We start from the raw sequence: 56240 nt of genomic DNA, 5'->3' as shown, positions 1-56240 counted from the left end.
GACGCACTGGAGCGCCGGGTGGCCCTCCGGGTAGCGGACGGGAAGGCCCGCGGCACCCGTGGAGAGGCTGGGTCCGGGCGGACCGGAAGGCGTCGCGGCGGCCCGGACCAGGCGCACCTCGGCGGCCGGTTCCGTATCGCTGAGGAAGCCGCCCGCCACCCGGTCGATCAGCGCGTGGTCGGCGAACCCGGCGAGCGCGAAGTCCAGGTGGACGGTGGCCGCCTCCATCGGGTCCTCGCACTCCGCGGCGGCCCGCGCAGCCCGGTGCAGCTGGTTCGTACGGAAGCGCAGCAGCGCCGCCTCCTGCTCGCCCTGCTTGGCCTCGGTCACGTCCTGGAAGAGCCAGCCCACACCGAGCGGCACCGGCTCCTCGGCCAGCGGGGAGGCGAGCCGGACGAACCCGCAGCGCCAGCAGCGCCGCTGCTCGCCCTCCGGGGTGCGCACGGACACCCAGATCTCGGCGGGCGCGGGCGGCGCGCCCTCGGCGAGCACATGGGTCAGCGCGCTCTCCAGCTCCTCCACGCCCCGGGCCAGCAGCTCGCCCAGCGGACGGCCGAGCACGGACGTACGGCCGATGCCCAGCGCGCGGGCGGCGTGCGCGTTGACCACGGCGGGACGCAGGTCGGCGTCGACGAGGACGACACCCCAGGAGGCGTCCTCGAACAGCGCCTCACTGAGCGCGATGGACCGCTCCAGGTCGATCTGGGCGTGCACCTCGCTGAAGGCGCAGTACACACCCGCGGGCTTGCCGTCGGGACCGCGCACGGCCGCGGACTGGGTGCGCACCAGGACCCGGCCGCCGTCCTTCGTCAGCAGCGCGAACTCGTGCACCTGCCGCCCCGGGGAGTCCATGGCGGACATCAGCCGCCCCTCGACCTCCTCGGCGTCGGCGCTGCGCACCGCCCAGCCGGCGAACCCCTGCCGCCCGACGGCCTCCTCCGCGGTCCAGCCGAGGATGCGCTCGGCCTCGCGGTTCCAGTGGGTGACGACACCATGGGCGTCGAACGCGCACAGGGCCGCATCCATGCCGTCCAGCAGCGCGGCGAGCAGATCGGAGCCGCCCGATCCCTCCGGTCCCTCGGGACCGGACCGCTCGGGCTCGTCCGGCCCCAGCTCGTCGGTGGTCCCACTACGCCGGGAAGCACTCACCTGGACCCCCTGCCAAGCCGCGTCCGCACGCGTACGGTGCGGCGGTTCGCCCACTCACCATCATTCAACTCGAACGTGACCCAGCACACATCGGGTTCCCGCAAGATTTCGAGAATCGTTGTAGGCCGGAAACGTCCCTCACTCACGCACCGAGCCGCAGCGTGAGCCACACCTCGGTCTCGTCGTCGGGCGCCACGTACCGCTCCACCTCGACGAACCCCCGCGCCTGCGCGAACCGCAGCCCGTCCGCGTTCGCGGCGAGCACCACGGTCTGTATGTGCCGCGCCCCGAGCCCGCGCGCGTGGGCGAGGCAGTGCGCGTACAGGGCCGCCCCGATCCCCCGCCCCCGGTACTCGGGCAGCACCCGCGCGATGACGGTCGCGACCCCGTCCTCCGCCCCCGGCGGCCGCACGGTGGAGCACCCGACCAGCTCGTTGCCGAGATAGGCGTTCTCCAGCCGATGGCGCCCACTGCGCTCCCGCACCTCATCGGCACTCACCTCGTCCGGCGGCACCACCACGTTGTGAACGTGCCGCCACTGCTCCAGCATCCGCTCACCGACGGCCACCTCAACACGAAGATCGTTCACGGTCGTCACCTCCCCAGGCCGGGTCCGGCTCAACCCAGGAAAAAAAGTGGTTGATCCCGGCCCGATCGGTTCCTAGTGTGTGGTGCACACGAGAAGGGAGGTGGTTCGGCAGATGTATGAATACCGGACGCGTGAGGTGGCTGCGGGCTAGCGGCCCGACACCCCGCAAGTGCGGTGCCGGACCAGCGCGTGACAGAAGCGCGCAGCCGGCCCAATCCCAAGCAGTCGCCCGACCCGCGAGCTCGCCGGTACGTCCGGCCGGCCCTCCGCCCCGGCGGTGGTCCCGAGCTCGCGGGTCGTCTGCGTTTTCGGCCGCTTCAGCGATGCGCGCGGTCGCCGCGGCGGGCGCGGATGATTTTCGGGTGTGATCTGGGCCATCCGGAAAATCTGTGGCCCGCAGTACCCTGGCGACATGATTTCGCTCGTCCGACGCCGCCACGTGGACTTCCTCCGCGTCACGAGCATGGGCTGTCGGCGCTCCGTCTGAACCCAGCGCCCCCTTTCCTCCCTCACTTCTCCGCGGGACACAGCCATGTCGTCGTACCAGCAGCTTCCGATCATCGACCTCACCGCGCCCGATCTGTCCGAGCGGCTGCACAGCGCCGCCCATGACGTGGGCTTCTTCCAGCTCGTCGGGCACGGGGTCAGTGACCGGGAGACCGAGCGTCTGCTCTCCGCCATGCGGAAGTTCTTCGCCCTGCCCGAGGCCGAGCGGCTCGCGCTCGACAACATCAACTCGCCGCACTTCCGCGGCTACACCCGCACCGGCGACGAGCGCACCGGCGGCGCCCGGGACTGGCGCGACCAGCTCGACATCGGTGCCGAGCGGCCCGCCCGGGTGCCCGGCCCCGGCGAGGCCCCGTACTGGTGGCTCCAGGGCCCCAACCAGTGGCCCGACTCCCTGCCCGAGCTGCGGGAGGCCGCGCTCGCCTGGATCGACCGGCTCAGCTCCGTCGCCGAGCGGCTGCTGCGCGAGCTGCTCACCGCCATCGGGGCGCCCGCCGACTTCTACGACCCGGTCTTCGGCGACTCCGCCCACCCGCACCTGAAGCTCGTGCGCTATCCGGGGAGCGCCGGGGACGGTGCCGATCAGGGTGTGGGCGCCCACAAGGACTACGGGTTCCTGACGCTGCTGCTCCAGGACCAGGTCGGCGGGCTGCAGGTGCAGCGCGCGGACGGCGAGTTCCATGACGTGCCGCCGATCCCCGGCGCCTTCGTCGTGAATCTCGGTGAGCTGCTGGAGGTGGCCACCAACGGCTATCTCGTCGCCACCAACCACCGGGTGGTCTCCCCGCCCGGGGCCACCGAGCGGTTCTCGGTGCCGTTCTTCTACAACCCTCGCCTGGACGCGCGCGTGCAGCCCGTTCCCTTCCCGCACGCCTCCAAGGCGCCCGGGATCACCGAGGACCCGGGCAACCCGCTGTTCGCGGAGTACGGCTACAACGAGCTGAAGGGCAAGCTGCGGGCCCATCCGCTCGTGGCCGAGCGGCATCACCGGGATCTGCTCACGCCGGCCTAGGCACAAAGAAGGGCGCCCCCGCCCAGGGGCGCCCTTTCTCATCTCAGTGCGCGATCTCCGCGTACCCCTCGATCTCCCGCGGGTCCCGGGCGCCGGGGCCGATGTAGCGGGCCGACGGGCGGACCAGGCGGCCGGTGCGCTTCTGTTCCAGGATGTGCGCCGACCAGCCCGCCGTGCGGGCGCAGGTGAACATCGACGTGAACATGTGCGCCGGTACTTCGGCGAAGTCGAGCACGATCGCCGCCCAGAACTCGACGTTCGTGGCGAGCACCCGGTCGGGGCGGCGGGCGTGCAGCTCGGCGAGGGCGGCCTTCTCCAGGGCCTCGGCGATCTCGTAGCGGGGCGCGCCCAGCTCGCGGGCGGTGCGCCGCAGCACTCTGGCGCGCGGGTCCTCGGCGCGGTAGACGCGGTGGCCGAAGCCCATGAGGCGTTCGCCCCGGTCCAGGGCCTGCTTGACGTACGCCTCGGCGTCCCCGGTGCGCTCGATCTCCTCGATCATGTGCAGCACGCGCGAGGGCGCGCCGCCGTGCAGCGGGCCGGACATCGCCCCTACGGCGCCGGAGAGCGCGGCGGCGACGTCGGCGCCGGTGGAGGCGATGACGCGCGCGGTGAAGGTGGAGGCGTTCATGCCGTGCTCGGCGGCGGAGGTCCAGTAGGCGTCGACGGCGGCGACGTGCTTGGGGTCCGGCTCGCCGCGCCAGCGGATCATGAACCGTTCGACGACGGACTGCGCCTTGTCGATCTCGCGCTGCGGGACCATGGGCAGGCCCTGGCCGCGCGCGGACTGGGCGACGTAGGACAGGGCCATCACGGCGGCGCGGGCGAGGTCCTCGCGGGCCTGCTCGGCATCGATGTCGAGGAGCGGTTTCAGGCCCCAGACGGGGGCCAGCATGGCGAGCGCGGACTGCACGTCGACGCGGATGTCGCCGGAGTGGACGGGGATCGGGAAGGGCTCGGCGGGCGGGAGGCCGGGGTTGAAGGCCCCGTCGACCAGCAGACCCCAGACATTGCCGAACGAGACGTGGCCGACGAGGTCCTCGATGTCGACGCCCCGGTACCTGAGTGCGCCGCCCTCCTTGTCGGGTTCGGCGATCTCCGTCTCGAACGCGACGACTCCTTCGAGTCCGGGTACGAAGTCGGACATCAGGCGGCTCCTCGTGATGTGTGCGACAGATGGTGTTGTCGGGACGATGGTGCGACCACGCCCGGGTACGGCGGGGACGGCTGCGCGTCCGGGGGATCCGCGGTCGTGGCTCAAAGGACTCGCGGTCCTGGGAGGTATCCCAGTGATTCCCGGCTGGCGGTCACCCAACCGAGGCGGTGTCAGAACGATATCCCCGAGTGCCACCTTTGGGGAGTGGTTGCGGCACTGAGTGCCACGCAGTGATGAAGGACACCGTGCCGAACGGAGGCCGCGTATACGGCAAGATGACCGCGTGACCGACCGAGACGACGCACATCCGGACCCCTCCGCGATGCGCCGGCAGTACCGGGCCGCGGGACTCAGCGAGACCGACCTGCCGGCCACCCCCGTGGAACAGTTCGCCCGCTGGTTCAAGCAGGCCGCGAGCGAGGCTCATCTGTTCGAACCGAACGCCATGGTCGTCTCCACCGCGAACGCCGAGGGGCACCCCAGTTCGCGCACGGTGCTGCTGAAGCAGTTCGACGAGCAGGGGTTCGTGTTCTTCACGAACTACAACTCCCGCAAGGGCCGCGACCTCGCCGAGAACCCGTATGTGTCGCTGCTGTTCCCGTGGCACCAGATGGCCCGCCAGGTCCTCGTGCTGGGCATCGCGCGGCGCACGGGGCGGGACGAGACGGCCGCCTACTTCCGTACCCGCCCGCACGGCTCCCAGCTGGGCGCGTGGGCCAGCGAGCAGTCCGCGGTGATCTCCACCCGGGCCGACCTGGACGCCTCGTACGCCGAGCTGGCCGCCCGCTACCCGGAGGGCGAGCAGGTGCCGGTGCCGCCGAACTGGGGCGGTTTCCGGGTGGCCCCGCAGTCGGTGGAGTTCTGGCAGGGCCGGGAGAACCGGCTGCACGACCGGCTGCGGTACGTGATCGAGCCGGACGGGAGCTGGCGGGTGGAGCGGCTCAGTCCTTGACGTGGTGGGTGCCAAGGGCGTCGTCCAGCAGCTCCGCCCACTGGGCGACCACGCGCTCGCGGCGCGGGCCGTCGTCCGTGAGCAGGTTGGCCAGGCCCAGGCCGCGGGCCATGTCGAGAAGGCCCTGGACGGTTTCGCGCACGCCCGGTTCGGACTCGTCGGCGCCGAGCAGGTCGACGGCGATGCGGTGGGACTCGCGGCCGACGCGGGCCTCCAGTTCGGTGACCCGCGGGCGCAGCTGCTCCTCGTTGGAGGCGGCCACCCACAGGTGGAGGGCGGCGCGGAAGAGGGGGCCGGTGTAGAGGGCGACCAGGGCCTCGACCACGGCCCGCCGGTCCTGGGCGGCGCCCTGCGGGAACAGGGCGCGCAGGGCGGTGGAGCGTTCCTCGGCGACGTATTCGACGGCGGCGGTGAACAGGTCCTCGCGGGTGGGGAAGTGGTGTTGCGCGGCGCCCCGGGAGACGCCCGCGCGTTCGGCGACGACCGACACCGTGGAGCCCGCCCAGCCGTGCTCGGCGAGGCAGGACACCGCAGCTTCCAGGAGCCGCTGCCGGGTGGCCCGGCTGCGGTCCTGCTTGGGGACGCGTTCGCGTTCCGCCGTACTCACATCACCCATGGGGGATCCCGTCGTTCCAGGAAGGCCGTCATCCCCTCGCGGGCCTGCGCGGAGGCGAACAGCCGGGCCGAGAGCGCGGTCAGCTCCGCCGCGTCCCGGTCGAATGACTCCAGCACCCTAGCCGTGAGCAGCCGTTTCGTCTCGGCTAGGGCCTCGGGGGCGGAGCGTCTGAGGCCGTCGAGGACGGGTTCGAGTACGGCGTCCACGTCGTCCCCGGCGGCGGTCAGCAGGCCGATGCGGGCCGCCTCGGGGGCGTCGAAGCGTTCTCCGGTGAGGTAGTAGCGGGCGAGGGCGCGGGGGTCGGTGCGCGGGAGGAGGGGGAGGGAGATGACCGCGGGGGCCACTCCGATCCTCACCTCGGTGAAGGCGAAGCTCGCCTCGTGCGACGCGGCCGCGATGTCGCAGGCGGCGAGCAGGCCGAGGCCGCCCGCGCGTACGTGGCCGGTGACGCGGGCGACGACCGGGCGGGGCAGCTCGACGATCTGCCGGAGCAGGGCGACGAGGGCGTCGGGGTGGGGCGGGTCGCGCAGGTCGGCGCCCGCGCTGAAGGTGTTGCCGGTGTGGGTGAGGACGACGGCCCGTACGCCGGGGTCCTTGGCGCAGTCGGTGAGCGCGTCGGCCAGCTCGCCGACCAGCGCCGCCGAGAGGGCGTTGCGGTTGGCCGGCGAGTCCAGGCTCAGGGTTTCCACGCCACGCGCGCGTGCCCGGCCGATCAGGCTCACGCGCGCTCCCTCAGCTCGCGGCGGAGGATCTTCCCGGAGGCGGCGCGGGGCACGGTGTCGAGGAAGGTGACCTGGCGGACGCGTTTGTAGGGGGCGACGCGTTCGGCGACGTACATCATGATCTCGCTCTCGGTGAGGTCGCCGGCGGACGGCTGGCGTACGACGTACGCGCGGGGCACTTCGTTGCCGTTGTCGTCGTAGACGCCGATGACGGCGGCGTCGGCGATGCCGGGGTGGGTGAGCAGCAGGGCCTCCAGTTCGGCGGGGGCCACCTGGAAGCCCTTGTACTTGATGAGCTCCTTGACCCGGTCGACGACGAACAGCCAGCCGTCGGCGTCGACATGGCCGACGTCTCCGGTGTGCAGCCAGCCGTCGGGGTCGATGAGCGAGGCGGTGTCGTCGGGGTGGCCGAGGTAGCCCTTCATGACCTGGGGGCCGCGGATGAGGATTTCGCCGGCCTCGCCGACGCCGAGGTCCTTGCCGGGGTCGTCGAGGGAGACGATGCGCATTTCGGTGCCCGCGATGAGCTTGCCGACGGTTCCGGGGGGTGCCTCGCTCATGGCCTCCAGGGGGACGACGTGGGTGCCCGGGGAGAGTTCGGTCATGCCGTAGGCCTGGCCGATCGGGGGCAGGTTCAGGCGCCGGGAGCAGGCGGCGGCGAGTTCGGCGTCGAGGGGGGCGGCGGCGGAGATGAGGTACTTCAGCGACGACAGGTCGTAGTTGTCGACGGCCGGGTGCTTGGCGAGGGCGAGGACGATGGGCGGGGCCACGTAGAGCGCGGTGATGCGGTGCTTCTCGATGGCCGCGAGGAATGTGTCCAGCTCGAAGCGGGGCAGGACGACGACGGTGGCACCCTTGCGCAGGGGCGCGTTCATCAGGGCGGTCAGGCCGTAGATGTGGAAGAACGGCAGGACCGCGAGGACGCGTTCGCCGGGTCCGGCGGTGACGGCGGCGTCGAGCTGGACGAGGTTGGTGGCGATCTGCCGGTGGGTGAGCATGACGCCCTTGGGCACTCCGGTGGTGCCGGAGGAGTAGGGCAGGGCGGCTGTGTCCTCGGCCGGGTCGATATCGACCTCGGGTTCGGGGGCGGTGGTGGCGAGCATGTCGATCAGCGAGCGGTGGCCGGGCGCGCTGTCGCAGACGAAGATCTCCTGGACGCCGCCCGCGAGTTCGGCGGCCCGGCGGGCCGACTCCAGCAGGGGGGAGACGGTGATGATCCAGCGGGCGGCGCTGTCCTTGAGCTGCCGGGCGAACTCCTCGGGGGTGTAGAGCGGGTGCACGGTGGTGACCGAGGCGCCCGCGCGGGTGGCGGCGTAGAAGGCGGTGGGGAAGGCCACGGTGTTGGGGCTGTGCAGGGCGACGACGTCGCCCTTGCGGACCCCGGCCTCGGCGAGGCCCGCGGCGACCTTGCGGTGGAAGCGGTCGACCTGTTCGTAGCTGAGGGTGGTGCCGTCGGTGCCGTCGATCAGAGCGGGCGTGTCGCCGAACTCGGCGGCACGGCCCAGGACGAACTCGTGGATGGGCTGGTCCACGGGAGAGACGTCTGCGTACTCGCTGCGGAACATGGGGCCTCCTCGCACAACGCTGTGCCGGTCAGTACGACTTGGGCAGACCCAAGGTCTGGTGGGAGACGTAGTTGAGAATCATCTCCCTGCTCACCGGTGCAATACGAGACACGCGGGCCGCGGTTATCAATTGGGCGAGGCCGAATTCCCGCGTGAGGCCGTTTCCGCCGAGGGTGTGCACGGACTGGTCGACCGCTTTCACACAGGCCTCCGCGGCCGCGTACTTGGCCATGTTGGCGGCCTCTCCGGCGCCGATGTCGTCACCGGCGTCGTAGAGGTGGGCGGCCTTCTGCATCATCAGGCGGGCGAGTTCGAGTTCGATGTGCGCCTGGGCGAGCGGGTGGGCGATGGCCTGGTGGGCGCCGATGGGCGTCTTCCAGACGGTGCGTTCGCGGGCGTACTCGACGGCCCGGTTCAGGGCGAAGCGGCCCATGCCGATCGCGAACGCGGCGGTCATGATCCGCTCGGGGTTGAGTCCGGCGAACAGCTGGAGCAGGCCCGCGTCCTCGTCGCCGACGAGCGCGTCGGCGGGCAGCCGTACGTCGTCCAGGACCAGCTCGAACTGCTTCTCGACGGCGTTGAGTTCCATGTCGATCTGGGTCCGCTGGAAGCCCTCGGCGTCGCGCGGGACGATGAACAGGCAGGGCTTGAGGTTGCCGGTGCGGGCGTCCGCGGTGCGGCCGACGATGAGGGTGGCGTCGGCGATGTCCACGCCGGAGATGAAGACCTTGCGGCCGGTGAGGATCCAGTCCCCGGTGTCCGGGTCGCGGCGGGCGGTGGTGGTGATGCGGTGGCTGTTGGAGCCCGCGTCGGGTTCGGTGATGCCGAAGGCCATGGTGCGGGTGCCGTCGGCCAGGCCGGGCAGCCACGCCCGCTTCTGCTCCTCGGTGCCGAACCGGGCGATGACCGTGCCGCAGATGGCCGGTGAGACCACCATCAGCATCAGCGGACAGCCTGCGGTCGCCAACTCTTCGAGCACTATGGAGAGTTCGGAGATGCCGCCGCCCCCGCCGCCGTACTCCTCGGGCAGGTTGACGCCGAGGTAGCCGAGTTTGGCCGCCTCCTGCCACAGGGATTCCCGCTCGAAGGTGCGGCCGTGGCGCTTGCCGAGCGCGGCGACCGCCGCGCGCAGGGCCTTGTGCTCATCGGTTTCCAGGGTGACGCTCACTTCTCCTGGTCCTCCTCTACGACGGCGAGCAGAGTTCCGACGGCGACCTGGTGGCCGACGGCGGCGTGCAGTGCGCTGAGCGTTCCCGTGACCGGTGCGGTGATCCTGTGTTCCATCTTCATCGCCTCCAGCCACAGGAGGGTCTGTCCGGCCTGGACGGCCGCCCCTTCGGCGAGCCCTTCCGCGAGGCGTACGACCGTGCCCGGCATGGGCGCCAGCAGGGAGCCCGGGGCGTGCTGGGCGGTGGGGTCGGGGAAGCGCGGCAGGGCGGTCAGGACGGTGGTGTTGACGTGGACGCGGTCCCCGTAGCGCGCCACCTCGAACCGGCGCCGTACGCCGTCGACTTCAAGGACGACGAGGTGCGGGTCGGCGTGCACGACGCGCACGCCGTCCGCCTCCAGGCCGCCCGTGCGGGTGTGCCGGTAGCGCACCTCGTGCTCCTCGCCGGCCAGGGCGTAGCGGCGGATCTGGGGCTGGGAGGGGACGTTGCGCCAGCCTCCGAAGCGGGAGCCGGTGCGGCGGGCGTCGGCGAGGGCGGCGGCGAGCGGGGCGTGCGGGTCGGGGGCGGGCTCGGTGAGTTCGGGCAGATGACGGTCGTAGAAGCCGGTGTCCGTCCGCGCGGTGGTGAACTCCTCGTGGCGCAGGGAGCGTACGAGGAGGTCGCGGTTGGTGGTGGGGCCGTGGACCGCGGCGCGTTCGAGGGCGCCCGCGAGTTTGCGGATCGCGGCGGCGCGGGTGGGGGCGTGGGCGATGACCTTGGCGAGCATCGGGTCGTAGTGGACGCCGATCTCGTCGCCGTCGGTGTAGCCGGTGTCCAGGCGGACGCCGTCGGGGACGGCGAGGCGGTTCAGGGTGCCGGTCTGCGGGGCCCAGTCGTGGGCCGGGTCCTCGGCGTAGAGGCGGGCCTCGACGGCGTGCCCGCGCGCGGGCGGCGGCTCGGGGTCCAGGCGCCGCCCCTCGGCGACGGCGATCTGGAGGGCGACCAGGTCGACGCCGTACACCTCCTCGGTGACCGGGTGCTCGACCTGGAGGCGGGTGTTCATCTCCAGGAAGTGCGCGGTGTCGTCGGCGACCAGGAACTCGACGGTGCCCGCGCCGACGTAGTTCACGGCGCGCGCGGCGCGCACGGCCAGCGCGCGCAACTCCTGAGCGAGCCGGTCGGAGAGGCCGGGCGCGGGCGCCTCCTCGATGACCTTCTGGTGGCGGCGCTGGAGGGAGCAGTCGCGTGTGCCCAGCGCCCACACCGTGCCGTGCGCGTCCGCGAGCACCTGCACCTCCACATGGCGCCCGCGCTCCACATACGGCTCGATGAACACCTCGCCGTCACCGAAGGCGCTCGCGGCCTCGGCGCGCGCGCCCTCCAGGGCGGCGCTGAGATCCTCAAGGCGGCGCACGATCCGCATCCCGCGCCCCCCGCCGCCCGCTGCCGCCTTCACGAGCACCGGCAGGTCGCTCTGCGCGACCTCGCGCAGCGGTGCGAGCCCCATGAGCTTCTTCGCGCGCGTCTTGGACGCCATCGCCTCGATCGCCTGCGGCGGCGGCCCGATCCACACCAGCCCCGCGTCGATCACGGCCCGCGCGAAGTCGGCGTTCTCCGACAGGAACCCGTAACCGGGGTGCACGGCGTCCGCGCCGGCCGCGACGGCGGCCTTCACGATCAGGTCGCCGCGCAGATATGTCTCCGCGGGCGTCGCACCCGGCAGCCGTACGGCGGCGTCGGCCACGCGCGCGTGCAGCGCGTTCTCGTCCGCGTCCGAGTGCACGGCGACCGTCCGGATTCCCAACTCACCACAGGTGCGGAAAACGCGGCAGGCGATCTCGCCCCGATTGGCGACGAGTACAGAAGTGATCACTTGTCCCTCACATCCGGAAAACGCCGAAGCCACCGCGCGCGCCCTCGTAGGGCGCGGTGTGGAGGGCGGACAGGCACAGGCCGAGGACGGTGCGGGTGTCGCGCGGGTCGATGACGCCGTCGTCGTAGAGCCGCCCGGACAGGAACATCGGCAGCGACTCGGACTCGATCTGCTGCTCCACCATGGCCCGCAGCGCCGCGTCCGCCTCGTCGTCGTACGGCTGCCCCTTGGCGGCGGCCGACTGGCGGGCGACGATCGACAGCACGCCCGCGAGCTGCTGCGGCCCCATCACGGCCGACTTGGCGGACGGCCAGGCGAACAGGAAGCGCGGATCGTACGCCCGCCCGCACATCCCGTAGTGCCCGGCGCCGTAGGAAGCGCCCATCAGGACGGACAGGTGCGGCACGCGCGAATTGGAGACCGCGTTGATCATCATCGCCCCGTGCTTGATGATCCCGCCCTGCTCGTACTCCTTGCCGACCATGTAGCCGGTGGTGTTGTGCAGGAACAGCAACGGGATGTCGCGCTGGTTGGCGAGCTGGATGAACTGCGCGGCCTTCTGCGACTCCTCGCTGAACAGCACGCCCTGCGCGTTGGCGAGGATGCCGACCGGATAGCCGTGCAGGGCGGCCCACCCGGTGACCAGGCTGCTGCCGTACAGCGGCTTGAACTCGTCGAAGTCGGAGGCGTCGACGAGCCGCGCGATCACCTCACGCGGGTCGAACGGCACCTTCAGATCGCCGGGGACGATCCCGAGCAGTTCCTCCTGGTCGTACTTGGGCGGCTCGGCCGGCCCGGGATCCGGGTACGCCTTGCGGTGGTTGAGCCGCGCCACCACCCGCCGCGCCTGCCGCAGCGCGTCCGGCTCGTCCACGGCGAAGTAGTCCGCGAGCCCCGACACACGCGCGTGCATCTCGGCGCCGCCCAGCGACTCGTCGTCGCTCTCCTCACCGGTCGCCATCTTCACCAGCGGCGGCCCGCCGAGGAACACCTTGGCGCGCTCCTTGACCATGATCACGTGGTCGGACATACCGGGGACGTAGGCGCCGCCCGCGGTGGAGTTCCCGAAGACGACGGCGATCGTCGGAATCCCGGCGGCGGAAAGCCGGGTGAGATCCCGGAAGATGGCCCCGCCGGGAATGAAGATCTCCTTCTGGGACGGCAGGTCGGCACCACCGGACTCCACCAGGCTGATACAGGGCAGCCGGTTGGCGAGCGCGATGTCATTGGCGCGCAGAGCCTTCTTCAAGGACCAGGGATTACTGGCCCCGCCCCGCACGGTCGGATCATTGGCGGTGATCAGACACTCCACACCCTCAACAACCCCGATCCCGGTGACGAGGGAGGCGCCCACGGCGTAATCGCTCCCCCAGGCCGCCAACGGCGACAGCTCAAGGAAAGGCGTGTCCGGGTCGAGCAGCAGCTCGATGCGCTCCCGCGCGAGGAGCTTGCCGCGCCCCCGGTGCCGGGCGATGTACTTCTCGCCGCCGCCCGCGATCGCCTTGGCGTGCTCGGTGTCGAGATCGGCCAGCTTGGCGAGCATCGCCTCGCGGTTGGCCCGGAACTCCGGGCTCTGCACATCCAGCGCGGAGGACAGAACGGTCACAGGAGAGCCTCCGGTATGTCCAGGTGGCGCGAGCGCAGCCACTCGCCGAGCGCCTTGGCCTGCGGATCGAAACGGTGCTGAGCGGCGACTCCGGCGCCGAGGACACCCTCGACGACGAAGTTCAGGGCGCGCAGGTGGGGCAGTACGTGCCGGGTGACGGGGAGGGCGGCGGCCTCCGGGATCAACTCCCGGAACCGCTCGACGGTCAGCTCGTGCACGAGCCAGCGCCAGGCGTCGTCGCCACGGACCCAGACCCCCACATTGGCGTCCCCGCCCTTGTCCCCGCTCCGGGCCCCGGCGACCCGCCCGAGAGGGGCACGGGTGCGCGGTCCGGGCGGCAGGGCCTCTGGGAGCGGGGGCTCCGGTACGGCGTCCAGTACGGCGGTGTCGGGCGGCGGCGCTACGGGCAGACGCTCGCCGTCGGGAAGGACGGCGACGTGGGGCACGTCGCCCTGAGGGACGTAGGTCGCCTCGAAGACGCCGTACGGGGCTCCCTTCCCGGGCGGGGCGAGCACATGGAAGCCGGGGTAACTGGCGAGGGCGAGCTCGATGGCGGCACCGCTGAGCGCCCGTCCGACGGCGGCCTGGTCGGGGTCCCGGACGACGAGCCGGAGGAGAGCACTGGCCAGCTCCTCGCTGTCGGCGTCGGCCCGATCGCTACGCACCAGCTCCCATGTGACGTTCTGAGGCGGCGACTTGGCGAGCGCATCCGTCAACTGGGCGCGCACCAGCTCGGCCTTGGCCTCGATGTCGAGCCCGGTGAGCACGAAGGTGACCTCGTTGCGGAACCCACCGAGCCGGTTGACGCCGACCTTGAGCGTGGGCGGCGGAGCCTCGCCGCGTACGCCGTCGATACGGACCCGATCGGGCCCGTCCTGGCTGAGCCGGACGCTGTCGAGTCGGGCCGTGACATCGGGCCCGGCGTACCGGGCGCCGGAGGTCTCGTACAGGAGTTGGGCGGTGACGGTGCCGATGTCGACGAAGCCACCGGCGCCGGGGTGCTTGGTGATGACGGCGGAGCCGTCCTCGTGGATCTCGGCGAGCGGGAAGCCGGGGTGGAGGAGATCGCGGACCGGCCGTTCGCCGAAGAAGGCGTAGTTCCCGCCGGTGGCCTGCGCCCCGCACTCCAGCACATGCCCGGCGACGACGGCGCCCGCGAGTCGGTCGTAGTCGTCCGGCGCCCATCCGAAGTGCGCGGCGGCGGGCCCGGTGACCAGGGCGGCATCGGTCACGCGCCCGGTGACGACGACATCGGCGCCCGCGCGTAGGCAGGCGGTGATCCCGAAACCTCCGAGGTAGGCGTGGGCGGCGAGGCTGCCGGGGTGGGCGGAGGTGAGGTCGTCGCCCTCGACGTGGGCGACACGGACGGACAGGCCGAGGCGCTCGGCCAACTGCCGTACAGCGGCGGCGAGTCCGGCGGGGTTGAGCCCTCCGGCGTTGGCGACGATACGGACCCCGCGCTCCTGGGCGAGCCCCAGACACTCTTCCAACTGCCGCAGAAAGGTGCGGGCGTACCCGGCGCCGGTGTCCTTCAGGCGGTCCCGGCCGAGGATGAGCATGGTCAGCTCGGCGAGGTAATCGCCGGTGAGGACGTCGAGTTCGCCTCCGGTCAGCATCTCGCGCATGGCGTCGAAACGGTCGCCGTAGAAGCCGGAGGCGTTGCCTATGCGGAGGGTCACGGCGTGTCCTCCGTCTTGGCCGGCCGCCCTTCACCGGGCGGCCCCGCGAAGGCCTGCGCGATGTCCAGCCAGCGGTCGGCGTCCTCGCCCTCCGCCGTCACGGCGAGGTCGGCGCGGTTCGCGCGGCGCGTGACCAGCAGGCAGAAGTCGAGGGCGGGGCCGGTGACGCGCTGGCGGGCGTCTTCGGGGCCGTAAGCCCAGGTGCCGCCGCTGGGTGCCTCGATCTCGACGCGGAACTCCTCGGTGGGCGGGGTGAGTCCGTGGACGAAGTAGGCGTAGTCCCGCGCCCGCACTCCGATGCGGGCAACGTGCCGCAGCCGGTCGGTGGGCGGCCGCTCCACACCCAGGGCGTCCGCCACGTCCTGGCCGTGCGCCCAGGTCTCCATCAGGCGGGCGGAGGCCATGGAGGCGGCGGCCATGGGCGGGCCGTACCAGGGGAAGCGGGCGCCGGCGGGGGCGGAGGCGAGGGCGTCGGCGAGCGCGGTACGGCCCTTGCGCCACTCCGCGAGCAGTTCGGCCGGCGGGGTCTTGGACCCCCGCTCGGCGCCCTCGTCGACGAAGGTGTCGGGTGCGACCAGCGCCTTCTCCACCTCCTTCGCGAAGGCGTCCGGGTCCGTCACGGCGAGCAGTGCGGCGTGGTCGGTCCAGGCGAGGTGCGCGATCTGGTGGGCGATCGTCCAACGAGGGGCGGGCGTGGCGAGGGACCACTGGTCCGGGCTCAACTCGGCCACCAGCCGGTCGAGTTCATCGCTTTCGGCACGCAGGTCGTCGAACACGGGGGTCGGGTCGGCCATGGGGAGGAGCATGGCAGCGGGTTCAGAATCAATCAAGCACGCTTGCATGATTCTTTTTCCACAACTCCGGTATCTGTGTGCGGTCGTGTGGCTACTCTCGGTGATTGAAGGTGGTCACTGTGTCCAACATTCGCCAGCTCGACCCGAGCGCGTCCCCGCTCGACTACTACGGCTACGAACTGCGCCGGGCGCGGGAGGCGGCGGGGCTGACGCAGGCGCAGCTCGGGGCGATCGTGTTCTGTACGGGGTCCCTGGTCGGCCAGATCGAGACGACGTTAAAGGTCCCGACGCGGGAGTTCTCGGAGCGCGTGGACGCGGCGCTGGGGGCGGACGGGAGGTTTTCGCGGCTGGTGGGGTTGGTTTTGCGGAACCAACTGCCGAGCTGGTTCCAGCCGTATGCGGAGATGGAAGCGCGGGCTACTCACATCGCCACATACCAGTCGCAGGTGATCTACGGCTTGCTCCAAACCCCGGCCTACGCGCGAGCGGTGTTGCATGCCGGCTGGTCAGAGGCACTGGACGACAAGGTCGCGGCCCGACTGGACCGGCAGCGCATCCTGACCAGGGAGAAGCCGCCGCTGATCTGGGTGATCCTGGACGAGGCCACGCTCCTACGGCCCTTCGGGAGCCGCCAGATCATGCGGGAGCAGCTCACGCACCTGCTGGGCTTCCGGGACCAACTCAAGGTGCGTGTACAGGTACTGCCGTTCAGTGCCGGTCACCACCCCGCCACGGCAGGCTCGTTCAACGTACTGCGCTTCAAGGACCACCCGAGCATCACCTACTCCGAGAACTACGACTCGGGCTTCATGACGGCCAACCCGGACGTCGTCGAGGACTGTTCGCATCGTTACGATCATCTGCAGGCCGCAGCCCTCTCCATCGAGGACTCGGCGGCACTGATCGCCCGCATCCGGGAGGAACGCTATGCAGAGCAGTCAGACCCTGACGAGAGTGCAGTGGCGTAAGTCGTCCTACAGCGGGGGCACCGGCGGTGATTGCGTCGAGTGCGCAACGCTCGGAAACACCGCGTGGCGCAAGTCGTCGCACAGCGGCAACACCGGCGGTGCGTGCGTCGAGGTCGCCGACCTAACCCCCCACATCGCCATCCGCGACTCCAAGAACCCCGCCCACGGAGCCCTCACCGTCACCCCCGAGAGCTTCGCCCGGTTCGTCTCCGCGACCGCGGACGGGGTTTTCGGCTAACGCAAGCTTCAAAGGGCCGTCCGCTTCGGATGAAGGGGGCGGCCTTCGGCGTGCCGGGTCACCCCGCGCGTACCGCTTCCGCAGCAGCCCGGTAGATGGCGCTGGCCGCAGTCAGGTGGCCGCGCGCTTGCTCGGGCGTCGTCGCCACCTGCGCCAGGTACTCGGCGCGGCGGTACGCCTTGGCCGTACCCGGATGGCGCTCGATCTCAATGCGCGTTGCCCAGTGAGCGAGGCAGGCGTGGACGGGCCCGAGGGAGCCCTCCCGCACCGCCTCCTCCAGCGCCGCGTCCCTGGCCCGGTCGTACGCCGCAAGAAGCCGGGGCGCAACAACGGCGCAGGCCGCCCGCAGGGCACCCGGAGTGCGCTCCGGGCGCGGGATCAAGGGCCGACCGCCTCCCGTCGGCGCGTACTGGAAGCTCAACCCGCCGCCCCTTTCGCAGGCGTACCACCGTCGGCGTTTTGGACCCCATAGCCTCCCAGTGACCGCACCGCCGCCGCCAATTGGCAGATCCGGCCACCAGCCCATCCGCATCAGGGGTATCGCCGAGAGCTTGCGTGGGCATCGGATGCCACGGACTGCGATGAGCATCTGGTAGCCCGGAGATAGTGGTGGAGTTCGTTCGGCGCCAGGTGGGAGATCGACGGCGTGATGGTCCTGGACATCCGCGACGCCGTACGCGGCGTGTGCGAGGCCGGAAGCGGCTGAGGACGCACGCCAGGCGCCCGGCGGGGCCGTCACACTCCCGCCGGGCGCCTGGGTCTCGTGCGGGCCCGTCAGGGTCTCGGCAACGGCAGGCCGGGCAGGTGTGGGTGCCGCAGGTGCTGCCCGCCGTCGTACACGTGCAGGGTGAACGTCTCCGGCCCAGGCCGGTCCGCCTCGTCGTAAGCGGACAGCACGCGCTCGATCCGCTCCCACAGCCGCACCGGGCCGCCCTCGCGTACCTCCCACCGGCCGTCTGTGGGGGTGAGGGTGGCGGCGGAGCCGGTGACGACGTCGACCAGATGCACCACGTCGCCCACGGTGGTCATCTGCGCGTCCGGCACGGCGCACTGGGCGAGGAACCGCAGGTGGAACGCCTCCTCGGTCGCGGCCGTGATCCGCTCCGGGGAGTGCCGGGCCGCCCGGCCCGCTTCCGGGAGCCCTGCGGCCCAGTGGGCGGGGTTGCCGAAGGCCGGCGCCGCGTGGGTGCGGGCGGGCATGAAGGACACGGTGCCGCCCAGGAGATGGCCCTCGGCGGTGCCGTCGCCGTTCACGGTGAGCAGGACACGGGCGTATCCGTAGAGCCAGCCGGACAGGGTGAGCAGGATCTTCCCGCCCGGCCTCACCTGGGCGAGCAGCGCCGGGGGGACGGCGCGGAAGGAGCAGGCGGCCACGATTCGGTCGAACTTCGCCTCCGGCCAGTACCCGTGCAGGCCGTCCACCACGGCCAGGGTCGGCGTGTAGCCGCACGCGCACAGCGCGCTCGCCGCCTGCTCCAGCCGGTGCGGGTCGACCTCGATGCTGGTGACGTCGGCTGATCCGAGGCGTTCGCAGGCCAGCGCGGTGGAGTAGCCGGTGCCGGTGCCGATCTCCAGCACCGTGTGGCCTTCCCTCACGTCCGCATCGGCCCACATGCGTACGACCAGCGAGGGCAGCGTGGACGACGAGGTCGGTGCCCCGCCGTGCCGCACCTGCGGGTTCTTCCAGTCGGGTTCGTTGCCGTCGAACTGCGTGATGAGCGTCGTGTCGGAGTACGCGGCGGCCAGCCAGCGGCCATAGTCGGTCCCGGCGGTGACCGGCTCCCACACCGCCAGCCCCTGCCCATCGCGCCCATCGGCGGGCAGGTAGAAACCCGGCACGAACCGGTGCCGGGGCACCGTCTCCACGGCCGCCCGCCAGCCGGGATCGGTGAGAACGCCGTCCTCGGCGAGGGCCTTGGCCATCGCCTCGCGCAGACGGGCGGCGTCGGTGTCCAAGCCGGCGGACATCATCGCGCTCCGCCTCCTTCCGTGCTCATGCTCGTGCTCAGGATGTCGACGAACGCCTCGGTGATCCAGCTGGCGTCGGGCAGCCAGCCCCACTGGCCGTTGGGGTTGCACTCGATGAACACCCAGTCCTCTGCCTCGTCGCCGTCGCCGGTCAGGGCGAAGTCGAAGCAGCCGAAGACCAGGCCGAACGCGGCCAGGTAGCTGTGCAGGACCGCTTCGACCGCGCCCGGCACCGCGATGGGCGCGTGCAGGAGCGAGTCCCAGTCGCCGCGGCGCCAGTCCAGCGCGCCGTCCGGGGCGGCTATCTGCTGGGCGAACGCCTTCTGCCCGACCACGGTCACGCGCACGTCGCCGGTCTTGGGGATCTCCGCCTGGAACAGGTGCGCGGCCACCGCGAGCGTGCCGTCGAAGGTGTCGGGGTCCACCCGCTGGGTCCAGATCGCGCCCGTGTGCCCGTCGGCGGCGCGGGGCAGACCGCGGAACGTCTTGTAGATCACGGACCCGTGGTCGGCGGCGAACTTCCGCGCCTGTTCCACGTCGTTGGTGACCAGCGTCGGCGGGATCGTGAAGCCGAGCTGGGCGGCGAGCTGAAGCTGGGCGGGTTTGAAGTCCGCGGCCGTCACCGCCGATGGATGGTTCACGTAGTGGGCGCCGTGCAGGTGGTTGAGGATGCCGCCAAGCCCGTGCCGGGCCTCGGCGGCGGCGAAGTCGCGCTGCTGGGCGGGCAGGTGCTCGAACCGGGCGGCGTAGGGGGTGGGGCGGCGGTAATACACCGCCGCCACCTCCCCCAGCTCCACCTCCCGGCTGCCGGTGACCAGCCGCCCCGTCCAGACCGGCGCCCCGGCGCCGATGCGGGCGCCGAAGGCCCGGGGCCGATGTCGGCCGGGTCGACCCGTACGACGGGCACCTCGCGCTCGTTCAGCGCGACGATGACCCAGTCCGCGGTGACGTCTTCCAGCGCGGTGACGACCAGGACGGTGGAGGCCATCGGATCAGTCCGACTCGTAGTCGGTGGTGTGGTCGTCCTGCGTCTGCGGCTGCGGGCTCTGCCCGTCGCCGCCCCCGGACATCGAGGCCGTGCCGGTGGTCTTGCTCCTGCCGTGCTTGCCCATCTCCACCGTCTGGCCGGCGGCGTCGGTGTAGACGGCGGTCTGGGTGGCCGCGTCGAGGGTCACCGCGGCGTACGCGGGCGGGCCAACCGGAAGCCGGTCGGTGACCAGCCGCATCGCCCACGGAGCCTGGGGTGCAAGCGTCGCCATGCGAGTTCCCTTCCTCTTGCCTCATGCGGATAGCCGGACGACTACCGCCTGAGCAGAATCCACCCCTGGCCATGGCCCTGACCAGTAGCGCAGGTGTCGCGAACCGTGACGAAACTGCCACGCTCCGTGACGTAGGAGTCGGGGAGGACGAGACGGCGATGACCGGCAGATCGAGTAACCCGCACCTCGCGCTGTGGCTCGCGGCCATCGGCCTGTCCCACGGCGAGATCGCCCGCAGGATCGCCACAGAAGCGATCCACCAAGGTCACCGGCAGATCGCCCCGGACGCCACCCGTATCCGCCGCTGGATCGACGGCGAACGCCCCCGCCCACCAGTGCCCGCCCTGCTCGCCGCCGTGATCTCCGACGCGGTCGGACAGCCGCTCACACCCGGTGATCTCGGCCTGACGGTCACCGGGCCCACACTGGATAGCATCCAGCTCCCGCTGCTGACCGAGGCAGCCGCCCAGACTCTGGCCGGATGGACCCAGATGGACCTCTTCCTCGACCGCCGCGACACCCTGAAGCTCGCCCTGGGTGCCCCGCTGATCCTCGCCGCCGAGCGGATGCTGGGCGGCACCGCCCGGCGGCTGAACCGCGCCAGCAAGGGCTTCGACACCGACACCACGGCCGCGCTGGAGGAGGTGACCACCTTCTTCACGAAGGCCGACGCCTCCAAGGGCGGCGGGCTGTACCGCTCGGCGATCGTCGCCCAGCTCGCCGAAGTCGCCCGCCGCATCCAGGACGGTGTGCCCGCCTCGCTGAAGGCCCGGGTGTTCGCGGCGACCGCCGATCTGGCGGCACTGGCCGGGTGGGTCAGCCACGACTGCGGCCGGTACGCCACCGCCCAGCGCTACTGGTCCTACGGCATCTACGCGGCCTCCGAGGCCAAGCAGCCGGACCGCGGGGTGGAGATCGTCACCCGCATGTCCCACCAGATGATCTACCTCGGGCATCCCCAGGACGCCCTCGGTCTCCTCGGCGTGGCCGCGAAGAAGGCGACCATCCCCGCGACCCGGGCGCTGGTTGCTTCCCAGACCGGACGGGTGCATGCCGCCCTCGGCGACGAGCAAGGTGCGGAGCGGCACCTTGGCGCGGCTGACGAACTGGTCGCGGACGGCCTCGGCGAAGACGTCCCCGCGTGGGTGGACTACTTCGACGCCGCCGAACACGCTGGCGCCCGCGCGGTCTCCGCCCGCGACCTGACCGGTGTTGGCCGGAACCGTCGAGCCAGTGATCACTTCACCGACGCGCTCGCCCTGCGTCGGCCTGGCTACGACCGGGTGAAGGTCATGGACCGCATCGGGCTGGCCGCCGCGCTGTTCACAGAGGGCGAGCCCGAGCAGGGCGCCGCCGCGGCCCACCAGGCGCTGGACGAGGCCACCCGGGTGGACTCCACCCTGGTTGCCTCCCGGCTCAACACACTGCTGGATGCCGCCCGGCCGTACCGGACCGCCGCGGTGGATGAGGTCCGCACCCGCGCGGCGGATCTCGCCGCAGCCCGGCCGACCACCGTGTCCGCCTGAGACCATCGAGCACATGGGCAAGCACTCCCGACCCGGACCGCCGAACCAGCCGTCCCGCGCTGTCCCGCACATCGACGCCGACGATCCGCTCGCGGCGTACCACAAGCGGCGCCGCCCGCCGATGGACGTCTGGCGCAAGCACCAGCCGCTGCACGGCGGCGGTGGGCATGTACGTCCCGACGAGCCCAGGGCCCTGCTCAGCTGGACCGGCTTCGGGTACGAGACGGCAGGCACCGCGCCCGACCTTCCCACCGCACAGAGGTGGGCGAACGAGGCTGCCCCGGACATCGAGGCCACGGACGAGTAAGTGACACTGAACGGGCACGGCGGCCCGCGTGCGGCCGATACACCGGCCGCCGGGCCCCTCACAGGGACTCGACTGTCACACCATCCGTCGTACGGCGCGAGAACATCGCGCCCCTGGGGACCACGCACGGTCACCAGCAGACTGAACTCCTCGGGGAACTGGCAACAGTTGCATACGCGAGCCCACCAGTATCAACCCCCTTCAAGCCGGTGCCGTTCCCGAGCAACGCACCGGAGCCGCGGCCGTGGCAACGGGCTGATGACGACGGGCTGTTCGTCAATCGCGGAGCAAGATCATCCCATCGCCCCTTTGGGGCTCACCTCGGCGATACCCCCCTCACGGCGTGCCCCCGGCCCGGACCTGTCCGTAGCCCTCAGCCCGCCTCCGGCCCCGCCTTCGCCCTTCCCCGTCCCACCTGGGTACGCACCGCCCCCATGCTCGCCGCGATGACCAGGGCGATGGCCAGCGACTCCGTGGTGGACAGGGCCTGGTCGAGGATGAGGAAGCCTGCCGTTGCCGCCAGTGCCGGCTCCAGACTCATCAGAATGGCGAAGGTGGACGCCGGGATGGAGCGCAGCGCAAGCAGTTCCAACGTGTACGGCAGGACCGACGAGAGGATCGCCACCGCCGCGCCCAGCCCGATCGTCACCGGGTCCAGGAGCTTGCCGCCCGACTCCACCACCCCCAGCGGCAGGAACAGCACCGCCGCCACCGCCATGGCCAGCGCCAGCCCGTCCGCCTGCGGGAACCGCCGCCCCGTGCGGGCGCTGAAGACGATGTACGCCGCCCACATCGCACCGGCGCCCAGCGCGAAGGCCACGCCCAGCGGGTCCAGGCCGCTGAAGCCGCCCCCGCTGAGCAAGAACACGCCCGCCAGGGCCAGGCCCGCCCAGATCAAGTTCACCGCCCGGCGTGAGGCCAGGACCGAGAGCGCCAGCGGGCCCAGCACCTCCAGCGTGACCGCCGGGCCCAGCGGGATGCGGGCCACCGACTGGTAGAAGAGGCCGTTCATCGCGCCCATCGTGATGCCGAAGACCAGCACCGTCCCCCAGTCCGTACGGGAGTGGCCGCGCAGGCGCGGGCGGCAGACCACGAGCAGGACCACCGCCGCCACCAGCAGCCGCAGTGTCACCACGCCCAGCGCGCCCGCCCTCGGCATCAGGCTCACCGCGAGGGCGCCGCCGAACTGGACCGAGACACCGCCGGCCAGGACCAGACCGACCGGGCCCATCGAGCCCCAGCGGCGCGGGGCACCGGCCGACACGGAGGAGGACGAGGCGGTGGAGGTGGTGGCGGCGGCTGGCGTGCTCACGGGCGGTCCTGGGGCTCGGGCTGGGGTGGGTTCGTGCATCATGATGCACTTCCGAGTTCAGGGTAATGGACTTGGTCAGGCGTGTGAACCCGTTTTGGGGCTGTCCCAGAGTGTGAGAAGCCCCTCCTCAGCCCTCCTCAGTCCTCGTCCCCCAGGCCCTCGTCCCCCAGCCCCTCCGCCAACACCTCCGCCAAATGCCTCCCCCGCACCCCCGCCAACTGCTCCACCTGCGTCCGGCACGAGAACCCGTCCGCCAGCACCACCGCCGACTCCCCCGCCTCCCGCACCGACGGCAACAACCGCTCCTCCGCGCACGCCCGCGACACCTCGAAGTGCCCCTTCTCGAACCCGAAGTTCCCGGCCAGGCCGCAGCAGCCGCCGCTCAGGTCGCCGGACAGCCCGGCGGCGGCCCGGAGACGGCGGTCGGGCGCATCCCCCAGCACCGCGTGCTGGTGGCAGTGGGTCTGCCCGGTGACCGGGCGGTTCACGGCGGGCGGCGTCCAGTCGGGGGCCATGCGCTCCAGTGCCTCCGCGAACGTCAGCACCCGCGCCGCCAGCCGCGCCGCCCTCGGGTCCTCGTGCAGCAGTTCCGGCAGGTCCGAGCGCAGCGCCGCCGCGCAACTCGGCTCCAGCACCACCAGCGGGGCCTCCGTCGCCAGCACCGGCTCCAGCAGGTCCAGCGTCCGACGCAGTACCGCACGAGCCCTGTCGAGCTGGCCCGTGGAGACGTACGTGAGCCCGCAGCACACCCGCCCCCGCCGCCCCGCACCCAGCAACGGCACCGCCCACCGGGTCCGCCCGTCCCCCACCGGCCGCCCGCGCATCCGCAGCGTCGGCGGCAGCGCCACCCGCAGCCCCGCCGCCTCCAGCACCCGGACCGCCGCCCGGCCGACGGAGGGCGAGAGGTGCTCGGTGAAGGTGTCCGGCCAGAGCACGACCAGCGGGCCGTCATCGCCAGCAGGTCCCCCGCGCCGTCGCCACCACCTGCTGAACGGCTCCTGCGCCACCCTCGGGATCGCCCTCTCCGGCGCCACGCCCCCGATCCGCTTTCCTACCGCCGCCAGCCCCCGCACCGACGCCAGCGCGTTCACCAGCCCCGCCGCCCTCAGCCGCGCGACCCAGCCCAGCCACACCGGCAGCCAGCCCATCGAATAGTGGGCGGCCGGGCGCCGCCGACCGGCGTAGTGGTGGTGCAGGAACTCCGCCTTGTACGTGGCCATGTCCACCCCGACCGGGCAGTCCGAGCGGCAGCCCTTGCAGGAGAGGCACAGGTCGAGGGCGTCGCGGACCTCGGGCGAGCGCCAGCCCTCCGTCACCACCTCGCCCGCGAGCATCTCGTGGAGGAGACGGGCGCGGCCCCGTGTGGAGTGCTCCTCCTCGCCCGTCGCGCGGAAGGAGGGGCACATGACGGCGGGGCCGATCGCCGTCGTCGTACGGCATTTCGCGACGCCCACGCAGCGGCGGACGGCCGCGCGGAAGTCACCTCCGTCGGCCGGGTAGCCGAAGGCCACGTCCACCGGTTCGCGCGGGAGGGCCGAGAAGCGGAGGTTGGCGTCCAGGGGCGCCGGGCGCACCAGTACGCCGGGGTTGAGTACGTCGTCCGGGTCCCAGATCGCCTTGGCCCGCTCGAAGAGCCGGACCAGGTCCTCCCCGTACATCCTCGGCAGCAGTTCCGCCCGTGCCATTCCGTCGCCGTGCTCGCCGGACAGGGAGCCGCCGTGCGCGACCACCAGGTCGGCCAGTTCCTCGGAGAAGCGGCGGAAGCGGGCCACGCCGGCGTCGCTGAGCAGGTCGAAGTCGATGCGGACGTGGATGCAGCCGTCGCCGAAGTGGCCGTACGGCGTCCCGCGCAGGCCGTGGGCCGTCAGCAGGGCGCGGAAGTCCCGCAGGTACGGGCCGAGGCGGGCCGGGGGCACCGCGCAGTCCTCCCAGCCGGGCCATGCCTCGCTGCCGTCCGGCATACGGGTCGCCGTGCCGCTGGCGTCCTCGCGGACGCGCCACAGGGCGCGCTGTCCGTCCGGGTCGGTGACGACCACCGCGTCCACGGCGTCGGCGGCCCGCACGATCGCCTCCGCACGCGCGCGTGCCTCCGACTCCGACTCGCCGCCCGTCTCCACGAACAGCCAGGCGCCGCCCCTCGGCAGGTCGATCGGGGAGGGCACCAGGTCGGCGGCCATGCCCTCGACCGTCAGCGGGCCGTGGGGCAGGAGTCCGGGCGCGGCCTCGGCGGCGGCGCTCTCGTCGGCGTAGCCGAGGACCGCGAGGGCACGCGCGCGTGGCGCGGCGACGAGGTCGACGACCGCCTCGGTGAGCACCCCGAGCGTGCCCTCGGAGCCGCAGAAGGCGCGGGCCACGTCGGCACCGTTCTCGGGGAGCAGCGCGTCGAGCGCGTATCCGGAGATGCGGCGGGGCAGGGCCTGCGGATATCCGGTGCGGAGGAGGGACAGTTCGGACTCCACGAGGGCGCGCAGGCCCTCAGGGGCTCCCGCCCAGTCGCGGCCCGGACGCAACCGTCGGCCCCCCGCGGTGATGACCTCCAGCTCCCGCACACTGTCCGCCGTCGTCCCCCAGGCCACCGAGTGGGAGCCGCAGGAGTTGTTGCCGATCATTCCGCCGAGCGTGCAGCGGCTGTGGGTGGAGGGGTCGGGGCCGAAGCGCAGGCCGTGCGGGGCGGCGGACTCCTGAAGGCGGTCCAGGACCAGGCCGGGCTGGACGACGGCCGTACGGGTCCCGGGTTCCAGGGAGAGGACGCGGTTCATGTGGCGGGTGAAGTCCAGCACTACACCCGTTCCGGTGGACTGTCCGGCGATGGAGGTGCCGCCTCCGCGCGGGACGACGGGGACGCCGTGGGCCCGGCAGATCTCCAGTACGGCGGCCACGTCGTCGGCGTCGTACGGCGCGACCACGCCCAGCGGTACCCGCCGGTAGTTGGAGGCGTCCATGGTGGTCAGGGCCCGGGCGGTGGCGTCGAAGCGGACCTCGCCGCGTACGGCCTTGCGCAGATCAGCCTCTGGATCCGTCATGCGGACAGCATTCCAAACGCCGTTCCGGACGCCACGTCTCAGCCGACGGACTTCATTTCGCCCAGGTTTCCCGTACCGGCTAACCTCACTGCGTGGCTGAGATCCAGATTCCCGCTGACATCAAGCCCGCCGACGGACGTTTCGGCGCTGGCCCCTCCAAGGTGCGGACGGAGGCGCTGGACGCCCTCGCCGCGACCGGAACCTCCCTGCTCGGTACCTCCCACCGCCAGGCCCCGGTGAAGAACCTCGTCGGCCAGGTCCGCGAGGGCATCAGCGAGCTGTTCCAGCTCCCGGACGGCTACGAGGTCGTCCTCGGCAACGGCGGCTCCACCGCCTTCTGGGACATCGCCACCCACGGCCTGATCGAGAACAAGAGCCAGCACCTCACCTTCGGCGAGTTCAGCTCCAAGTTCGCCAAGGCCGCCAAGCTCGCCCCGTGGCTGGCCGAGCCGACCGTCGTCTCCAGCGACCCGGGCACCCACCCGGAGGCGCGGGCCGAGGCGGGCGTCGACGTGTACGCCTTCACCCACAACGAGACCTCCACCGGTGTCGCCATGCCGATCAACCGCGTGGCCGGTGCCGACGAGGGCGCCCTGGTCCTGGTCGACGCCACCTCCGGCGCGGGCGGCCTGCCCGTGGACATCGCCGAGACGGACGTCTACTACTTCGCCCCGCAGAAGTCCTTCGCCTCCGACGGCGGCCTGTGGATCGGCGTCTTCTCCCCGGCCGCCATCGAGCGCGCCGAGCGCGTGCACGCCTCCGGCCGGCACGTCCCGGAGTTCTTCAGCCTGCCGACGGCGATCGACAACTCCCGCAAGAACCAGACGTACAACACCCCGGCGCTGGCCACGCTCTTCCTGCTGAACCAGCAGCTGGAGTGGATCAACGGCCAGGGCGGGCTCGCGTGGTCCACGGCCCGTACGAAGGACTCCTCGACCCGGCTGTACGCCTGGGCGGAGGAGAGCAAGTACGCCACCCCGTTCGTCACCGACGCGGCCAAGCGCTCGCAGGTCATCGGCACGATCGACTTCGCCGACGAGATCGACGCCGCCGCCGTCGCCAAGGCCCTGCGCGCCAACGGCATCGTCGACACCGAGCCCTACCGCAAGCTCGGCCGCAACCAGCTCCGTATCGCGATGTTCCCGGCCATCGACCCGGCCGACGTCGAGGCGCTGACCAAGTGCGTCGACTACGTGATCGAGAAGCTGTAGTCCCTACGGCACTGGCAAGGGGCGCCCGGCGGATTCCGCCGGGCGCCCCTTTGTCGTCCCCGTCATCTGCCGAGCTTCTGGAACCGCCGTACCGCCAGCGGCAGGAAGACCAGCGTCAGGACGACCGGCCAGACGCCCGCCATCAGGAGGGCGTGCTGCTCGATCCAGGAGTCGCCGCCCCCACGCCCCCGCTACCGGCCCTTCCGCCGCAGCCTGCCGATCCCGATCAGCGCGGCCACCACCACGGCGACGGCGATGGCCCCGTTCCGCACGGTGCCGTCACCCCCGTCGGCTCCCCCGCCGTCACCGCCGGAGGCCGAACTCCCGGACCCCGAGGCGGAGTCGCCCCCCTCCACATCGGGGGCGTCCTCCGGCTCGACGGAACTCTCCGCGCCCTCGGCGCCGTACATGAGCTTGGTCCCGTCGGCGGTGTAGGTGACGGATTCGCCCTGCCCCAGGAACGGCACGCTCAGCCGCCCGGTCTTCTTGATGTCACCGCCGTTCCAGTCGAAGGCGGCGGCGCCGAAGTAGCTGCGCACGACGAGCTTGCGGCCGTCCGGAGAGAGGGTGGCGTCGGTGGCCTGGAGGTTGTCGATCTCGGCGATGGGCTTGAAGACGTTGGTACCGGAGGCGGACAGCTTCTCGGGCCCCTCGAAGAGGTGCCCGGTGTCCTCCTTCTTGTCGACAATGTAGACGCGCCCGGTCTTGGGGTGCACGACCAGCGACTCGGCGTCCCGCGCCCCGCCCTCGTACTTCACGACGTACTGCGTGGCCTTGATCGTCCGGTCCCGCAGCTCCTTGGGCTCGGGCAGCTGATAGATCCACACGTGGGACCAGGACCCGCCGAGGTTGTCCCCGATGTCCCCCACGTACAGCTGGTTGCCGGGCCCGATGGAGATCGCCTCGACGTCGCGCGGCGCGCCGACCCCGGTCATCGTGATCGTGGCGACGGTCTCCCCCGTCGCGCTGTCCACGGCGTACAGAAAGGCGCCGTCGTCGCTGTCGTTGTGGGTCCAGTAGATGCCCGGGTGCTGCCGGGAGGCGGCGAGCCCGCTGGACTCGGTGATCCGGGGGTCCTTGATGGTGAACCCCTCATCCCCGTCGGCGGCGGAGGCGGGCACGGCGAACGCCCCCATGAGCAGGGCGGCGGCGAGTACGGCGAAGGGACGACGCATGCGGTCAAGGTTGCCATCCCGAAGCGGCGTTCGGAGGGTCCGCCCGGCCCGTTGACCGGCGGGGCGTGTTCGGGCTCACACCCCACCCGGGCGCCGGATCGTTCATCATGAGCGGATGCTCAGGTTCATGCCCGTCGGTGACTCACAGACCATCGGAAGCGCGGGCGAGCACACCTGGCGCTACCGACTGTGGCAGCACCTGCGCGATACGTACGGCGGGCCGTTCCGCCTGGTCGGGCCGCGGGAGACGCTGTACGACAAGGCGACGGACGCGCCCACCTCGTACGAGTACGCCGACCCCGACTTCCCCCGCGCCCACCTCGCCGGATGGGGCGAGGGGTGGCTGCACATGGCGCCGGTGATCGGGGACGCGGTGCGCGAGCACCGGGCCGATGTGCTGCTCGTCGCCCTCGGCCTCATCGACCTGGGGTTCTACACGAACGCCGAGCAGACCGAGGAGAACGTGCGGGCGTTCATCGCGCAGGCGCGGGCCGCCCGGCCCGGTGTGCGGATCGCCGTCCTGCCCGTCATCCCGAACATCCGGGCCGTGGACGAGCCCGACTTCGGCGCGCAGGTGAGCCTCTTCAACGAACTCCTCGCCAAGGCCGTCGCCGACCTCGACGAACCCCGCTCACCGCTGCTGCTGACCTCCCCGCCGCCCTCGTACGACCTCGACCGCGACACCTACGACGGCACCCACCCGAACGCCGGTGGCGAACACAAGATCGCGGCGGCCTTCGCGGACGCGCTGTGGCAGGGGTGGGGGATCGGGCAGGCGTACGGAGCCGGGAGGGATTGACCGGATTCCGGCGCTTCCCCCGCGTCGCGCGACGCGTTGTACTCCGCGACTGCACCTGGACGGGGGGCGGCCGGGGAGGAGTGCCGCGATGGCCGACGAACGCGACGAACTGGACTGGCTGTTCGGCGTCCGTCGCCTTCGGCACGGACGTGGACGCCGCCGCCACCCCCCTGGGTCTCACCCTCAAGACCGATGAGTTCCCCCGCGGCTGACTGACACAATCCGCCCCATGTCGATCATCCACCGCACCACCATCAAGCCCACGAAGCTGGAACTCCTCACCGCCTGGCTCCCCACCCGCCCCTGGTACCAGGGCACCGGCGCACCGGAGTTGGCCAAGGCCGGTGGGTTCCGCCTGGACGATCCCGAGGGCGAGGTCGGTATCGAGTTCATGGTCGCCACCAACGCCGACGGCACCGCCTACCACGTCCCCCTCACCTACCGGGGCGCCCCGCTCCCCGACGCCGAGCACGCGCTCGTCGGCACCATGGAGCACGGCGTGCTCGGCACCCGCTGGGCCTACGACGCCGCCCACGACCCGGTGTTCGTCGCGGAGTTGCTGGCGCTGGTCGAGGGCCGCGCCGTGCCGCAGATGCAGAGCGTCGACAGCACCCCCGACCCGGACATCGCCCGCTCGTACCAGGGGGACGCCGAACTGCGGCCGGAGGGCGCCCCGTTGGACGACGAGGACGGCACCGACCTGCACACCACCGCCGGTTGTGTCGTCCGCATCCACCGCCGCCTCGGCGACTCCGACGTCCCGCCCTCCGACGCCCTCGGCCATGTCGCCGGGCACTGGACGACGGCCGACGGCGCCTCGGTGCGGTCGGTGTTCGCAGTTGTGCTGACCGGGTCCGCCTGAGCGTGTGAGACGCTGCGGGCCGGTGCGGGTGATCACCAGGGGGCACGGCGGACATGGGCGCGGGATATCGCGAGAAGCGGCGGAAGAACCGTTGCTGCGGCTGCGCGGAGGGCTGCCTCGACACCCACCTGTGGTGGTCCACGGTCACCGCCCCCTGCCGTGAGGCCACCGTGCTCACTGCCTTGCTGACCCTGCTCACCCTCAACTCGCACCGCCCGGCCGACCCCGCCGCGCCCGTCCCTCACGGCCGCGCCGCCCGGCTGCTGTACCGCGCGGTCGTCCACTACCGGCGCGAGATCAGCCCCCGCACCCCGCCCCGGTGCCTCTACACGCCGACCTGCTCGACGTACGCGGTCCAGGCGCTGCACCGCTACGGCGCCCTGCGCGGCGGGCTGCTCACCGTGCGCCGGGTGCTGCGCTGCACGCCGGGGCGGGCGCGGCGGCGCGGCGGGCTGGATCCGCTTGCCTAGAGTCCACTCCACGCCGTTGGCTAAGGGTCCATGAAGTACACGCAGCTCGGACGCACGGGACTCAAGGTCAGCCGACTCGTCCTCGGCACCATGAACTTCGGACCGCAGACCGACGAGGCCGACAGCCACGCGATCATGGACGCGGCGCTGGAGGCGGGCATCAACTTCTTCGACACCGCCAATGTGTACGGCTGGGGCGACGACAAGGGCCGCACCGAGTCGATCATCGGCAGCTGGTTCGCCAAGGGCGGCGACCGCCGCGACAAGGTCGTCCTCGCCACCAAGGTGTACGGCAACATGGGCCCCGACGGCCCGGCCTGGCCCAACCACGACAAGCTCTCGGCGCTGAACATCCGGCGCGCGGTGGACGCCTCGCTGAAGCGGCTGGGCACGGACTACATCGACGTCTACCAGTTCCACCACATCGACCGGGACACCCCGTTCGAGGAGATCTGGCAGGCCATCGACGTCCTGGTCCAGCAGGGCAAGATCCTCTACGCCGGGTCCAGCAACTTCCCCGGCTACAAGATCGCCCAGGCCAACGAGACCGCCGCCCGCCGCGGCTCGTACGGACTGGTCAGCGAGCAGTGCCTGTACAACCTCTACGAGCGGCGCGCCGAGATGGAGGTCATCCCGGCCGCGCAGGACTACGGGCTCGGGGTGATCCCGTGGTCGCCGCTGCACGGCGGACTGCTCGGCGGAGTCATCAAGAAGGAGGCCGAGGGCGGGCGGCGCGCCTCCGGACGGGCCGCCGACACCCTCGCGGACCCGGCGGCGCGGGCCCGCCTCCAGTCCTACGAGGACCTGCTGGACAAGCACGGTCTGGAGCCCGGCGAGGCCGCCCTGGCCTGGCTGCTCACCCGGCCCGGCGTGACCGGCCCGATCGTCGGCCCGCGTACGGCGGAGCAGCTCGACTCCGCCCTGCGGGCGGTGGAGCTGGAGCTGAGCGAGGAACTGCTGGCGGGCCTGGACGAGATCTTCCCGGGCCCGGGGCCGTCTCCGGAGGCGTTCGCCTGGTAGCAGGAGCGGGGCGCGCTCCCGGGGGCGCCCCCTCACTAACCGCCCAGCGCCGACGCCAGGGCCACTACAACGAACATCAGTACGAGCACACCGGCCATGATCCGGTTGCGGGTTTTCGGGTCCACGGGTACGAGCCTAACCGGACGCTCCGAGGGGCCAGCGGGCGACCGGCTCGTAGCGGGGCTGCTCCCCCGGCACACCGGAGCGGGGCAGGTTGCTGCGGACCAGGGTCAGCTCGGTGACCTGCCAGGTGCGGCCCGTGAAGGTGTCCAGCAACGTGCGGTACGCCCGTGTGTCCACGGCCGTCCGGCTGCGGGCCACCGTCAGATGGGCCTTGTAGCGGCGGTGCTCACCCATCGCCACGCCCGCCTTGCGGCCCGCCGATTCCGCGCGGTCCGCCAGCAGGCGCAGGGCCTCCAGGTCCCCCTCGGCGCCCACCCACAGGGCCCGCCCGTGCCCGAACTGGCCGCCCCCGGAGAGGGCCAGCTCGAAAGGTGCCGTCCGGTGCGCGGCCCGGGACAGCCGGTCCGACAGCGCGGCCACGAGATCGTCGTCCACCTCGCCGTAGAAGGCGAGGGTGAAGTGCCAGCCGGGGCGGTCGGTCCAGCGCAGGGCGTCCGCGCCGGGCAGGGCGCGCAGCGCGTCGACCTCGGTGGCGAGTTCCTTGACCACGTCCGCGGGCGGCAGCAGGGCGGCGAAGAGTCTCATGCGCCCACCCTGCCACCGCGCCACGCGGCTCACACCGCCATGGCCAGCCACTCCCGGCACCCGTCCGGATCACGGCTCACACCGCCGTGGCCGACCACTCCCGGCACCCGCCCGGATCACGGCTCACGCCGCCGTGGCCAGCCGCTCCCGCTCCCTGGATACGAAGCGGACCACCGGGTGCCCCCGGTGCCAGCCCACGGCGAGCCGGAGGTTGCCGACCCGGGCCAGGACCAGGCCGAACACGGCCGCGGAGAGCGCGGCCATCGCGCCGCCGGAGGCGAGGCCCGCACGCACGCCGTAGGCGTCGGTGATCCAGCCGGCGATGGGGGCGCCGATGGGCGAGCCGCCCATGAACACCATCATGTAGAGGGACATCACCCGGCCGCGCATGGCCGGGTCGGTGCTGAGCTGGACATTGCTGTTGGCGGTGACGTTGACCGTCATGCCGAACATGCCGATCGGCACCATGAACAGGGCGAACGTCCACAGCGAGGGCGCGAGCGCGGCGACGATCTGCAGGGCGCCGAAGGCCACCGCCGCGATGACCACCATCCGCAGCCGGGCCGTGCCGCGCCGGGCGGCGAGCAGGGCGCCGGAGAGCGAGCCGACCGCCATCAGGGTGTTGAACAGGCTGTAGGAGCCCGCGCCCGCGTGGAAGACGTCGTCGGCGAAGGCGGAGAGGTAGACGGGAAAGTTGAAGCCGAAGGTGCTGACGAACCCGACGAGGACGATGGTCCAGATCAGCTCCGGGCGCCCGGCGACGTACTGCAGGCCTTCCCTCAGCTGGCCCTTGCCGCGCGGCGCGCGCTCGACGACGTGCAGCTCGCGGGTGCGCATCAGCAGCAGGCCTGTGATCGGCGCGACGAAGGACAGGCCGTTGCAGAGGAAGGCCCAGCCGGTGCCCACGCCGGTGATCATCAGACCGGCCACGGCGGGGCCGACCAGCCGGGCGGACTGGAAGTTCGCGGAGTTCAGGCTGACCGCGTTCTGCAGCTGGTCGGGGCCGACCATCTCGGAGACGAAGGTCTGCCGGGCCGGGTTGTCGACGACGGTCGCCAGGCCGACGGCGAGGGCGGCGAGGTAGACGTGCCAGACCTCGACGTGCCCGGTGAGGGTCAGGGCGGCGAGCGCGAGTCCGGTGAGGGCCATCGCGGTCTGGGTGACCAGCAGCGTGGGCCGCTTGGGCAGCCGGTCGACGAGGACACCGCCGTAGAGGCCGAAGAGCAGCATCGGCAGGAACTGCAGGGCGGTGGTGATGCCGACGGCGGTCGCGGAGCCGGTGAGGCTAAGGACGAGCCAGTCCTGGGCGATGCGCTGCATCCAGGTGCCGGTATTGGAGACGACCTGCCCCAGGAAGAACAGGCGGTAGTTGCGGATGCGCAGCGAGCCGAAGGTCGAGGACTTGCCGGAAGTGCGGGGGGTAGGGGTGTTCGGTGCGGGGGCGGAAGGTGCTCCGGATCCCGTACTCAAAGGGTTCGCCTCCTTCGTAGATCCGCTTACAGGTGCGCGAGCTTCTCCAGCACGGGGGCGGCGGCGCGGAGTTTCGCCCACTCGTCCTCGTCCAGGCCTGCGACCAGGTCGGCCAGGAAGGCGTTGCGCTTGGCTCGGCTCTCTTCGAGCATCGCCTCGGCCTGCTCGGTCCTGGTGACGACCTTCTGGCGCCGGTCCTCGGGGTGCGGCTCAAGACGGACCAGGCCCTTGGCCTCCAGCAGGGCGACGATGCGCGTCATCGACGGCGGCTGGACGTGTTCCTTGCGGGCCAGCTCGCCGGGGGTGGCCTTGCCGCAGCGGGAGAGGGTGCCGAGCACCGACATCTCGGTGGGGCTCAGCGACTCGTCGACCCGCTGGTGCTTGAGCCGGCGGGACAGGCGCATCACGGCGGAGCGCAGGGAGTTCACGGCGGCAGCGTCGTCGCCATGGGTGAGGTCCGACATGTTCTTTAGGCTAACTCATTACCCTGACTAAAGACCACTCGGATACGCCCGGATGCCCGTGACCCCGGCCACTGAACCCTCGCATCACCCATATGAGTGAGGGACGGCCGGAAAGTGACCCGCGTCCGGGCCGGATGAGGTGACCCTCGACCCATGGGGACCAGTGTGCTCAGCCTGCGGTTGGACGGGGAGCTGCTCGAACGGCTCCGGCACCATGCGGCGAAAAGGGGAATGAGCGTCCAGGACTATGTGGTCCGGACGCTCATTCGGGACGACTTCGACCAGCGGTTCCAGGCCGCCGTCGAGGAGACGGAGAAGTTCTACGGGGTCACCTGAGCCGGTGGATCCCGGGGGCACCTGAACCCGGTGGATCCCGGGGTCACCTGAACCCGGTGGATCTCCCGGGGTCACCTGAGCCCGTAGGCCCCGGCACTCACGTGAGGCCGAGGGCTGGCATCAGGTAGTAGAAGGCGAACACCGCGGCGACCGCGTACATCGCCACCGGCACCTCCCGGCTCCGCCCGGCCGCGAGCCGCAGCACCACGAAGGTGATGAAGCCCATGCCGATGCCGTTGGTGATCGAGTAGGTGAACGGCATCATCACCATCGTCACGAAGGCCGGGATCGCGATGGTGTAGTCGGCCCAGTCGATCTCCTTGACGGAGTTCGCGAGAATCAGGAAGCCGACCGCGAGCAGCGCCGGGGTGGCCGCCTGGGACGGGACCATGGTGGCGACCGGCGTCAGGAACAGCGCGGCGGTGAACAGACCGCCGGTGACGACGTTGGCGAAGCCGGTGCGGGCGCCCTCGCCGACGCCGGCCGTGGACTCCACGAAGGCGGTGGTGGCCGAGGAGGAGCTGGCGCCGCCCGCCGCAACCGCGAGGCCGTCGATGAACAGAACCTTGTTGATGCCGGGCATCTGGCCCTGGGCGTCGGTCAGCTTGGCCTCGTCGGAGACGCCCATGATCGTGCCCATCGCGTCGAAGAAGCACGACAGCAGGACCGTGAAGACGAACAGCACCCCGGTCAGCATGCCGACCTTCTCGAAGCCGCCGAACAGGCTGACCTCGCCGACCAGACCGAAGTCGGGGGTGGCGACCGGGTTGCCCGGCCACGTCGGCGTGGTCAGGCCCCAGGAGGGGATGTCCGCGACGGCCTCGATCACCACGGCGACGACCGTCATGGCGACGATGGAGATCAGGATGGCGCCGGGCACCTTGCGCACGATGAGCGCGAGGGTGAGCAGCGCGCCGAGGACGAAGACCAGCACCGGCCAGCCGTTGAGGTGACCGTCGGCGCCGAGCTGGAGCGGGACGGTGGTGTGGGCGGCGTCCGGGATACGGGAGACGAACCCGGAGTCGACCAGACCGATCAGCATGATGAACAGGCCGATACCGATCGAGATCGCCTTGCGCAGCCCGAACGGCACCGCGTTCATCACCCGCTCGCGCAGGCCGGTGGCGACCAGCAGCATCACCACGAAGCCCGCCAGCACCACCATGCCCATGGCGTCCGCCCAGGACATCCGGGGGGCGAGCTGGAGCGCGACGACGGAGTTCACGCCGAGTCCGGCGGCCAGCGCGATCGGGACGTTGCCGATGACGCCCATCAGCAGGGTGGCGAAGGCGGCGGTGAGCGCCGTGGCGGTGACCAGCTGGCCGTTGTCGAGCTGGTGGCCGTACATGTCCTTCGCGCTGCCGAGGATGATCGGGTTCAGCACGATGATGTAGGCCATCGCGAAGAAGGTGGCGAAGCCGCCACGGATCTCGCGGGGCAGGGTGCTGCCCCGCTCGGAGATCTTGAAGAAACGGTCGAGGGTGCCCTGGGCGGGCTTGGCTCCCGGCTCAGGGGCGGGGACCTTGGCGGGGGCCGAGGTGGACATCTATTCGGTGTTTCCTACGAAGAGAATCGGTCAGGCACAAACGGTTTCAGTATGAACATATAAGGAACTGATCGCTATCTGCGCGCGTAGACCGCCCTGAGTGCTGGTCGGTCCGGTCACACTCGGATCGCCTCGTAAGCTGTGCCCATGGCGAAGTGGACACCGACGCACGAGGCACCGGAGCCCCTGGAGGGCCCCGTCGTCGCCACCATCACCGGCGGCACGATCCTGTGGTTCGTCCTCTTCCTGGTGCAGCTGCCCTTCTACGGCTGGTTCGAGGATCACGGGCACACCTGGTGGCTGTGGACCTGCCTGGCCGGCGCCGGGCTCGGACTGATCGGCATCTGGTACGTCCGCAAGCGGGACGCCGCCATCAAGCGGGCCGAGGCCGAGCGCCCCTGACCCGGGACGTACAGCGGGCCGAGGCCGAGCGCCACTGACCCGGGACGTACAACCACGGCACCATCCCGCCCCGTTGGCCGTCCTTCCCAAGTCGGATCTCCCCGCATTCGGCGGGTGAAGCGGGAAAACCGCACGTACCGTCGAATGCATGACGCACATCGACGCGGGCACCGAAGTCGATCCCGGCCATCCCCTGCCCGCCCCGGTGGGCACGGGCGGGCTGACGGCCGCCGAGGTGGCCGAGCGGGTGGCGCGGGGGCAGGTCAACGACATCCCGGTGCGCAGCAGCCGGTCCACCGTCGACATCGTCCGGGCCAATGTCTTCACCCGGTTCAACGCGATCATCGGCGTGCTCTGGCTGATCATGCTGTTCGTCGCGCCGATCCAGGACAGCCTGTTCGGCTTCGTCATCCTCGCCAACACCGGCATCGGCATCGTCCAGGAGTGGCGCGCCAAGAAGACCCTCGACTCGCTCGCCGTCATCGGCGAGGCCCGGCCCACCGTCCGGCGCGACGGGGTGGCCGCCGAGGTGACCACCGCCGAGATCGTGCTGGACGACCTCATCGAGATCGGGCCCGGCGACAAGGCGGTCGTGGACGGGGTGTGCGTCGAGGCCGACAACCTGGAGATCGACGAGTCCCTGCTCACCGGCGAGGCCGACCCGGTGGTCAAACGGCCAGGCGACCGCATCCTGTCCGGCAGCTTCGTCGTCGCCGGCGGCGGCGCCTTCCAGGCCACCAAGGTCGGCCGCGAGGCCTACGCCGCCCAGCTCGCCGAGGAGGCCTCCCGCTTCACCCTGGTCCACTCCGAGCTGCGCACCGGCATCTCCACCATCCTCAAGTACGTGACCTGGATGATGGTCCCGGCCGCGCTCGGCCTGATCGCCACCCAGCTCTTCGTCAAGGACAACGACCTCGACGACTCCCTGGCCCGCACCGTCGGCGGCATCGTCCCGATGGTCCCCGAGGGCCTGGTGCTGCTCACCTCCGTCGCCTTCGCCATCGGCGTCATCCGGCTTGGCCGAAAACAGTGCCTGGTCCAGGAGCTGCCCGCCATCGAGGGCCTCGCCCGTGTCGACACCGTCTGCCTCGACAAGACCGGCACCCTCACCGAGGGCGGTATGGACGTCACCGAGCTGCGCCCGCTCGGCGGCCACGACGAGGAGTACATACGCAAGGTGCTCGGCGCCCTCGGCGAGTCCGACCCGCGCCCCAACGCCTCCCTCAAGGCCATCATCGACGCCTACCCCGGCACCGAGGACTGGCGCTGCACCGAGTCCCTGCCCTTCTCCTCCGCCCGCAAGTACAGCGGCGCCAGCTTCAGCGAGGGCGACGGCGAGACCAGCACCTGGCTGCTCGGGGCGCCCGATGTGCTGCTCGACCCCGACGACAGCGCCCTCGCCGAGACCGAGCGGCTCAACGAACAGGGCCTGCGCGTCCTGCTCCTGGCCCGCACCGGCCGCGACCTCGACGCCCCCGACGTGGCCGTCGGCGCCAAACCGGCCGCGCTGGTAGTGCTGGAGCAGCGGCTGCGGCCCGACGCCGCGGACACCCTGCGCTACTTCGCCGAGCAGAACGTCAGCGCCAAGGTCATCTCCGGCGACAACGCCGTCTCCGTGGGCGCCGTCGCCGCCAAGCTGGGCCTTGAGGGCAGCACCGTCGACGCCCGTACGCTGCCGGAGGACAGGGACGGCATGGCCGGCGCGCTGGAGGCGGGCACCGTCTTCGGGCGGGTCACCCCGCAGCAGAAGCGGGACATGGTGGGCGCCCTGCAGTCCCACGGGCACACCGTCGCGATGACCGGCGACGGCGTCAACGACGTCCTCGCGCTGAAGGACGCCGACATCGGTGTCTCCATGGGCTCCGGGTCGGAGGCGACACGGGCGGTGGCGCAGATCGTGCTGCTGAACAACAGCTTCGCCACGCTGCCCTCGGTGGTCGCCGAGGGGCGGCGGGTGATCGGGAACATCACCCGGGTCGCCACGCTGTTCCTGGTGAAGACCGTGTACTCGGTGCTGCTGGCGCTGCTGGTGGTGTGCTGGCAGGTGGAGTACCCGTTCCTGCCGCGCCACTTGACCCTGCTGTCCACCCTGACCATCGGCGTCCCGGCGTTCTTCCTCGCCCTCGCGCCGAACAAGGAGCGGGCCAGGCCGCACTTCGTGCGGCGGGTGATGCGGTACTCGATCCCGGGCGGACTGGTCGCCGGGATCGCGACGTTCGTGACGTATCTCGTCGCCCGGCACTACTACACGGGCGAGGGCGCGCTGGACGCGGAGACCAGTGCGGCGACGCTCACGCTGTTCCTGATCTCGATGTGGGTGCTGGCGATCATCGCCCGGCCCTACACCTGGTGGCGGGTGGCGCTGGTGGCGGCCATGGCGCTGGGGTTCGTGCTGGTGCTCGCGGTGCCCTGGCTGCAGGAGTTCTTCGCGCTGAAGCTGGTCGGGACGACCATGCCGTGGATCGCGGTGGGCATCGCGGTGGTGGCGGCGGCCGCCCTGGAGTTCCTGTGGAGGTGGGTCGACCGCCGCTTCCCCGCGTGAACGGGACCGGAGATTACTGGACGTCGACGAAGTCGCCGGTGGCCGTGGCGCCCGCGGTCGTGGTGATGCCCGCGTACTTGTAGCGGAAGTAGCCGTCCTTGTCCGCCTTGACCGTGGTCTTCAGGGCGCCGCCCGTGGTCGTCTTGACGGTCTTGACGTCGGTGTAGGAAGAGGTCCCCGCCTTGCGGAACTGGAGGGTCACCTTCTGGCCGGCGGGCAGGCCCACGTACTTGCCGCTGTCCCAGCTGGCGCGGGTCAGCTTGCCCGTGACGGTGATGGTCTTGCCCTTCTTCACCGGCTCCGGCGTGGCGTTGACCGTCAGCTTGGCGTTGCGCTGGACCAGCGTGCTGCCCAGGCCGCCCTGGTCGGCGTAGCCGACCTTGGTGATGTCGTAGTCCTCGGCGGCCGGGTCCTGGCCGTTCTGCGCGAGCGCGAGGGCCGCGCCCTTCCAGGTGCCGGCGTCGGAGTTCAGCAGCTCGCCGTCGCCCGGGTAGACGTCGATCTTGCCGGTGCAGGTGGCGACGGTGGCCGAGGTGGCGGTGCAGGTGGCCGGCTTGTTGCCGAACAGCATGTTGTCGGGGGCCGTGTAGGAGCCCTTGTAGAGGTAGGGGCCGGTGGCGAAGTCGGCGGCCTTGATGTCGATGTTCGCGGCGTGGGTCAGCGTGTAGGTGACCGTCGTCGAGACGTGCTGCGTCGTGCCGACCTTGACCGTCTTGGCGATCTTGAAGTTGGAGAAGGTGACGTCCATGTCGTACGGGGCGTCCGCGCGGGCGCCGAAGGCGCTCTTGACGTGGGCGGCGCGGATCTGGGCGACATCGGCGCGGTAGGCGGAACCGGAGTCGCCGGCCTGCGCGGCCGGAACGGCGAAGGCGGACAGGGCCAGGGCGCCGGAGACTGCGGCGACAGTGGCGCGAATACGCATGTGTTCCCCAAATGGTCGTGAAGGGAGCCTGGATGCTCCACTTGATAGAGGGGCGCACGGGGCGTCGGGTTGCCCGCGTGTCCCCCAAATCACGTCCGCCCGGCCCCGATTGGCTATCGGGACCGGGCGGACGCGTACGACAAAGGCTTACTTCACGTCGACGAAGTCACCGGTGGCCGTGACGGCCGCGGTGCTGGTGATGCCGCGGTAGACGTAGCGGAAGTAGCCGTCCTGGGACGCCGTGACGGTCGTCTTCAGGGCGCCGCCCGAGGTGGTCTTGATGGTCTTGAGGGTGGAGTAGGTGCTGCTGCTCTTCTTGCGGAACTGCAGCTCCACCTTCTGGCCGCTCGGGATGCCGACGTACTTGCCGTCGTCCCAGCTGGCGCGGGTCAGCTTGCCCGTGACGGTGATGGTCTTGCCCTTCTTCACCGGCTCCGGCGAGGCGTTGACCGTCAGCTTGGAGTAGCGCTGCAGCTTGAAGGAGTTGGTCTTGTCCTTCACGGCGACGCCGACGTTGTCCAGGTTCTGCGGGTCCTCCGGGTCCTCGCCGTTGAAGGCGACCGCGAAGGCGGCGGCCTTCCAGCTGCCCGCGTCCTCGTTCAGCAGGAAGAACGGGTCGATCTCGACGGTGGACTTGCAGGTGGCGACGGTGGCGGAGGTGTCCGTGCAGCTCGCGTCGAAGCTGTCGAACCACCAGATCGACTCATCGAAGGAGGCACCGCGGTACAGCTCGACGCCCGCGAAGAAGTCGTCCGCGTGGATGTCGACCTCGGCGCCGTGGGTGAGGGTGAAGGAGACCGGCACGGTCACCAGGTTGGTGGTGCCGACCTTGATGTCCTTGCCGCTGTTGACCTTCACGTTGGAGAAGGTGGCGTTGAGGGCGTAGGGGGTGCCCTCCGCCGCGGCGGCGTAGGCCGACTTGACGGTGGCCGCGTGGGCGGCCTCGCTGGCGGCGCTGCGCTCGGCGGGCTGACGCGAGTCGTCGGCCTGCGCGAGCGGCGCGACTACGGCGGACAGGGCCAGGGCGCCGGAGACGGCGGCCACGGTGGCGCGAATACGCATGTGTTCCCCAGTGTGGAGAGGGGCCCCGACGCTGGTCGTTCCCAACGGCTCGTCGTCGGCCGAGGCCCAAGTGATCGTGGAGCCTGTTGGCTCGCAAGATCAGATTCCTGAGGCGGGCGAAAGGTTGTACGTCGTACGAAGATTCTGTGGGGAATTCTTCGAGGCCCCTCCGGACGCCGACAGGGGCCTCGGCGGTACCTCAGTCGAACCAGCGGTCGCGGGCCAATTCCTGGGTGCGGGACGGGTCCTCCAGCAGCGCCGCCACCTCGAACCGGCGCGGCCACTGCCCGGCCGCCCAGGCGAGTCCCGCGGCCACCCCTTCCAGGGTGGCGGCGTGCAGGACACCGTCGTCGGTGAGCCGCCAGTCGATCTCCACCCCGTCCACCACCAGCTCCTCGTGCTCGATGTACGAGGAGGGCGTGCGCGGGCCCAGCAGCACCCGCACCGACTCCGGTACGTCGTGCTCGGTGCCCTCGGAGTCGACGCGCCCGGTGACGGACTCGCTCAGCCGCCGCACCTGGAACAGCTCGGCCAGTTCGGCGGCGCGCGCCGGACGCACCGGGAGCAGCGCGACGCCCTCGGTGAAGGGGAGCAGGTCGGGCGAGTCGACGACCACGGCGTCGGCCGCGTCCACCACCTCCACCCGGCCGTCCACCACGGCCCGCAGCTCGTCCGGCAGGGTCACCTGCTCGGGGTCCAGCTCGGCCAGGAAGCCGTACAGGGCGTGCAGTTGGGCCGCCGTCACCTCACGGTCGGGGTCGGCGAGCCGGTCGAGGAGTTCCGCGGCCCCGCCGGGCTCGTCCAGCAGCGCGGCCACCGACGTCCGGACACCCAGCGCCCGCAGTACCTGTTCGTCGTCGAACCCGGTGGCGTCGGCCTCGTCGTACAGGCCGCGCAGCAGCGGGTCGCCGCCCGAGGCGAGCAGTCCGGCGGGGCGGCGCCCGTCGAGCACCGGGTGCCCGCGCAGCCACCAGGCGGTGTAGGGGCGTACGACCTCGTGGGTGCCGTCGGGGAGCAGGATGCGGACCTGCTGGGTGAGGGCGTCCCGGTACGGGGGCCGGGCGAGCAGGGCGAGGGCCTGGGGCCACTTGTCGTCGTCGACGAGGTCCAGGTCGCGCACGGCGACCAGTTCGGTGGCGACGGGCGGCACCGGGGTGTCCGGGAAGCGGTCGAGGATGTCCTCGCACCACACGTCCACGGCGTCCAGCAGCCCGGCGTCGTCGGGTTCGGCGAAGTCGCCCTCGCGGGGCTCCAGTTCGTCGGGGTCGAGGACGACGTCGGTGGCGCGGACGAGAGCGAAGTCCGCCAGCACCCCGCAGGCGGCCAGCGGCTGTTCACCCCACTTGTCCGCCAACTCGGCATCGACAGTGGCGAGTTCGCCCTCCCGCATGACCTGGTGGAAGGGGCTGCCGGGGAAGACCAGTTCACCGGCGGGCGCGGGCTCCCCGTCCTCGTCGGGCAGGGCGAGCGCGCCGAGCCAGGGCTCGTCGCCCGGTTCGAGGTCGGCGTCCCGGACCAGGGCCAGCACGGTGTCGGCCAGCTCCTCGGCGTCCAGCGCGTCCTGCTCCCAGTCGAAGCCGCCCTCGTCGTCGAGGGAGGCGGCGACCGCGGCCCGCACCTGCGGGGTGGTCAGCACCGCGCGCGGGGTGGCGGGCAGCGCGCCCAGCTTCTCCAGCAGCGGGTGGGCGGCGTCCGGGTGGGCGACCTTCAGACCGAGCCGGGCCAGCACCTCCGGGTCGATGCCGGCGGCGTCCGGGGCGGGCAGCAGGACCTGGCGGGGGCCGATGGTGGTGCGCCCGTCGGCGAGCGGCACCGGCAGCCCGGAGAGCCGGTCGGGGTCGACCCCGGCGAGGCTGTCGTAGAGCCGCCGCCACCACTCGGGGTCCTTCTCCAGGCCGGCCAGCCGGTCGATCGCGTCGGTCAGCGGGACCCGGGCCACGCCCAGCGTGCGCAGTTCCACGCGCCGTTCGAGCCCGGCGGGCAGCAGGGTGGGCAGCACCTCGGCGAGCACCCGGACGGTCTCGGCGCCCGCGCCCTCCACCACTTCGGCGTCCCTCGGGCGCAGCGCCTCGGGGAGTTCGTCGTCGTCGGCGTCGAGGGCGGGCGGCAGGAAGGCGGTGCGCGGCAGCCGCTGAAGGATCGCCGCGCGCAGGGCGCCGTCCAGTTCGCCCTTGCCGAGCGGGCCGGGTACGAGGTCGATGATCTGGGCGGTCACCGGGCGCCAGGCGGCGAGGAGTTCGGCGTAGGCGTCGGCGGCGCGCTCCACCAGGAAGTCGGTCAGCGGCCCGGGCGCCGCGCGCCGCCGGGTGGTGTCCAGCGGGAAGGAGGCGATGAGCAGCGCGGGCACCCCGAGGGCCTCGTCGCTGGGGGTCGGGGCGTGCACGAAGGGGCTGGTGCGCGGGCGGGCAGGGGTGCCGTCCTTGTCGGCGGGCACGGCCCAGGTGACCGACCAGTGCGGGCGCAGCCGTTCCTCCACCGGCCGGTCGGCGAGCAGTTCGGGGGTGAGCGGGCCGTGCGCGGTCGCCGTACGCCATCGGGTGGTGCCGTCCCGGGAGTCCTCCACGACGGTCTCGGTGCCCTCGGTGCGGCGGCTGATCGTACGCACGGTGTCGGTCTCGACGACGACCTCGGTGAGCCCGGGGAGCGCCAGCAGCAGGGCGTCGTCGACGGCGTCCAGCAGCCGCTCCGCCAGATCGGCGGCGGCCGTGTCGCGCAGCGGCAGGATGACGGCGGTGTCGTACGGCGCCGGGGCGGTGCCCTCGGCCGCGAACGGCAGCCTGAGCAGCGGCACATGCCCGTCGCGGCGCCGGATCTCGTCGCCGAGCCCCGGACTGTGCCGAGCGGTTTCGCGGGCCAGCTCCCGGGCTTCGGCGAGCGACCACCGCACACCGCCGTGCCGTCCGACGACGGCGGGCTCGTCGGTTACGGACAGCACGGCGGCGAACCCGACGCCGAACCGCCCGATGGAGGGAGTGTCCCGCTTGGCCGAGGCCCGGAGCGTGGAGAGCGACTCGACCCCGGCCGCGTCCAGCGGCGCACCGGTGTTGGCGGCGACCAGGACCCCGTCGCGCAGGGTGAGCCTCAGCCGCCCCGGCACGCCCGCACGGGCGGCGGCGTCGGCGGCGTTCTGCGCCAGCTCGACGACGAGCCGGTCCCGGTACCCGCCGAGGACCAGGTCCTCCTCGGCGTTGGCGTCCTCCCGGAACCGGGCCGGACTGGTGGCCCACGCGTCCAGCACTCCGCGCCGCAGCCGGGCGGTCCCGAACGGGTCCGCCCCCTCGACAGCCGGCCGCACGAACTTGCTCACGTTCACTCCACTCCTCGTCGTGCGACGAAGGTACCGCTTGGGGGCCGGGGTGCCGGAACAACAGGGGTTCCCGCAGGCAGAGCGCCGACGCGCACACGGCGGCGACGAACCGCACCCACCCCTGCCGCCACAGACACCACACAGGTCCCTCATGGGCTGAACACGGTTCGCCCACATATTGACTTTCGGTCAGAGAAGCGGGCGTTTCCCGCCAGTCACTGCACGGCACACACATCTCCCCTTGTGCCCCGGTTCCGGCCTGTGCCTAGGGTTTGGCCGCAGGCGACGGACCTGACCAGTCCGTTGCCGTGTACGCCAGTCGAGAGGCGACCGGGGGAACGGTGTCGCCACGGGGGAAGGGGTACATCGCCATGCCGCGATCTCGGCCATTGACGCCGTCCGTCCGCGCCTGCTCACCCGCGCAGCCAAGACTCCACTCCGCCCTGCGCCCCTGACCGACCGCCGACGGCCCTTCCGGCCGCGCTCTTCACGGTGTTCCCGCTCCGCGGCAGGGGCGAGAACGCGGCGCCCGTTTCCCGCCCGCCCTGCCGCCACCCCGGCATGCCCACGCGAAGGAGAAACCACCCCCCAATGGCCGACGAGATGGTTCTGCGAGCGCAGAAGTTCGTCAACAAGGTGTACGGCAGCCGCATAGGCATGACCGTCGACGAGAACGGGAGGACCGGCTGGCCGGTCATGTACGCCCTCACCCGGGCCCTCCAGTGGGAGCTCGGGATCGACAACCTGTCGAACAGCTTCGGCCCCACCACGCTGTCCACGCTCCAGTCGAGGCATCCAAGAATCAACGCCTCCACCGCGCCGTCCGCCGACTTCATACGCATCGTCCAGTCCGCGCTGTACTGCAAGGGCTACGACGGCGGCGGCATCGACGGCAAGTACAGCGATCGCGTCGCCTCCGCCGTCACACAGCTCAAGCAGGACATGGGGGTCGACGGGGTCTACCCCGGCAGCGACCTCACCCCGAAGGTGTTCAAGGGCCTGCTGAACATGGACGCCTACGTCGTCGTCAACAACGGCTCCGAGACCATCCGGTCCATCCAGCAGTGGCTCAACCGGCTCTACGTCCACCGCCGGGACTTCTTCATCATCCCGTGCGACGGCCACCACTCCCGCGATGTTGCCAAGTCCCTTCTCCTCGCCATCCAGTACGAGCTGGGCATGGCCGACGGCACTGCGAACGGCAACTTCGGCCCCGGCACTCAGGCGGGCCTGCGGAACCAGACCGTCGCCGGGGGCAGCAGGGGCACATGGGCGTCCCTGTTCACCGCGGCGATGATCCTCAACGACCGCAACGTGCCGTTCGGGAACTTCACCGGTGAGGTGAAGGCGGGCGTCGAGGCATTCCAGCGGTTCGTGAAACTGCCCGTCACGGGCCTCGGCGACTTCCAGACCTGGTGCTCGCTGCTGGTCTCCTACGGCGACCAGTCCCGCAGGGGAGAGGCCTGCGACGGAGTCACCCTGATCACCCCGGCGCGGGCCAGGACCCTGAAGGCCGAGGGCATCAAGTACGTCGGCCGATATCTGTACAACCCGGCCGCGGTACCGAGCGGCAGCACGCGGCACAAGGAGATCCAGCCGGGCGAGCTGAAGACGATCGCCGATCACGGGCTGCGCTGCTTCCCGATCTTCCAGACCTCCTCCGACTCCGCCCAGTACTTCAACGGGCCCCAGGGCACCGCGGACGCCCGTCTGGCTGTCGCCCAGGCCGTGAAGCACGGCTTCAAGCCCGGCACGCGGATCTTCTTCGCCGTCGACTACGACACCCAGGACGCCGAGGTCACCTCGAACGTCATCCCCTACTTCCGGGCCATCGCCGGCGAGCTGGCGCACCTGGACAACACGTACCTGGTGGGCGTGTACGGGACACGGAACGTGTGCTCGCGGGTCTCCGCCGCCGGCTACGCCTCCGCGTCGTTCGTGTCCGACATGTCGTCCGGCTACTCCGGCAATCTCGGCTACAGCATGCCCACCAACTGGGCATACGACCAGATTGTCACGCGGACTCTGGGATCGGGCGACGGAGCGATCGAGATCGACCACAACATCGCGTCCGGGCGGGACATCGGACAGAACAGCTTCGATCCGGTCGCGTCCGACGTGCCGCTCGACGCCGAGCTGCTGCCGGAGCTGCACGACGCCCTGCTGAGCGAGATGCGCCAGACGATGGAGGGCCTGGGCATCGGGGAGAGGTCGGCGAACACCAAGTGGTCGACCAAGGAGAGCCTGGATCTGGTGCTCCACAACGACGCGCTGATCACCGGAATGGCCCGGGCCCTGAAGATGCGCAAGTCCCTGATCCAGGTCCCGGTGTTCTGGGAGACCCGTCACTACGACACGACGCTCGACTACCTGGGCGATCTCGGCGTCCGCGTCTACCACACGGGGGTGCAGACGGTGCCTCCGGTCGCGGACCGCTTCATCAAGCGGGACGCCAGCACCGGCCCCGGGCAGATCTTCGCCGTCACCGCGATCAACGCCCGCAATCAGGCCATCAAGGACGGCGTGCTCAGCGGCACGACCCTCGACCCCGGCCGTGACGGCGACGTCTGGAACATCTGGCAGAAGCTGAACGAGGACCCCGAGTACAACATCCGGCAGGTGGGCTACGTCCACCGCTATCACGCCGTCAAGTACGGCGTGCCGCGCCCGAGTCTGACGCCGGCGTACGAGCACACACTCGCGTACCTGAAGTACTACCAGGGCGACACCTCGAACGCGGAGACCGAGGCGAAGAAGAGGATGAAGGTGTACGCGACGTTCGAGAAGTACAACGCCATCGCCCGGGGCGACCACTTGTGAGCCGGCCGGGACGCAGCCAGGAGGAGTTCCTGGCCGTGGTGCGCGGCCCGCGTAGGCGGGCGGCCGCCACCGTCGCCTTGGCCGCCGCCGTCAACCTCGTCCTCGGCTACCTGGGCAACAGCGTCGTGGACCTGCCCTGGCGGCTCCTGGAGGTCTGGGTGCTGCCCGAGTACGGCTGGGCGCCCGAGCCGTCGCCGACGGACACCGACGACGGCATGGGCCCCGCGGTGGCCGGGATCGTCCTCCTCACCGTCCCGTACCTGCTGATGTGCGCCTTCGCCAACTACCTGGTCACCCGGGCCGTCAACGTCCACCGGGCCTGGTACGCGGGCATCGCGTTCACGGCGCTTGTCACACCTGCCGTCGCCTTCCACATCGACCCGTCTCTGTACGCCGAGATCCCTCGGCCCTGACAGAAAGCCTTCCAGCCATATGTCCATATCGCGTCGTGCTGCCCTGAAACATGCCGCCGTACTCACGGCCGGTACCGCCGCGGGCACCCTGCTCGGCTCTCCTGCGGCCTTCGCCGCCGACAACCCGCCGACTCCCGAACCGCTCGACATCTCGGACGCCCTGCGCCGCCACAAGGCCGCGCAGGACCGCGTGTACACCGGCCAACCGTCCAGAAACGGATGGGAGATGGAGAAGGTCGCCGACGGCGGGGGCAGCATCTGGACCCGTCCCGTTCCCGGCACCCCCCTCGATGGTGTCCACGTCCGTCTGGGCGACGTCGAGACCGTCCTCGTCCATGTCGTCCGGCGTTTCCACTACGACGTGGACGAGCTCCGCCGTGGTGACGTGGTCGGCTGGCGCCACCCCGACAAGGTGCGCGAGGGGCTTGCCGATTCCAACCAGGCGTCCGGTACGGCGGTGCAGATCCGCCCCGGCTTCTACCCCTCCGGGCAGCGCGGCGGCTTCTTTCCCCACCAGCTGGCGACCGTTCGGGACATCGTCGCCGACTGCGAGGGCGTCGTCCGCTGGGGCGGCGACGACAGCAACCCGGACGAGGCCCTGTTCTACATCGCCGTGCGGCCGGAGAGCAGGCGGCTGACCGAGGTCGCGGCCAAGATCCGGCGCTGGACCGAGACTCCCGGCGAGGGTGCCGGGTCCTGAGAACGCACTCGGCCCCGACGGGGCCGGGTCGCACCACCCAGCAACACAATCACGGAGGAAATCCCTTGATACGCAGGCCCCTTGTCACCGCCCTCGTGGCCACGGCCTCCGCAGGCGCGCTCCTGCTGAGCATCCCGACGGCACAGGCGGCCGACGAGCCCACCCCGGAACCGACGGCCACGGCGACCCCGGACCCGTCGGCCGAGGAACCGGCGCCTCCGGTCAACCCGGTGATCGCCGAGTACAACGGGCGGAAGATCAACCTCGCCGAGTCGTGGGAGGGCGCCAGCATCTGCAGCGAGCTCCCCAATGGGGAGTTCCACTGCTACGACACGCAGGAGGAGTCCCTCGCGGACCCGGATCTGCCGGAAGCGGTCCGCAAGGAGTCCCTCAAAGCCGCCAAGCAGCGCCGGCCCGCCGACCCGCGTGACAACTGCGCGCCCGACTACTGGTGCCTGTACCAGCACGCCGACTACAAGGGCCGACGCCTGCAGTTCTCCAGTAGCGGCAAGAAGAAGCTCGGCGACTACGGGTTCCGCGACAAGCTCAGCTCGGTCTACTACTGGGTCGGCCGGTGGTCGATCAACTACGGCCACGCCACCATCTGGGACTGGCGCTCCGGGCTCCTGCATGACCGCCAGCGCAACCTGCTCCCGCCACACGGCTGGGCCAACTTCAAGAACATGCCCTACCCGGGCGGCGGCAACTGGAACGACAAGGTCGACGTGTTCGAGGTGAAGCGCGCCTGACACCCGGCCCGAACCGTCGGGCGCCCGACGGCGCCGACCGCCTGAGCCCCGCCTCGGGGCCGTCATGAGTGCCCCGGATCCGCCGCGCCGCCTGAGCAGAGGACCGCACACATGTCGGTCCCGCACCGCGGCGGGCCTCGCATGCCCCGAACCGGCCGCACACCGGCGCCACGGCACCGCAGCGCCCACGCACGCCGCGCGGACCTGCCCCGCGGCCATGGGCGGGGCGGTGCCCTTGGGAGCGGCGTACCGCGAGTGGCAGGTCCGGGTCACGGCGGCGGGGCCGCGGCGGGCCCGGCGTGGTCTGAAGGCGCCGTACGCGCCGGTGGTGCGGCGCCAGGGCCGCGTAACCCCTACGAGTGCCCCAGGTCCGCCGCGCTGTCGTCCGGGACCGCCGGGACCGAGCCCGAGTCCGCCGAGGGGCGGAGGGGGAAGGGGTCGACGGTGGTCTCGTCGATGACCGGGGGCGGCGGCTGCGGGGGGCGGGGCATGACCGCGGCCTCGGAGTGGCCGCCGCAGCCGTAGGCGAGGGAGACCACGCGGCCGTCGGCCGGGGAGAACTCGTTGGCGCAGACACCGAAGGCCTGGCCGAGCGAGCCGCCGATCGGCATCAGGAAGCCGCAGCTGACGCAGGGCGCGGGGGCCGCCTGCGCCATCGGGGTCTTGGCGCCGAACGCCTCCTCCCAGCGGTCGGCGGCGATGTGCAGTCCGTAGCGGGACAGGACCCGGGCCCGGCGCAGGCCCAGTTCCTCGGCGACCGCCGCGATCGAGCCGCGGGTCGGCGCGACCGGCAGACTGGCGGGGGCGCCCTCGGTGACCTCGGCGTCCTCGGCCTCGACCAGCTCGGCCATCTCGTGCGAGACGGGGGAGCTGGGCAGCGGCTCGTCCTCGCCGGTGAAGCCGGGCTCCAGACGCAGGTCCTCGGCGTCGGTGGGCAGCAGGTCCCCGGGGCCCATGTCGCCGGGACGCAGCCGCTCGCTCCACGGCACCCACTCGGGTGCCAGGAGGGCGTCCGGGCCGGGCAGCAGGACGACCTCGTCCAGGGTGACGATCTTCGCCCGGGAGGCGCGGGCCACGGTCACGGCCCAGCGCCAGCCGCGGTACCCCAGCTCCTTGCACTCGAAGAAGTGCGTGACGACGCGGTCGCCCTCGGAGACCAGCCCCGTGTGCTCCCCCACGACGCCGGGCGCGGCGGCCTCCTCGGCGGCGGTGCGGGCGAGGTCGACCGCCTCGGCGCACAGGCGGTCGGGGGTGCGGCTTCGCGTGCTCGCTGCGCTCACAGGTATCGCTTCTCTCCTACGCCGTCTCTCTGGTGCGGCTGCCTGAAGGCGGCGGAGCGGGCGGACGGAGCGGACCGGCGGACCGCGTCGACGTCCACGCCCCTCGCACTCGGGCGCACCTGTCACCATCCATTCTGCGGGATGGCCGAGATACGCACGCTACCTGTTCACCGGCGCTCGTCCTACACCGACGGTCGCAAACCACTGACAAAGCCGCGCCCATACGCGCGGTAACCGCACTACGGAGGCCGTTCTCGGGGCACTATGACGACGTGGCAGCCGCGCGGACGCCTCAAGGAGCCACCGGGGTCGGTGGGGACAGGGGCCGCAGTCGAGGCGGCGGTTCGGGCCGACTCGGCGGAGCCGTCCGCTCCGTCGGGCGTGCCCTGCACCTGCCCGTCACCGGTACCGCCCGCGGTATCCGCAAGGCCACCCACGCCCAGGGCGCCGGGGAGTCCGGCCTCGGCAAGCTGATCGAGCTGCACGGGGTGAACGGCGCCGGGGACATGATGATCACCGTCGCCCTGGCCTCCACCGTCTTCTTCTCCGTGCCCACCGACGAGGCCCGCGGCCGGGTCGCCCTCTACCTCGGCATCACGATGGCACCGTTCACCCTGCTGGCGCCGGTGATCGGCCCCCTGCTGGACCGGGTGCCGCACGGCCGCCGGGCGGCGATGGCGAGCGCCATGCTGGCCCGCGCCTTCCTCGCCCTGATCCTCGCCGGAGCGGTCACCACCGGCTCCATCGAGCTGTACCCGGCCGCGCTCGGCGTCCTGGTCTCCTCCAGGGCGTACGGCGTGATCCGCAGCGCCGTGGTGCCCCGGCTGCTGCCACCGCGCTTCTCGCTGGTCAAGGCGAACTCCCGGGTCACCCTGGGCGGACTGCTGGCCACCGGTGTGGCCGCGCCGATCGGTGCCGGGCTGCAGGCCATCGGGCCGCGCTGGCCGCTGTACGGCGCCTTCGCGATCTTCATGGTGGGCACGTTCCTGTCGTTCACGCTGCCGCCGAAGGTCGACTCGGCCAAGGGCGAGGACACCGCGCTGCTGGCGGCGGACGAGAAGCATCTGCACGGGCCGCACCTGAAGCCGGTCAAGCGGCCGGGGCTGCGTACGGTCGGCCCCGCGGTGACCCACGCGCTCGGCGCCAACGCCTCCCTGCGCTGCCTGTCCGGCTTCCTGATCTTCTACCTGGCCTTCCTGCTGCGCGAGCATCCGATGGCCGGGCAGAGCGCCGCGGTGTCGCTGGGGATAGTGGCCGTCTCGGCCGGGGTGGGCAACGCCTGCGGTACGGCGGTGGGGGCCTGGCTGCGCTCCCGCGCCCCGGAGATCATCATCGTGACCGTGGTGGCCTGTGTGGCGACCGCCGCGATCACCGCCGCGATCTTCTTCGGTGCCGCCATGGTCGCCGTCCTCGCCGCGGTCGCCGGGTTCTCGCAGGCGCTGGCCAAGCTGTCCCTGGACGCCCTCATCCAGCGGGACGTACCGGAACTGGTGCGCACCTCCGCCTTCGCCCGCTCCGAGACGCTGCTGCAGATGTCCTGGGTCCTCGGCGGCGCCGTCGGCATCGTCCTGCCCCTGAACGGCCCCCTGGGCCTGTCCGTGGGCGCCGCCATCGTCGCCACGGGCTGGCTGACCACCGTGCGGGGCCTGATCTCCTCGGCCCGCCACGGCGCCGGGCCGCGCACGAGGGTGGCATAAGCACGGCACGCCGCACCCCGCGTAAAGAGAGCGCGGGACACGCCCGATAGCCTTCGCCCATGACCACGCTGCACTCCGCCCCGCGACGCCGCCGCGCCGTCGCCGCCGCCGGCGCCGTTTCCGCCGGACTGCTCGTTCTGTCGGCCTGCGACAAGCCGACGCCGATGGCCACGATCACCGTCGGCTCGTCCTCGGTCAGCGAGGAGGCCACCTGCGGTGGTGAGGGCGAGACCCTCGACAACGAGACCCTCACGCAGTGCCTGAAGGACAAGGACATCAAGTCCATCACCGTCGACCCCGACGAGACGGTGCGCTTCGGTGTCGACCCCGACATCGCCGACAAGCGCTGGACGATCCTGATGAACGGCCAGCCGCTCACCGAGGACTTCGACAAGACCTACACGACGATCCCGGGCAGCGTGTTCTTCAACGCCCAGTACGGCGCGCAGGGCAACTCGACCCTCGTCACCATCAAGGCCGGCGACGGTGAGAAGCAGAGCCAGGAGGCCACCGGGCTGTGGTCCTTCAAGCTGAAGAAGGACGACTGATCGCTCCCTCGGCACGTGTCCTCGTGGCCACCGCGGTACCCGCCGAGCGGGACGCGGTGGCCCGGACGTTCCCCGGTGAGGTGATCGTGGTGGGCGTCGGCCCGGCCCGCGCCGCCGCCGGCACCGCCACGGCCCTCACCAAGGCCCCGTACGACCTGGTCGTCTCCGCCGGGATCGGCGGCGGTTTCGCCCCGGACGCCCCCGTCGGCGCGCTCGTCGTCGCCGACGAGATCACCGCCGCCGACCTGGGCGCCGAGACCCCCGCCGGCTTCCTCCCGGTCACCGACCTCGGCTTCGGCACCGTCACCCACCTGCCGCCCACCGCCCTCGTACGGCAGGCCGCGCAGGCCACCGGCGCCCGCACCGGCGCCGTGCTCACCGTCTCCACCGTGACCGGCACCGCCGAACGCGCCGCCGAACTGCGCCGCCGCCACCCCACCGCGCTCGCCGAGGCCATGGAGGGCTTCGGGGTCGCCGAGGCCGCCGCCCTGCACGGGGTGCCCGTGCTGGAGGTGCGGGCGGTCTCCAACCCCGTCGGCCCGCGCGACCGCGCCGCCTGGCGGATCGGGGAGGCGCTCCAGGCGCTGGCGGAGGGGTTCGGGAAGCTCGCACCCGTACTGGAGAGTTGGAAGACGGTATGAGCCTCAGCATCGCCTACTCCCCCTGCCCGAATGACACGTTCGTCTTCGACGCCCTCGCCCACGGCCGGGTGCCCGGAGCGCCCGGACTGGACGTCACGTTCGCGGACATCGACCTCACCAACGGCATGGCCGAGCGCGGCGAGTTCGACGTGCTGAAGGTGTCGTACGCGGTGCTGCCGTACGTCCTCGACGAGTACGCGCTGCTGCCCTGCGGCGGGGCGCTGGGCCGGGGCTGCGGGCCGCTGGTGCTGAGCCGGGAGCCGGGCCTGGACCTGACCGGCCGCACGGTCGCCGTGCCCAGCGAGAAGTCGACGGCGTACCTGCTGTTCCGGCTGTGGGCGGCGGACACCGTGGACGGCGGGGTCGGCGAGATCGTGGTGATGCCGTTCCACGAGATCATGCCGGCGGTGCGGGACGGCAAGGTGGACGCCGGACTCGTCATCCACGAGGCGCGGTTCACCTATCAGAACTACGGGCTGCACAAGCTCGCCGACATGGGCGAGCACTGGGAGCACACCACCGGGCTGCCCATCCCGCTCGGCGCGATCATCGCCAAGCGCTCCCTGGGCGCCGAGACGCTGACCCGGCTCGCGGAATCGGTACGGGCCTCGGTGCGGGCCGCCTGGGACGACCCCGAGGTCTCCCGCCCGTATGTCATGGAGCACGCCCAGGAGATGGACCCGGCCGTCGCCGACCAGCACATCGGGCTGTACGTCAACGAGTTCACCGCCGACCTCGGCGAGGACGGCTACGCGGCCGTGCGCGGGCTGCTCACGCGTGCGGCGGCCGAGGGACTGCTGCCGCCCCTCGGCCCGGACGCGCTGGAATTCCCGTAACCGGGACGGCTGTTATACGTCGAGCTGGTCGGCGACCGCCCGGAGCAGGCCCGCGATCTTCTTGCCGGAGTTCTTGTCCGGGTAACGGCCCCGCTCCAGGTTCGGGGTGATGTTCTCCAGCAGGGTCGTCAAATCCTGCACGATCGAGGCCAGCTCGTCCGGCTTCTTGCGCTGCGCCGCCGCGACGGAGGGCGTGGGGTCGAGGACGGTGACGGAGAGGGCCTGGTCACCGCGCTGACCGGCGACGACACCGAACTCCACCCGCTGGCCCGGCTTGAGCGTCTCGACTCCGGCGGGGAGGACCGAGGAATGGACGAAGACGTCACCGCCGTCGTCACGGGAGAGAAAGCCGAAGCCCTTCTCGCTGTTGAACCATTTGACCTTGCCAGTCGGCAAAGCACACGCTCCCTCGATCGCTCCCGGACTGGCCGGACACCCTTGATCTGCCGTTGAGACAGCCTACCGGGGGTCTCTCCAGCCGGACACGCCTTAAAACGAGACTGAGCCCCTACCAGTGAAGGCAGAGGCTCAAAGTGGTGGGGGAAGCGTGAAGGGCTACCCAATGAGCTTCTTCAGCGTTGCCGCTCCAGCGTGAGGATGGCCTTGGCGATTGAACGTCATGCGGTTGGGGCTGCATCGGGACCTGCGGAAAATCCGCCAGGACTTCAGCCTTGCGACGCCGCGTTCGGTGACCCACTCCACGAGTGCATGCGGCAGGTCGAGTGCGGCAGGATGGATGACCAACGAGGCCCCCGAGCAACGTGATTGAGACGTCAGACATCTCGATCAACCGCTCGGGGGCCAACTCGAAGAAGCTCAGTGAGCTACCGGGTAAGTCACCAGTGAGCTACTACAGACCTTGAATGCGTGATGTCGTCATGGTGGCTGCTGCCGGAGGCCGGTGCCTGTGAGGCAGCCGTCGAGGATGTCGGGGCGGTATTGGAGCCGGCGTAGGCCCCGTCGGACGGCGCTGATGAGATCGTCGGGGTCGGCGAAGGCGCGATTGGCTGTGGTGGTGCGTCGCAGGACGGACCAGATGCCTTCGACCGGGTTGAGGTCGGGTGCGTAGGGCGGGAGTTGGAAGACGGTGAGCCAGTCGCGTTCGGCGATGTAGTGGCGCATGCCGGCGGTCAGGTGGGTGTTCAGGTTGTCCCAGACCAGCACGATCGGGCCGCCGAGCTGCTGGTGGGCAGTCTGGATCAGGTCGCGGTAGTCCTTCCAGGAGAGGCTCTTGCGTCCGTCGGGCCGGGCGTCCGGGCAGGGCCGGTAGATCAGCCGGGAGGGTTCTCCGGCCTTGTAACAGATCAGGGCGGCCACCGATAAGCGGCCCCGCACGCGGATCACCGGGGTGTGGCCGCGGCGGGACCAGGTGCGGGTGGTCGGCGGCGTCATCGAGAAGACGGCCTCGTCCTCGAAGACGAGCCAGGCGTCGAGCGCCGCCACGGTCCTTCCACGCTCGGCCAGGTCTCCTTCACCCACCCGGTCACCGCCGTCTCGTTGCGCTCGATGGCCCGGCGGGCGGGGACCTGGCAGCTCCAGCCATGCCGCTTGAGCAGGGCGGCCACCCCTTGCACGGTGTAGCGCTTGTGGAACCGGCGCCCGATCAGCGCCTTGATCCGCGACAGGGTCCACGTCTGGTCCGGCCAGCCGTGCGCCACCGGACCCCTGGCCAGCTCCCGCTCAAGCACCGCGAACAGTTCGTCACTGAGCAGCGGCAGTGATGCCGGGCCCTTGGAGGCCAGGGCCCGGGGCCCGTTCTGCGACCAGGCCCTGCGCCAGCGCTGAACCGACCGGATGCTGACCCGAAGGTCGTGCGCGATGACCGAGTTCTCGTCGCCCTGGGCGAACCGCTCGGCCGCCTCCATTCTCAACTTCTCGCGGAGGGCACGCCGTTCATCGGTCAGTCCACCCCCTTGCGCATACCTCATACGGTCGGCATACCGCAGGGATCATGAGACGTCAGCCCCTACGACACCACGCTTTGAAGCTCAGTAACTAACCTCGCGCTTTCACGGGGCGAGTTGTCCGAGGCTTGATCAAATAAGCGGAGAGTGCTCCTGACCTGCAACGATGGGACTTGTCTAGGGTCCAGGTCGTAGCAATGAAAGAAGCACTCTCCAGGTGAAGAAGCGTATCGGGTCGTACCCGCGTGTCCGCACCGAGGGCAGCGGACGGGCGGTGGTCTCGCAGGCCGGGAGTGTGCTGCTGGTCGAGACCGTCCGCAAGTCTGGCCTTGACCAGGCGGTATCTGCGGCGCTGTCGCCGTGGCGGAAGCCGCGGGCGGTGCACGATCC

51 protein-coding genes and 2 pseudogenes (1 of these 53 running past the window's edge) are annotated in these 56240 nt (G+C 71.3%); 23 read left to right on the top strand and 30 right to left on the bottom strand.

What is annotated here, in order from left to right; all coding sequences use genetic code 11:
- Both ACZ7L7_RS24500 and ACZ7L7_RS24495 read right to left on the bottom strand, forming a co-directional pair.
- Positions 1-1149, bottom strand: the 5' portion of a protein-coding gene (locus ACZ7L7_RS24500; protein ID WP_472077125.1) for a PAS domain-containing protein. Its footprint begins 258 nt before the window's first position; only the first 1149 of its 1407 coding nucleotides appear in the window; the start codon lies at positions 1147-1149; its stop codon lies beyond the left edge, outside the window.
- Between the two features lie 142 nt (positions 1150-1291).
- A complete protein-coding gene (locus ACZ7L7_RS24495; protein WP_285515884.1) occupies positions 1292-1738 on the bottom strand; it encodes a GNAT family N-acetyltransferase in 447 nt (148 codons plus the stop codon).
- Between the two features lie 532 nt (positions 1739-2270).
- Here ACZ7L7_RS24495 and ACZ7L7_RS24490 point away from each other — a divergent pair.
- Positions 2271-3257 carry an isopenicillin N synthase family dioxygenase gene (locus tag ACZ7L7_RS24490; RefSeq protein WP_285515883.1) on the top strand — a complete coding sequence of 329 codons (987 nt, stop codon included), beginning with the start codon at positions 2271-2273 and terminating at the stop codon, positions 3255-3257.
- 43 nt (positions 3258-3300) lie between these two features.
- Here ACZ7L7_RS24490 and ACZ7L7_RS24485 read toward each other — a convergent pair whose 3' ends face one another.
- Positions 3301-4401 (bottom strand): citrate synthase 2, encoded by a 1101-nt coding sequence (locus ACZ7L7_RS24485; protein ID WP_285515882.1) that lies wholly within the window; start codon positions 4399-4401, stop codon positions 3301-3303.
- Between the two features lie 331 nt (positions 4402-4732).
- Between ACZ7L7_RS24485 and pdxH the strand changes: the two genes are divergently transcribed.
- Positions 4733-5362 carry a pyridoxamine 5'-phosphate oxidase gene (gene pdxH, locus ACZ7L7_RS24480; protein WP_471592611.1) on the top strand — a complete coding sequence of 210 codons (630 nt, stop codon included), beginning with the start codon at positions 4733-4735 and terminating at the stop codon, positions 5360-5362.
- Here pdxH and ACZ7L7_RS24475 read toward each other — a convergent pair.
- The 8 genes from ACZ7L7_RS24475 to ACZ7L7_RS24440 are packed head-to-tail and all read right to left on the bottom strand — an operon-like array spanning position 5352 to position 15365.
- Entirely contained in the window at positions 5352-5978 is a 627-nt protein-coding gene (locus ACZ7L7_RS24475) for a TetR/AcrR family transcriptional regulator (protein WP_285515881.1), read from the bottom strand. The two genes, pdxH and ACZ7L7_RS24475, sit on opposite strands and share 11 nt — an antisense overlap.
- Positions 5966-6700: an enoyl-CoA hydratase family protein gene (locus ACZ7L7_RS24470; RefSeq protein WP_285515880.1), complete on the bottom strand. Its 735-nt coding sequence runs from the start codon at positions 6698-6700 to the stop codon at positions 5966-5968. The genes ACZ7L7_RS24475 and ACZ7L7_RS24470 overlap by 13 nt, the downstream gene beginning before the upstream one ends.
- On the bottom strand, positions 6697-8265 hold the full coding sequence (locus ACZ7L7_RS24465) for a 4-coumarate--CoA ligase family protein (RefSeq protein ID WP_472077122.1): 1569 nt from the start codon (positions 8263-8265) through the stop codon (positions 6697-6699). The genes ACZ7L7_RS24470 and ACZ7L7_RS24465 overlap by 4 nt, the downstream gene beginning before the upstream one ends.
- Positions 8266-8293: 28 nt before the next feature.
- Complete coding sequence (locus ACZ7L7_RS24460; protein WP_472077120.1) at positions 8294-9433, bottom strand: acyl-CoA dehydrogenase family protein; 1140 nt, start codon at positions 9431-9433, stop codon at positions 8294-8296.
- A complete protein-coding gene (locus ACZ7L7_RS24455; protein ID WP_285515877.1) occupies positions 9430-11286 on the bottom strand; it encodes an acetyl/propionyl/methylcrotonyl-CoA carboxylase subunit alpha in 1857 nt (618 codons plus the stop codon). Before ACZ7L7_RS24455 ends, ACZ7L7_RS24460 begins: the two co-directional genes overlap by 4 nt.
- A gap of 7 nt (positions 11287-11293) precedes the next feature.
- The gene (locus ACZ7L7_RS24450) at positions 11294-12892 is read right to left on the bottom strand and encodes an acyl-CoA carboxylase subunit beta (protein ID WP_453605551.1); all 1599 of its coding nucleotides are present in this window, start codon (positions 12890-12892) and stop codon (positions 11294-11296) included.
- On the bottom strand, positions 12889-14571 hold the full coding sequence (locus ACZ7L7_RS24445) for an acyclic terpene utilization AtuA family protein (protein WP_472077118.1): 1683 nt from the start codon (positions 14569-14571) through the stop codon (positions 12889-12891). Before ACZ7L7_RS24445 ends, ACZ7L7_RS24450 begins: the two co-directional genes overlap by 4 nt.
- Positions 14568-15365 (bottom strand): TIGR03084 family metal-binding protein, encoded by a 798-nt coding sequence (locus ACZ7L7_RS24440; RefSeq protein ID WP_453605555.1) that lies wholly within the window; start codon positions 15363-15365, stop codon positions 14568-14570. The genes ACZ7L7_RS24445 and ACZ7L7_RS24440 overlap by 4 nt, the downstream gene beginning before the upstream one ends.
- Positions 15366-15484: 119 nt before the next feature.
- On the opposite strand from ACZ7L7_RS24440, the gene ACZ7L7_RS24435 reads away from it, so the two are divergent.
- Together ACZ7L7_RS24435 and ACZ7L7_RS24430 are read left to right on the top strand one after the other, a co-directional pair.
- On the top strand, positions 15485-16333 hold the full coding sequence (locus ACZ7L7_RS24435; protein ID WP_285515873.1) for a helix-turn-helix domain-containing protein: 849 nt from the start codon (positions 15485-15487) through the stop codon (positions 16331-16333).
- A complete protein-coding gene (locus tag ACZ7L7_RS24430) occupies positions 16293-16571 on the top strand; it encodes a DUF397 domain-containing protein (protein WP_285515872.1) in 279 nt (92 codons plus the stop codon). Before ACZ7L7_RS24435 ends, ACZ7L7_RS24430 begins: the two co-directional genes overlap by 41 nt.
- Before the next feature lie 58 nt (positions 16572-16629).
- Here ACZ7L7_RS24430 and ACZ7L7_RS24425 read toward each other — a convergent pair whose 3' ends face one another.
- The 4 genes from ACZ7L7_RS24425 to ACZ7L7_RS24410 all read right to left on the bottom strand — a co-directional run bounded on the left by ACZ7L7_RS24425 (position 16630) and on the right by ACZ7L7_RS24410 (position 19798).
- Positions 16630-16992: a DUF6247 family protein gene (locus ACZ7L7_RS24425; protein ID WP_453605559.1), complete on the bottom strand. Its 363-nt coding sequence runs from the start codon at positions 16990-16992 to the stop codon at positions 16630-16632.
- A gap of 353 nt (positions 16993-17345) precedes the next feature.
- Positions 17346-18542, bottom strand: a complete 1197-nt coding sequence (gene tgmC, locus ACZ7L7_RS24420) for an ATP-grasp peptide maturase system methyltransferase (protein WP_472077116.1) — start codon at positions 18540-18542, stop codon at positions 17346-17348.
- Positions 18539-19321 carry an MvdC/MvdD family ATP grasp protein gene (locus ACZ7L7_RS24415; RefSeq protein WP_472077114.1) on the bottom strand — a complete coding sequence of 261 codons (783 nt, stop codon included), beginning with the start codon at positions 19319-19321 and terminating at the stop codon, positions 18539-18541. Before ACZ7L7_RS24415 ends, tgmC begins: the two co-directional genes overlap by 4 nt.
- A gap of 210 nt (positions 19322-19531) precedes the next feature.
- The gene (locus ACZ7L7_RS24410; RefSeq protein ID WP_285515868.1) at positions 19532-19798 is read right to left on the bottom strand and encodes a putative ATP-grasp-modified RiPP; all 267 of its coding nucleotides are present in this window, start codon (positions 19796-19798) and stop codon (positions 19532-19534) included.
- Between the two features lie 158 nt (positions 19799-19956).
- Between ACZ7L7_RS24410 and ACZ7L7_RS24405 the strand changes: the two genes are divergently transcribed.
- Complete coding sequence (locus ACZ7L7_RS24405) at positions 19957-21324, top strand: Tat pathway signal protein (protein ID WP_285515867.1); 1368 nt, start codon at positions 19957-19959, stop codon at positions 21322-21324.
- Positions 21325-21337: 13 nt separating this feature from the next.
- A complete protein-coding gene (locus ACZ7L7_RS24400) occupies positions 21338-21631 on the top strand; it encodes a DUF6087 family protein (protein WP_285515866.1) in 294 nt (97 codons plus the stop codon).
- 373 nt (positions 21632-22004) lie between these two features.
- Here the strand turns inward: ACZ7L7_RS24400 and ACZ7L7_RS24395 are convergent, their stop codons facing one another.
- Together ACZ7L7_RS24395 and ACZ7L7_RS24390 are read right to left on the bottom strand one after the other, a co-directional pair.
- Entirely contained in the window at positions 22005-22943 is a 939-nt protein-coding gene (locus tag ACZ7L7_RS24395; protein WP_472077112.1) for an EamA family transporter, read from the bottom strand.
- Positions 22944-23080: 137 nt separating this feature from the next.
- Entirely contained in the window at positions 23081-25966 is a 2886-nt protein-coding gene (locus tag ACZ7L7_RS24390) for an FAD-binding and (Fe-S)-binding domain-containing protein (protein WP_472077110.1), read from the bottom strand.
- Positions 25967-26058: 92 nt separating this feature from the next.
- On the opposite strand from ACZ7L7_RS24390, the gene serC reads away from it, so the two are divergent.
- Entirely contained in the window at positions 26059-27177 is a 1119-nt protein-coding gene (serC, locus tag ACZ7L7_RS24385) for a phosphoserine transaminase (RefSeq protein WP_285515863.1), read from the top strand.
- A gap of 62 nt (positions 27178-27239) precedes the next feature.
- Here the strand turns inward: serC and ACZ7L7_RS24380 are convergent.
- Positions 27240-27359, bottom strand: a pseudogene (locus ACZ7L7_RS24380) (ABC transporter permease); the annotation flags it as partial.
- A 9-nt stretch (positions 27360-27368) separates the two neighbouring features.
- The gene (locus ACZ7L7_RS24375) at positions 27369-28352 is read right to left on the bottom strand and encodes a YncE family protein (protein WP_472077108.1); all 984 of its coding nucleotides are present in this window, start codon (positions 28350-28352) and stop codon (positions 27369-27371) included.
- Between the two features lie 115 nt (positions 28353-28467).
- On the opposite strand from ACZ7L7_RS24375, the gene ACZ7L7_RS24370 reads away from it, so the two are divergent.
- The 4 genes from ACZ7L7_RS24370 (at position 28468) to ACZ7L7_RS24355 (ending at position 31503) form a co-directional block, all read left to right on the top strand.
- Positions 28468-29151, top strand: coding sequence for an SGNH/GDSL hydrolase family protein (locus ACZ7L7_RS24370; RefSeq protein WP_471592606.1), 684 nt, complete (start codon positions 28468-28470; stop codon positions 29149-29151).
- 229 nt (positions 29152-29380) lie between these two features.
- On the top strand, positions 29381-30013 hold the full coding sequence (locus tag ACZ7L7_RS24365; protein ID WP_472077106.1) for a maltokinase N-terminal cap-like domain-containing protein: 633 nt from the start codon (positions 29381-29383) through the stop codon (positions 30011-30013).
- A 53-nt stretch (positions 30014-30066) separates the two neighbouring features.
- Positions 30067-30483 carry a membrane protein insertion efficiency factor YidD gene (yidD, locus tag ACZ7L7_RS24360; RefSeq protein WP_285515859.1) on the top strand — a complete coding sequence of 139 codons (417 nt, stop codon included), beginning with the start codon at positions 30067-30069 and terminating at the stop codon, positions 30481-30483.
- A gap of 30 nt (positions 30484-30513) precedes the next feature.
- Positions 30514-31503, top strand: coding sequence for an aldo/keto reductase (locus ACZ7L7_RS24355; protein WP_285515858.1), 990 nt, complete (start codon positions 30514-30516; stop codon positions 31501-31503).
- A 135-nt stretch (positions 31504-31638) separates the two neighbouring features.
- Here the strand turns inward: ACZ7L7_RS24355 and thpR are convergent, their stop codons facing one another.
- The 3 genes from thpR to ACZ7L7_RS24340 all read right to left on the bottom strand — a co-directional run bounded on the left by thpR (position 31639) and on the right by ACZ7L7_RS24340 (position 34145).
- A complete protein-coding gene (gene thpR, locus ACZ7L7_RS24350; protein WP_285515857.1) occupies positions 31639-32211 on the bottom strand; it encodes an RNA 2',3'-cyclic phosphodiesterase in 573 nt (190 codons plus the stop codon).
- A gap of 123 nt (positions 32212-32334) precedes the next feature.
- A complete protein-coding gene (locus tag ACZ7L7_RS24345; protein ID WP_472077104.1) occupies positions 32335-33681 on the bottom strand; it encodes an MFS transporter in 1347 nt (448 codons plus the stop codon).
- Between the two features lie 26 nt (positions 33682-33707).
- Positions 33708-34145, bottom strand: a complete 438-nt coding sequence (locus ACZ7L7_RS24340; RefSeq protein ID WP_093721609.1) for a MarR family winged helix-turn-helix transcriptional regulator — start codon at positions 34143-34145, stop codon at positions 33708-33710.
- Positions 34146-34298: 153 nt separating this feature from the next.
- Between ACZ7L7_RS24340 and ACZ7L7_RS24335 the strand changes: the two genes are divergently transcribed.
- Positions 34299-34481: a ribbon-helix-helix protein, CopG family gene (locus ACZ7L7_RS24335; RefSeq protein ID WP_093721608.1), complete on the top strand. Its 183-nt coding sequence runs from the start codon at positions 34299-34301 to the stop codon at positions 34479-34481.
- Between the two features lie 97 nt (positions 34482-34578).
- Here the strand turns inward: ACZ7L7_RS24335 and ACZ7L7_RS24330 are convergent, their stop codons facing one another.
- Positions 34579-36027 carry an NCS2 family permease gene (locus tag ACZ7L7_RS24330; RefSeq protein ID WP_285515855.1) on the bottom strand — a complete coding sequence of 483 codons (1449 nt, stop codon included), beginning with the start codon at positions 36025-36027 and terminating at the stop codon, positions 34579-34581.
- 147 nt (positions 36028-36174) lie between these two features.
- Here ACZ7L7_RS24330 and ACZ7L7_RS24325 point away from each other — a divergent pair, with 147 nt between their 5' ends.
- Both ACZ7L7_RS24325 and ACZ7L7_RS24320 read left to right on the top strand, forming a co-directional pair.
- On the top strand, positions 36175-36429 hold the full coding sequence (locus ACZ7L7_RS24325) for a DUF2530 domain-containing protein (protein ID WP_285515854.1): 255 nt from the start codon (positions 36175-36177) through the stop codon (positions 36427-36429).
- A gap of 148 nt (positions 36430-36577) precedes the next feature.
- Positions 36578-38971, top strand: a complete 2394-nt coding sequence (locus ACZ7L7_RS24320) for an HAD-IC family P-type ATPase (RefSeq protein ID WP_471592608.1) — start codon at positions 36578-36580, stop codon at positions 38969-38971.
- Positions 38972-38984: 13 nt separating this feature from the next.
- Here ACZ7L7_RS24320 and ACZ7L7_RS24315 read toward each other — a convergent pair whose 3' ends face one another.
- The 3 genes from ACZ7L7_RS24315 to ACZ7L7_RS24305 form a co-directional block, all read right to left on the bottom strand.
- Positions 38985-39893 (bottom strand): hypothetical protein, encoded by a 909-nt coding sequence (locus ACZ7L7_RS24315; RefSeq protein ID WP_471430721.1) that lies wholly within the window; start codon positions 39891-39893, stop codon positions 38985-38987.
- 147 nt (positions 39894-40040) lie between these two features.
- A complete protein-coding gene (locus ACZ7L7_RS24310; RefSeq protein WP_472077101.1) occupies positions 40041-40955 on the bottom strand; it encodes a hypothetical protein in 915 nt (304 codons plus the stop codon).
- A gap of 199 nt (positions 40956-41154) precedes the next feature.
- On the bottom strand, positions 41155-44262 hold the full coding sequence (locus ACZ7L7_RS24305) for a sacsin N-terminal ATP-binding-like domain-containing protein (RefSeq protein WP_285515850.1): 3108 nt from the start codon (positions 44260-44262) through the stop codon (positions 41155-41157).
- 591 nt (positions 44263-44853) lie between these two features.
- Here ACZ7L7_RS24305 and ACZ7L7_RS24300 point away from each other — a divergent pair.
- The 4 genes from ACZ7L7_RS24300 (at position 44854) to ACZ7L7_RS24285 (ending at position 48944) form a co-directional block, all read left to right on the top strand.
- The gene (locus tag ACZ7L7_RS24300; protein WP_453608649.1) at positions 44854-47082 is read left to right on the top strand and encodes a glycoside hydrolase domain-containing protein; all 2229 of its coding nucleotides are present in this window, start codon (positions 44854-44856) and stop codon (positions 47080-47082) included.
- On the top strand, positions 47079-47495 hold the full coding sequence (locus ACZ7L7_RS24295; RefSeq protein WP_453608647.1) for a hypothetical protein: 417 nt from the start codon (positions 47079-47081) through the stop codon (positions 47493-47495). Before ACZ7L7_RS24300 ends, ACZ7L7_RS24295 begins: the two co-directional genes overlap by 4 nt.
- Positions 47496-47514: 19 nt before the next feature.
- A complete protein-coding gene (locus tag ACZ7L7_RS24290) occupies positions 47515-48195 on the top strand; it encodes a hypothetical protein (protein ID WP_453608645.1) in 681 nt (226 codons plus the stop codon).
- Between the two features lie 65 nt (positions 48196-48260).
- Positions 48261-48944 (top strand): peptidase inhibitor family I36 protein, encoded by a 684-nt coding sequence (locus tag ACZ7L7_RS24285; protein WP_453608642.1) that lies wholly within the window; start codon positions 48261-48263, stop codon positions 48942-48944.
- A 353-nt stretch (positions 48945-49297) separates the two neighbouring features.
- On the opposite strand, the gene ACZ7L7_RS24280 is transcribed toward ACZ7L7_RS24285, so the two are convergent.
- Positions 49298-50224, bottom strand: coding sequence for a DUF3027 domain-containing protein (locus ACZ7L7_RS24280; protein WP_285515849.1), 927 nt, complete (start codon positions 50222-50224; stop codon positions 49298-49300).
- A gap of 272 nt (positions 50225-50496) precedes the next feature.
- Here ACZ7L7_RS24280 and ACZ7L7_RS24275 point away from each other — a divergent pair, with 272 nt between their 5' ends.
- Genes ACZ7L7_RS24275 through ACZ7L7_RS24260 form a run of 4 tightly spaced genes read left to right on the top strand, consistent with a single transcriptional unit; the run spans position 50497 to position 53946 of the window.
- A complete protein-coding gene (locus tag ACZ7L7_RS24275; protein ID WP_285515848.1) occupies positions 50497-51921 on the top strand; it encodes an MFS transporter in 1425 nt (474 codons plus the stop codon).
- A gap of 59 nt (positions 51922-51980) precedes the next feature.
- Positions 51981-52469 (top strand): DUF2771 domain-containing protein, encoded by a 489-nt coding sequence (locus tag ACZ7L7_RS24270; RefSeq protein ID WP_285515847.1) that lies wholly within the window; start codon positions 51981-51983, stop codon positions 52467-52469.
- Entirely contained in the window at positions 52439-53110 is a 672-nt protein-coding gene (locus ACZ7L7_RS24265; RefSeq protein WP_453608639.1) for a futalosine hydrolase, read from the top strand. The genes ACZ7L7_RS24270 and ACZ7L7_RS24265 overlap by 31 nt, the downstream gene beginning before the upstream one ends.
- The gene (locus tag ACZ7L7_RS24260) at positions 53107-53946 is read left to right on the top strand and encodes a 1,4-dihydroxy-6-naphthoate synthase (RefSeq protein ID WP_285515845.1); all 840 of its coding nucleotides are present in this window, start codon (positions 53107-53109) and stop codon (positions 53944-53946) included. Before ACZ7L7_RS24265 ends, ACZ7L7_RS24260 begins: the two co-directional genes overlap by 4 nt.
- Positions 53947-53958: 12 nt before the next feature.
- Here the strand turns inward: ACZ7L7_RS24260 and ACZ7L7_RS24255 are convergent, their stop codons facing one another.
- From ACZ7L7_RS24255 to ACZ7L7_RS24245, 3 genes and pseudogenes are all read right to left on the bottom strand, one after another.
- Positions 53959-54342, bottom strand: coding sequence for a cold-shock protein (locus ACZ7L7_RS24255; protein WP_093721596.1), 384 nt, complete (start codon positions 54340-54342; stop codon positions 53959-53961).
- A 176-nt stretch (positions 54343-54518) separates the two neighbouring features.
- A pseudogene (locus tag ACZ7L7_RS24250) lies at positions 54519-54633 on the bottom strand (IS5/IS1182 family transposase); the annotation flags it as partial.
- Between the two features lie 189 nt (positions 54634-54822).
- A protein-coding gene (locus tag ACZ7L7_RS24245) for an IS630 family transposase (RefSeq protein ID WP_453608636.1) occupies positions 54823-55874 on the bottom strand; the annotation gives its coding sequence in 2 pieces (ribosomal slippage) (positions 54823-55428 and positions 55431-55874; 1050 coding nt in all).
- 193 nt (positions 55875-56067) lie between these two features.
- On the opposite strand from ACZ7L7_RS24245, the gene ACZ7L7_RS24240 reads away from it, so the two are divergent.
- Positions 56068-56240, top strand: a 173-nt coding sequence (locus ACZ7L7_RS24240) for a transposase (protein WP_472077230.1), incomplete at its 3' end; no start/stop codon positions are given.

Source organism: Streptomyces sp. NPDC110618 (genome assembly GCF_055657065.1).
This window is presented reverse-complemented; position numbering and strand designations above follow the sequence as displayed.

Excerpts from the sequence above, each read along its gene's own strand:
- ACZ7L7_RS24485 (WP_285515882.1), bottom strand. The coding sequence starts at position 4,401 with ATGTCCGACTTCGTACCCGGACTCGAAGGAGTCGTCGCGTTCGAGACG.
- ACZ7L7_RS24370 (WP_471592606.1), top strand. The coding sequence starts at position 28,468 with ATGCTCAGGTTCATGCCCGTCGGTGACTCACAGACCATCGGAAGCGCG.
- ACZ7L7_RS24430 (WP_285515872.1), top strand. The coding sequence starts at position 16,293 with ATGCAGAGCAGTCAGACCCTGACGAGAGTGCAGTGGCGTAAGTCGTCC.
- ACZ7L7_RS24270 (WP_285515847.1), top strand. The coding sequence starts at position 51,981 with ATGACCACGCTGCACTCCGCCCCGCGACGCCGCCGCGCCGTCGCCGCC.
- ACZ7L7_RS24325 (WP_285515854.1), top strand. The coding sequence starts at position 36,175 with ATGGCGAAGTGGACACCGACGCACGAGGCACCGGAGCCCCTGGAGGGC.
- ACZ7L7_RS24330 (WP_285515855.1), bottom strand. The coding sequence starts at position 36,027 with ATGTCCACCTCGGCCCCCGCCAAGGTCCCCGCCCCTGAGCCGGGAGCC.
- ACZ7L7_RS24355 (WP_285515858.1), top strand. The coding sequence starts at position 30,514 with ATGAAGTACACGCAGCTCGGACGCACGGGACTCAAGGTCAGCCGACTC.
- ACZ7L7_RS24375 (WP_472077108.1), bottom strand. The coding sequence starts at position 28,352 with ATGCGTCGTCCCTTCGCCGTACTCGCCGCCGCCCTGCTCATGGGGGCG.
- ACZ7L7_RS24300 (WP_453608649.1), top strand. The coding sequence starts at position 44,854 with ATGGCCGACGAGATGGTTCTGCGAGCGCAGAAGTTCGTCAACAAGGTG.
- ACZ7L7_RS24320 (WP_471592608.1), top strand. The coding sequence starts at position 36,578 with ATGACGCACATCGACGCGGGCACCGAAGTCGATCCCGGCCATCCCCTG.
- ACZ7L7_RS24400 (WP_285515866.1), top strand. The coding sequence starts at position 21,338 with ATGGGCAAGCACTCCCGACCCGGACCGCCGAACCAGCCGTCCCGCGCT.
- ACZ7L7_RS24405 (WP_285515867.1), top strand. The coding sequence starts at position 19,957 with ATGACCGGCAGATCGAGTAACCCGCACCTCGCGCTGTGGCTCGCGGCC.
- ACZ7L7_RS24340 (WP_093721609.1), bottom strand. The coding sequence starts at position 34,145 with ATGTCGGACCTCACCCATGGCGACGACGCTGCCGCCGTGAACTCCCTG.
- ACZ7L7_RS24365 (WP_472077106.1), top strand. The coding sequence starts at position 29,381 with ATGTCGATCATCCACCGCACCACCATCAAGCCCACGAAGCTGGAACTC.
- yidD (WP_285515859.1), top strand. The coding sequence starts at position 30,067 with ATGGGCGCGGGATATCGCGAGAAGCGGCGGAAGAACCGTTGCTGCGGC.
- ACZ7L7_RS24335 (WP_093721608.1), top strand. The coding sequence starts at position 34,299 with ATGGGGACCAGTGTGCTCAGCCTGCGGTTGGACGGGGAGCTGCTCGAA.
- ACZ7L7_RS24310 (WP_472077101.1), bottom strand. The coding sequence starts at position 40,955 with ATGCGTATTCGCGCCACCGTGGCCGCCGTCTCCGGCGCCCTGGCCCTG.
- ACZ7L7_RS24390 (WP_472077110.1), bottom strand. The coding sequence starts at position 25,966 with ATGACGGATCCAGAGGCTGATCTGCGCAAGGCCGTACGCGGCGAGGTC.
- pdxH (WP_471592611.1), top strand. The coding sequence starts at position 4,733 with ATGCGCCGGCAGTACCGGGCCGCGGGACTCAGCGAGACCGACCTGCCG.
- ACZ7L7_RS24475 (WP_285515881.1), bottom strand. The coding sequence starts at position 5,978 with ATGGGTGATGTGAGTACGGCGGAACGCGAACGCGTCCCCAAGCAGGAC.
- ACZ7L7_RS24465 (WP_472077122.1), bottom strand. The coding sequence starts at position 8,265 with ATGTTCCGCAGCGAGTACGCAGACGTCTCTCCCGTGGACCAGCCCATC.
- ACZ7L7_RS24410 (WP_285515868.1), bottom strand. The coding sequence starts at position 19,798 with ATGGCGACGCTTGCACCCCAGGCTCCGTGGGCGATGCGGCTGGTCACC.
- tgmC (WP_472077116.1), bottom strand. The coding sequence starts at position 18,542 with ATGATGTCCGCCGGCTTGGACACCGACGCCGCCCGTCTGCGCGAGGCG.
- ACZ7L7_RS24290 (WP_453608645.1), top strand. The coding sequence starts at position 47,515 with ATGTCCATATCGCGTCGTGCTGCCCTGAAACATGCCGCCGTACTCACG.
- thpR (WP_285515857.1), bottom strand. The coding sequence starts at position 32,211 with ATGAGACTCTTCGCCGCCCTGCTGCCGCCCGCGGACGTGGTCAAGGAA.
- ACZ7L7_RS24260 (WP_285515845.1), top strand. The coding sequence starts at position 53,107 with ATGAGCCTCAGCATCGCCTACTCCCCCTGCCCGAATGACACGTTCGTC.
- ACZ7L7_RS24490 (WP_285515883.1), top strand. The coding sequence starts at position 2,271 with ATGTCGTCGTACCAGCAGCTTCCGATCATCGACCTCACCGCGCCCGAT.
- ACZ7L7_RS24315 (WP_471430721.1), bottom strand. The coding sequence starts at position 39,893 with ATGCGTATTCGCGCCACTGTCGCCGCAGTCTCCGGCGCCCTGGCCCTG.
- ACZ7L7_RS24440 (WP_453605555.1), bottom strand. The coding sequence starts at position 15,365 with ATGGCCGACCCGACCCCCGTGTTCGACGACCTGCGTGCCGAAAGCGAT.